This window comes from bacterium (genome assembly GCA_040755755.1).
Lineage (GTDB): Bacteria > SZUA-182 > SZUA-182 > DTGQ01 > DTGQ01 > DTGQ01.
On record JBFLZW010000036.1, the window covers coordinates 57,672 to 107,295 of the forward strand.

At 52.8% G+C, this 49,624-nt stretch carries 32 protein-coding genes, 1 pseudogene and 2 riboswitches (1 of these 35 running past the window's edge); of the genes and pseudogenes, 13 read left to right on the plus strand and 20 right to left on the minus strand.

Features of this window, described 5'->3' with window-relative positions; genetic code table 11:
• The 3 genes in view from AB1611_12620 to AB1611_12630 are tightly spaced (at most 1 nt apart) and all read left to right on the plus strand, a layout consistent with a single transcriptional unit that may run on beyond the window.
• On the plus strand, nt 1-554 hold the 3' portion of the coding sequence (locus tag AB1611_12620) for a hypothetical protein (GenBank protein MEW6380434.1). The gene continues 259 nt to the left of window position 1, outside the view; the window shows 554 of its 813 coding nt (coding positions 260-813); its start codon lies beyond the left edge, outside the window; it ends in the stop codon at nt 552-554.
• A gap of 1 nt (nt 555) precedes the next feature.
• The gene (locus tag AB1611_12625) at nt 556-1,632 is read left to right on the plus strand and encodes a hypothetical protein (GenBank protein ID MEW6380435.1); all 1,077 of its coding nucleotides are present in this window, start codon (nt 556-558) and stop codon (nt 1,630-1,632) included.
• Nucleotides 1,607-4,456: an ATPase domain-containing protein gene (locus AB1611_12630; protein ID MEW6380436.1), complete on the plus strand. Its 2,850-nt coding sequence runs from the start codon at nt 1,607-1,609 to the stop codon at nt 4,454-4,456. Before AB1611_12625 ends, AB1611_12630 begins: the two co-directional genes overlap by 26 nt.
• 141 nt (nt 4,457-4,597) lie before the next feature.
• Here AB1611_12630 and AB1611_12635 read toward each other — a convergent pair whose 3' ends face one another.
• Nucleotides 4,598-4,744: a hypothetical protein gene (locus AB1611_12635; protein ID MEW6380437.1), complete on the minus strand. Its 147-nt coding sequence runs from the start codon at nt 4,742-4,744 to the stop codon at nt 4,598-4,600.
• Between AB1611_12635 and AB1611_12640 the strand changes: the two genes are divergently transcribed.
• From AB1611_12640 to AB1611_12650, 3 genes are read left to right on the plus strand one after another with little or no spacing between them, the layout of a single operon-like run.
• The gene (locus AB1611_12640) at nt 4,743-4,985 is read left to right on the plus strand and encodes a DUF6364 family protein (GenBank protein MEW6380438.1); all 243 of its coding nucleotides are present in this window, start codon (nt 4,743-4,745) and stop codon (nt 4,983-4,985) included. The two genes, AB1611_12635 and AB1611_12640, sit on opposite strands and share 2 nt — an antisense overlap.
• Nucleotides 4,982-6,202 (plus strand): MltA domain-containing protein, encoded by a 1,221-nt coding sequence (locus AB1611_12645; protein MEW6380439.1) that lies wholly within the window; start codon nt 4,982-4,984, stop codon nt 6,200-6,202. The genes AB1611_12640 and AB1611_12645 overlap by 4 nt, the downstream gene beginning before the upstream one ends.
• A gap of 18 nt (nt 6,203-6,220) precedes the next feature.
• A complete protein-coding gene (locus AB1611_12650) occupies nt 6,221-6,520 on the plus strand; it encodes a transposase (GenBank protein MEW6380440.1) in 300 nt (99 codons plus the stop codon).
• Nucleotides 6,521-6,920: 400 nt separating this feature from the next.
• Here AB1611_12650 and AB1611_12655 read toward each other — a convergent pair whose 3' ends face one another.
• The 9 genes from AB1611_12655 to AB1611_12695 form a co-directional block, all read right to left on the minus strand.
• Nucleotides 6,921-8,150: a PKD domain-containing protein gene (locus AB1611_12655; GenBank protein MEW6380441.1), complete on the minus strand. Its 1,230-nt coding sequence runs from the start codon at nt 8,148-8,150 to the stop codon at nt 6,921-6,923.
• Nucleotides 8,151-8,414: 264 nt separating this feature from the next.
• On the minus strand, nt 8,415-9,758 hold the full coding sequence (locus AB1611_12660) for an MFS transporter (protein ID MEW6380442.1): 1,344 nt from the start codon (nt 9,756-9,758) through the stop codon (nt 8,415-8,417).
• Nucleotides 9,759-9,832: 74 nt separating this feature from the next.
• Nucleotides 9,833-12,079 carry a molybdopterin-dependent oxidoreductase gene (locus AB1611_12665; GenBank protein MEW6380443.1) on the minus strand — a complete coding sequence of 749 codons (2,247 nt, stop codon included), beginning with the start codon at nt 12,077-12,079 and terminating at the stop codon, nt 9,833-9,835.
• 26 nt (nt 12,080-12,105) lie between these two features.
• Nucleotides 12,106-13,221 carry an anthranilate phosphoribosyltransferase gene (gene trpD, locus AB1611_12670; protein ID MEW6380444.1) on the minus strand — a complete coding sequence of 372 codons (1,116 nt, stop codon included), beginning with the start codon at nt 13,219-13,221 and terminating at the stop codon, nt 12,106-12,108.
• A gap of 251 nt (nt 13,222-13,472) precedes the next feature.
• Entirely contained in the window at nt 13,473-14,183 is a 711-nt protein-coding gene (locus tag AB1611_12675; protein ID MEW6380445.1) for a dihydrofolate reductase family protein, read from the minus strand.
• Nucleotides 14,180-14,965, minus strand: coding sequence for a phosphoribosylanthranilate isomerase (locus tag AB1611_12680; protein ID MEW6380446.1), 786 nt, complete (start codon nt 14,963-14,965; stop codon nt 14,180-14,182). The genes AB1611_12675 and AB1611_12680 overlap by 4 nt, the downstream gene beginning before the upstream one ends.
• Complete coding sequence (locus tag AB1611_12685) at nt 14,962-15,726, minus strand: indole-3-glycerol-phosphate synthase (GenBank protein ID MEW6380447.1); 765 nt, start codon at nt 15,724-15,726, stop codon at nt 14,962-14,964. Before AB1611_12685 ends, AB1611_12680 begins: the two co-directional genes overlap by 4 nt.
• Entirely contained in the window at nt 15,702-15,983 is a 282-nt protein-coding gene (locus tag AB1611_12690) for an Lrp/AsnC ligand binding domain-containing protein (protein ID MEW6380448.1), read from the minus strand. Before AB1611_12690 ends, AB1611_12685 begins: the two co-directional genes overlap by 25 nt.
• 219 nt (nt 15,984-16,202) lie before the next feature.
• The gene (locus tag AB1611_12695; protein ID MEW6380449.1) at nt 16,203-18,290 is read right to left on the minus strand and encodes an Ig domain-containing protein; all 2,088 of its coding nucleotides are present in this window, start codon (nt 18,288-18,290) and stop codon (nt 16,203-16,205) included.
• Here AB1611_12695 and AB1611_12700 point away from each other — a divergent pair.
• Together AB1611_12700 and AB1611_12705 are read left to right on the plus strand one after the other, a co-directional pair.
• Nucleotides 18,277-18,414 carry a hypothetical protein gene (locus AB1611_12700; GenBank protein ID MEW6380450.1) on the plus strand — a complete coding sequence of 46 codons (138 nt, stop codon included), beginning with the start codon at nt 18,277-18,279 and terminating at the stop codon, nt 18,412-18,414. The genes AB1611_12695 and AB1611_12700 overlap by 14 nt on opposite strands.
• Before the next feature lie 1,158 nt (nt 18,415-19,572).
• Nucleotides 19,573-20,715: a hypothetical protein gene (locus AB1611_12705; GenBank protein ID MEW6380451.1), complete on the plus strand. Its 1,143-nt coding sequence runs from the start codon at nt 19,573-19,575 to the stop codon at nt 20,713-20,715.
• Between the two features lie 52 nt (nt 20,716-20,767).
• Here AB1611_12705 and AB1611_12710 read toward each other — a convergent pair whose 3' ends face one another.
• A complete protein-coding gene (locus AB1611_12710; protein MEW6380452.1) occupies nt 20,768-20,953 on the minus strand; it encodes a hypothetical protein in 186 nt (61 codons plus the stop codon).
• Nucleotides 20,954-21,115: 162 nt separating this feature from the next.
• Here AB1611_12710 and AB1611_12715 point away from each other — a divergent pair, with 162 nt between their 5' ends.
• A complete protein-coding gene (locus AB1611_12715) occupies nt 21,116-21,958 on the plus strand; it encodes an AAA family ATPase (protein MEW6380453.1) in 843 nt (280 codons plus the stop codon).
• A gap of 33 nt (nt 21,959-21,991) precedes the next feature.
• Nucleotides 21,992-23,935 carry a hypothetical protein gene (locus AB1611_12720; protein MEW6380454.1) on the plus strand — a complete coding sequence of 648 codons (1,944 nt, stop codon included), beginning with the start codon at nt 21,992-21,994 and terminating at the stop codon, nt 23,933-23,935.
• 334 nt (nt 23,936-24,269) lie between these two features.
• Here the strand turns inward: AB1611_12720 and AB1611_12725 are convergent.
• A pseudogene (locus AB1611_12725) lies at nt 24,270-24,505 on the minus strand (transposase).
• 41 nt (nt 24,506-24,546) lie between these two features.
• Here AB1611_12725 and AB1611_12730 point away from each other — a divergent pair.
• Together AB1611_12730 and AB1611_12735 are read left to right on the plus strand one after the other, a co-directional pair.
• Nucleotides 24,547-24,882, plus strand: coding sequence for an IS200/IS605 family accessory protein TnpB-related protein (locus tag AB1611_12730; GenBank protein ID MEW6380455.1), 336 nt, complete (start codon nt 24,547-24,549; stop codon nt 24,880-24,882).
• A 31-nt stretch (nt 24,883-24,913) separates the two neighbouring features.
• A riboswitch (cobalamin riboswitch) is annotated at nt 24,914-25,112 on the plus strand.
• A gap of 223 nt (nt 25,113-25,335) precedes the next feature.
• Nucleotides 25,336-27,333 carry a TonB-dependent receptor gene (locus tag AB1611_12735; GenBank protein ID MEW6380456.1) on the plus strand — a complete coding sequence of 666 codons (1,998 nt, stop codon included), beginning with the start codon at nt 25,336-25,338 and terminating at the stop codon, nt 27,331-27,333.
• A gap of 165 nt (nt 27,334-27,498) precedes the next feature.
• Here the strand turns inward: AB1611_12735 and cobT are convergent, their stop codons facing one another.
• Nucleotides 27,499-28,563: a nicotinate-nucleotide--dimethylbenzimidazole phosphoribosyltransferase gene (gene cobT, locus AB1611_12740; protein ID MEW6380457.1), complete on the minus strand. Its 1,065-nt coding sequence runs from the start codon at nt 28,561-28,563 to the stop codon at nt 27,499-27,501.
• A 134-nt stretch (nt 28,564-28,697) separates the two neighbouring features.
• A riboswitch (cobalamin riboswitch) is annotated at nt 28,698-28,885 on the minus strand.
• 101 nt (nt 28,886-28,986) lie between these two features.
• Between cobT and AB1611_12745 the strand changes: the two genes are divergently transcribed.
• Nucleotides 28,987-29,130 carry a hypothetical protein gene (locus AB1611_12745; GenBank protein ID MEW6380458.1) on the plus strand — a complete coding sequence of 48 codons (144 nt, stop codon included), beginning with the start codon at nt 28,987-28,989 and terminating at the stop codon, nt 29,128-29,130.
• On the opposite strand, the gene AB1611_12750 is transcribed toward AB1611_12745, so the two are convergent.
• From AB1611_12750 to AB1611_12780, 7 genes are all read right to left on the minus strand, one after another.
• Nucleotides 29,114-29,827 (minus strand): family 16 glycoside hydrolase, encoded by a 714-nt coding sequence (locus tag AB1611_12750; protein MEW6380459.1) that lies wholly within the window; start codon nt 29,825-29,827, stop codon nt 29,114-29,116. The genes AB1611_12745 and AB1611_12750 overlap by 17 nt on opposite strands.
• 338 nt (nt 29,828-30,165) lie before the next feature.
• Nucleotides 30,166-32,391 (minus strand): hypothetical protein, encoded by a 2,226-nt coding sequence (locus AB1611_12755; protein MEW6380460.1) that lies wholly within the window; start codon nt 32,389-32,391, stop codon nt 30,166-30,168.
• A 119-nt stretch (nt 32,392-32,510) separates the two neighbouring features.
• Nucleotides 32,511-33,332 carry an alpha/beta hydrolase gene (locus AB1611_12760; protein ID MEW6380461.1) on the minus strand — a complete coding sequence of 274 codons (822 nt, stop codon included), beginning with the start codon at nt 33,330-33,332 and terminating at the stop codon, nt 32,511-32,513.
• Nucleotides 33,333-33,495: 163 nt separating this feature from the next.
• Complete coding sequence (locus AB1611_12765; protein ID MEW6380462.1) at nt 33,496-35,109, minus strand: alkaline phosphatase family protein; 1,614 nt, start codon at nt 35,107-35,109, stop codon at nt 33,496-33,498.
• The gene (locus tag AB1611_12770; protein ID MEW6380463.1) at nt 35,096-35,395 is read right to left on the minus strand and encodes a phosphopantetheine-binding protein; all 300 of its coding nucleotides are present in this window, start codon (nt 35,393-35,395) and stop codon (nt 35,096-35,098) included. Before AB1611_12770 ends, AB1611_12765 begins: the two co-directional genes overlap by 14 nt.
• Nucleotides 35,388-40,970, minus strand: a complete 5,583-nt coding sequence (locus AB1611_12775; protein ID MEW6380464.1) for a beta-ketoacyl synthase N-terminal-like domain-containing protein — start codon at nt 40,968-40,970, stop codon at nt 35,388-35,390. Before AB1611_12775 ends, AB1611_12770 begins: the two co-directional genes overlap by 8 nt.
• Nucleotides 40,971-40,974: 4 nt before the next feature.
• Nucleotides 40,975-49,587 carry an SDR family NAD(P)-dependent oxidoreductase gene (locus tag AB1611_12780; GenBank protein ID MEW6380465.1) on the minus strand — a complete coding sequence of 2,871 codons (8,613 nt, stop codon included), beginning with the start codon at nt 49,585-49,587 and terminating at the stop codon, nt 40,975-40,977.
• Nucleotides 49,588-49,624 lie beyond the last annotated feature (37 nt).

A 49,624-nucleotide genomic window follows, 5' to 3' on the forward strand; every position in this document is an offset into this window, starting at 1 on the left:
CAAAGCCTCTCACCCTGAGAGGTCCCAAGATCGACCCAAGTAATGACGAAAAGCTTTACAGGCTTGAATCAGCTCGCAAGTTTTTCAAACAGTTTACAGAAAAGGGTCATGTGCCCTATAACAGATATACGTGGTTTCTCAGTAAGATTAAGGAGAAGCAACTCGATAAGGATGACTTAAAAGGCAAGTTCATTGGCAATGAACGGGGAATTGTATGGTGCACGTGGGAAAAATCGGCTATAGAGGCAGAAAAGCAGGGGGATACTCTCGATGATCTGCGGGATAGATTAGGGCTTTCTCACCTGAATGGGGGTGAGGAACTAATCCGAGTGATATATGATTGGAAAGTGATCGACGGGCTGAAAAGTGGACTGAGAGTGCCCACTGTTTTAGATGCCGGCAGTACCCCATATTTCAAACCAGGTGGCTGGACAATGAGCCTGACGAGGAAGAAGGAGGGGTTGCCGGAGATGGTTCATGAAAAAATTCCGATGGATAGTGTAGATATAGACTATAAAGGCAAGTTGACCAAGTCTGCTCCCAGGAGATTTTAAGATGGCAGCAAGATCCAAAACCAAGGAAGGAAATGCGGGGAGAATGTCTTCAAGAGGCGAAGTAACATTTACAAAGCTCGTATCATACACCGATGAGAAGTTGAAAGAGTATTTCCATGATCGGCTGACTGAGAAAGAGCTTAACCCCTCTTTAAATATAAACCACGATGAAGTACCGGAGGATTTCCTTATCGGGTTCTATCAAAGTGGGGATGAAACGAGCAAAGCCAGATGTAAAGAAATTGTAAAAGAGCTTTTGCAAGAGCTTTTGATTGATGAAATCAATAATAGGAATATTGATAACTGTTACCTTTCGCGCTTACTCTATCTCTGCGATATATTTGTAGTAGAAGAGGCCATGAAAATAGTATTAGCATTGGCTCAGGAAGGAAGATTCATTAATCAGCATGGCTGCTATGGAGATATCCATGAACAGCTATTAAAGAACTTAATATTCATGCAAGGCACCAGAACAGAAGACATCAATCTTTTCTTGACTCCGTTTTGGTTATCATATATCGAGAACCCTTTGTATACCGGTGCTGCCTTTTTTGGCTTATGTAAAAGTAACTGCGATAAGGCAATAGAAAAGCTGCCGGTGTTGGTAAAGGCAGCCAGCGAATCGCCTGAAAAGTATGACCTTAAATTTATGCTAGACTTTTTTATCTTTTTTATCGATGAGTGTGGTGGGGGAGAGCCAATTTTGCCCAGGATAGGGGAGAGTTTGAGATATGCAAGCCTCGATATTAAAGAGAAAATCCTGGCAATTGTAAAGGAGCTCAAATACTCTCCACAAGCTATTAAAGAATTTGAAAGAAAAATGGATTGCATTGACCACTTTGTGAATAAGATAATAAAACGCTATAAAGTTAAGAAAATAGATAAAGATAATAAGATGATTATCAAAAATTCAGGCATTAGACAGGTTGCTTTCAGCTACTGTATTAGTGAACTTACTGATGATGATCCCACGTCAGAGCAAATATTTTCCCGCCACCGCAGTGAAATTGCGGACCAGTTAAAACAGAACAAAATTACTCTCTCACCAAAGAATGTATGCTCAAGAAGCATTCGATAAGAGTATAAAAATGGAAACAAGACATTTAGATCATTCCCTTTTTAAAATTGATAGCTGGGCTAAAATATTAAGAGGTTCCAGGTTATTTCCCAATAATAAGGGATATAACCTTCTGATCAAGGGACTTCCAGGTACAGGCAAAACATCATTAGGTCTTTCAATCCTTCATAAAGTTTGCGAGGAAAGGAGAGCTAAAGCGAGATTGGTTACCTTTGTAGAGCCTCTTAATCAAATTCTGGAGTTAATCGGGTTATTCCCCTGGAACTTCCGGAAGAGGCTCGACATTGTTGAGACTACCCTCAGCAATCTCGACATCCTGGGCTTCCTGGAAGATGAAGCCCTCGGAACAGAGATACAATATCTCATGATAGATGGAATCAGCATATTGAAGTATCAAACGCGGGGATTAAAACCTCGGACAAAAAAATTGATAGACTGCCTGAAAGAGAGAAAGCTTTCGACAATATTGATTTCAGAAGAAGCGGTACCTGGCGAGGATAGATTTTTTGAATACCTGGTAGATGGAATTATAAACTTGACAGTAAAAGGGGCTGATAGACAGCGGTTCCTTGAAATAAGCAAGATGAGATATAGTAATTATGCTCCAGGGAAACATGGCTTTGACTTTCGAAAAAGTCTGCCGCCTCATGATAATAAGATTGATATCCAGATATACCCCTCAATTAAATGTTACCTTGAAGATGAAGCGGTTGATCAAGATTATAAATCGATATCATCCAGTATCGAGGGTTTTGACCGGTTAATAACAGGATCATCAAAAGTCCCTTTTGATCCGGGAGACGTTGTCCTGGTTATGGGCGAGCCGAGCTCAGGGAAGACCTTGTTCAGCCTGGAATTTATAAATGGTATTCAAAAAGGAGAGAATAACCAGGAAATTGGAGTTTGGATCTCCCTTGAGGAAGACCTGGAGGGGTTTAAAAAGTATACTAAACTCTTTTCTGAAAATAAAAAACTCTCCTTCACCCAATTATTGGAAAATGACAGGTTCAAGTTTATCTATTTTGATCCCTCCCGTTTCCGGCTCGATGAATTCAGTAGTGCTATAATGGTGGTATTACAAAATTATAAGGTTACCCGGCTGGTCATTGATTCCCTTTCTATCCTGGAAAGGAAATTTCAAACCTCAAACGAGTGGGTGGAATATCTTTCAAGCTTACTGAGGACCATAAAAAAACGAAAGCCTGTCTCTCTGTTAACCTATGGGATTTCTAAATATTTTCAAACCTTGGGTAATCTGGAAATTTCTCATAACCCTGATGTGGATATCATTATCCATCTCAGAAACTATGATATGAATAATAACCTTGTCAAGGCCCTGGAAGTCATCAAATCCAGAGGAAAAGAATATAACTCACTCTTGCAAAGTGTTGAGATCACCAGAGAAAACGGGTTGATTTTAAAGGAACAGGGATGGGCAAGAGTCGGTCTTTTAGCTGGAAAACCAGAAAATATCTCTGAAGCCCGCCTATTCTTTAAATATTTCTACCAAAATTATTCTACTCAATGGATTGACAAGGTAATATTTGACAGTTTTGCCAATAGATATTCAAAAAATGAGACCTTCAAGATGGTAGGAAGAACCCATCCCTCACCAGACCATTGGAGTTTCCAGGGGTACGGAGGGCCTGGCCATTCCAATACAAAGGTAGTATGCCTGAAGAAATATATTATGGACAGGTTAAGAGATACAAAGAAGGTCTTTGTGGATGTTCCGAAAGATGTTCTGGGAGACAATATCATTGCCAGGCAACTCAGGAGTGATTCTCTTTGGAAGGATAACATAGGTGGAAAGAACAACAGCCAGATGATCCCTATCTATGCGGACCTTGGAGTGCTCTGCTATCAGCCTGAATACAGTACCTGTTTATTTGGGGTAAATGGATATCCTGATACATGGAATGATTTACTGGATTGGACCGACAGGTGGCGGGATCATGGGGTTCTGAAGGGGAAAATAGAAGGCAGTAAAGAACCAAGTCAAGGTATTACCTATCTTTTCGTAATGCCAAGTCTGGCAACAGATCTGGGCAACTTCATGGGCTTTTTTCTGGAGATCCTTGGTGCTCATGGAGGAAGTCTCTTTCCCTGTAAGGAAGAGGAGAACTGGTCATATAGTACCCATAATAAGAAAGACAACAACGAATTTTTTATCGAACACTTCAGACAGGGCATTGAAAACGATGCATTTCTGGAAACATTATTTTTTTTGCGAGATCTGGTCAAGAAGAAAGTCTGTCCTGACCCAAGACAGGGGGCACATTACCACTGCGCAATCTTTTCCCGGAGATGGTATAGTAAAATCGATCAGTATCCTGAGGGTGATGAAAAACGACCGGGTTTCGAAAAAGCCATACGATTCTCCATTGCTCCGTTACCCAAAGTGAAGAAAGATAAGGGCAGTGTTTCCGCATTAGAAATTTATTGCGCCGGAATTATCAAAGGCGCCCTTGCTCCTGAAACCGGATGGATGTTTATCAAGGAACTGGTCAGTTTTGAAGCGGATACCAAGCGGATTAATGATAGACGTGGCATTCCTATTGATAGAAAGCTGTGCCTTTCGACAAAAGAAAAGCCCGAACGGGAGGAGGATTTCAGTAAGGTAATACGCAAGATATTAGGGATTGAGGGTGGAAGGCCTTCAATAATAAGAAATACCGATATTCCTTACTACTACGATATTGAAAACCTTATCGCTCCGGAAATCGAGAATATCTTTGATAAAGATGATTCCGCATTAAAAGAAATTCAGCTTAAAATACTCAACAAAGTCATAGGGTATTTTGCTCCATCGTCCAGCCATTAGGTTTCTGATAGTCTTTCGGTGCTATCTTGGAATCAGTGAATGCCCTCCGTGCACTGATGTCGATGGGAACGGTCAGACTACTCCATCCGATGCGCTGTGCCTGTTCAAGGCATATCTCGGGCAGCCGTCCTGCCTGGATGATTAGACGTGGGTGGTGAAACTATAAGCCCGGCTGAAGGGGAACACCTTCAGCCGGGCTTTGATGCTTTTGGGGTTGACCTTGGTGCCTTCCCTGGCGGATAATAGAGTGCATACATAAACGTCAATCGAACCTCTCGAGGTAATCATGCAGAAAAAATTAACTCTTCGGCTTGACGAGCCCCTCATCCAACGCGCAAGATTCTCTGCTGAGAAGGTTGGCAAGTCAGTCCCTCAACTGGTCGCCGATTACTTTGCGCTTCTCGATAAAGACTCTCCGGTGGAAGAATCTCAGCTTACTCCTCTCGTCCGCTCACTGCAAGGAGCCTTGAAAGGAGCCCAGGTTGATGAGCATGATTATAAGCGGCACTTTGAGGATAAATACCGGTGAGAGTGCTTGCGGGCAGGCAGCAGTATCGGTTTCTCCTCCTTATCCTTTTTGCTCTGCTTTCTCAGGCTGGCTGTGCTCTCTTTCCTAAAAAGATGCTTCCTCCTGAAAAAGCGAAGCCCCCCGTCATATTGACCGGGAATCTGCCGATTGCCGAGCTCCACAATCGGCTTCAGCTCAATACAGCTATCGAAAGACAACTGCACGTATTGAACACCCGGCATCTTTCCGGAAAGCTGCGCCAATTCGCCGGGCAGACAGTTCCTCAAGACCTTATCGTCAAGTCTCTTCTCAGATTTCAGGAACTGGTGAACAACTATTCGGGTGAAGAGCTCAACCGCCATTTGCTGAGGGAGTTCGATATTTACCAAAGCACCGGCGGCCCAAACGGCAGGGTTTTATTCACCGGCTACTATACGCCGTGCTATCAGGCATCCCGGCACCGCGAGGGTGCATTCCAATATCCATTATACAGCCTCCCGGCCAATTACCAGATTCTCGATCTGTCACCCCTCAGAACCAAATGGAAGAATACCACCATTACCGTCTATGTTGACGGCAATGGGCAGGTCCGCCTGCCCCCTTCACGCCGTGAGATTGAGGAACACAAGGTCTATGACGGGCAAAACCTGGAGATAGCCTGGCTCAGCGATCCCCTCGACGCTTTTCTGGCCCAGGTTCAAGGCTCGCTGATCGTGGAATATCCTGACGGGCAGCGGCAGTTCCTGAATTATGCCGGCAAGAATGGCTATGAGTATACGTCTCTTGGCAAAGAGCTCTATCAGGACGGCCACCTGAAACTGGAAGAAATAAGTATCGCTTCCATCAGGAAATGGTTCAGGGACCACCCGGCCAGCCTGAATGAATATCTGAACCGAAACGATTCCTATGTCTATTTTGTACCGCAGGAGGATGGCCCCTATGGAGCAGGAGGAGCGGTAGTTACCGAATGGGCCAGCATCGCCACCGACAAACGCATCTTTCCTGCCGGAGGAATCGCCCTGATCGACACCCGGATTCCCATGCTGGATGGTCAGGGCAACCTGACCGGATGGAGGAAGCATACCCGCTTCGTGATCGATCAGGACACGGGAGGAGCTATCATCGGCCCCGGCAGGGTCGATATCTACATGGGAGCGGGTGAACAGGCAGGGTGTCTGGCCGGATACCAGAAACAGGAAGGCAGCCTCTACTACCTGCTGCTTCGAGCAGGTAAATGAAGTGGTCAGTGATCACTCATGAATTTTATCTCTCAATCTTATAATTCAAGACCTGACCCTGACTTAGTTCAATTTACTATCAAGAGATTTCTGGGCAGAGGCAATGCACGGCAGCCGGTCTTCGAGGACACCTGTGACCGGCGGGTATTCCTGGCCCTCATTGAGGAGGTCGTTAATCGATTTCATTGGCTCTGCCATGCATATTGCCTCATGGATAACCACTATCATCTTGTGGTAGAGACAATTGAGGGCAACCTTTCCCGTGGCATGCGCCACCTGAAGGGGGTCTATACCGAATGGCACTTACATAAGAATTAGTAATTCTCCCGCAGAGACGCTGAGACGCAGAGGATATCATTGAAAAGTAAAAGTAAAATAAGTTCCTCCTTGTGCCTTTTTACTTTTTGCTTGCTTCCAGGCCGTTGACACATCGATATATCCCGACTTTCATCAGGACCTTGCCGGATTGGTTGTTCTCTGCGTCTCTGCGTCTCTGCGGGAGATCTTTTTTCCCTGTGTGCTTTGTGTCCTCTCTATATTATAAGCTTGGCTTATGTAAGTGCCATTCGGTCTATACCCAGTAGTTCAACAGCCACCACAAACGGGTGGGACATATTTTTCAGGGAAGGTACAAGTCAACTCTGGTGCAACGGGACAGCTTTAACGGTGGCTTCGTTGCTGCCTTCCGTGTCTTGAATAGGGAGTGTGCCCTGTTCTTTTACCTTCCGCGTTGGCTCCCCAGGCCAATTTGAAGAGCCTTTCTCTTGCCCTTACCCTCGATCACATAAATATAATCCACACCCGTGGCTGATCCGTCCAGGACCATCATCTGATCCAGCCTGGCTTCGGCTGGGGCGGACGGGCGGAAAGGCGTCTTTCTCCGGCCTGACCGGTCTGATTCGTCGGCTTCGACCGTGGCCGCGATTGCCTCATAATCGAAGAAGGCAACCACGCAATCGTCATCGTGTCCTCTCTTGACTCCGCTGTCCTGGACTCCATTTAAAGTATACTGTCCCGCAAGGAGGTCTTCCAGGGTCATATTGGTTAACTCAAAGGTTTCGGTGGCAGTAGTTGCAGATACAGAATCCTCCTGGCCGTCTTTAACCACCAGGCTCACCCTATAGGTTCCGGCAGGCAGAAACACAGAAGTTATCATCGTGTCCTGAACCGGAATTTCACCCTCCGGCCCTATCAGGGTCCAATCGCAGGTGATCGGGTCGCCGTCGGGATCGTAAGAGCCGGATCCGTCAAGGGTGATATTCAACTCCTGAGAAGTCCCGGGGACGGGACACAGATGGGCTTTCACCCACCTTCCGGAACGGCTCAAATTCAGTACTCTTGGTGTGACTTTAACCGTAATCGGCAGGGGAATCCGGGCGTCGTCGATGGCCTTGATTTCGGCTACAGGCGGCTGATTTGAGATCACGGGATCCACGGGATCAGTCGGGATATCCTCTGTCGGGACAACCTCTGCTGTATAGGTGGATGTCCCCGGCCATGAGAAGCCGTCGCAAAAATCCCGGTCCGCGCACGATCCGTCCTCCTGGAAGCCAAAATCGACCAGGCAGATCGATTGAGTGCCGCTCCTGCTCCGGTCGATCTCCACCCGTGCGTAGCTCAGAGCCAGTCCATACCAGGGATCATCCACCTGCATGCTTATCGATGTGCTTGACTCGAGCAGATCAAGCAGTCCAGGATCATTGATAGTCACGAGCAGCGGCGTAGTGTTGCATTCGAAAGGATTGGTGCTTGGGTACACACCACAAGACGTGCTGCCGATGAAAAACTCGAAGGCAGCGGAATCCCCTCCCAGGTTGCCATCGGCGTGGCCGACAATAAATCTGATCTGAACAGGATCATCTGAAGCGGATGTCGCAGTTGCCAAAACCAGCAATGCCAGAGCGAAAACAACCGTGCCTATGAAGAATAGCGTTACCAGCCTTTTCATATGCGGTACCTCCCCCCTTGAGTAAGGCCAATGTTTCCGGTTTCAATGCTGCCCAATATGGAAACACTCTACCTTTATTTTGGTAGCAAGGACGGGACCAGGCCGATTGAGGCTCATTTCAGGTCATTTGGGTCTTTTGGATCTCATTTCTGTAATAATCCGGGGAGCCCAAAATTACCATTTGGTAACCGGACAAACCCGGCAGGCTGGTATCTTCTTATAATTCTTCAGCGATATTTCAGGGTGAGGCATAGCGGCTCAATTTCATTTTTGTAAGGGTGGGTTACGTTTTTGTATCTGGTATCCCCCTCCTCCCTCCTTCGCCATCGTCTCCCGAATGAACAAACTGGCCAGGAAGGCGATAACGGCACAGACGAGCATGGCGGAAAAGGCGCGGCGAAAGCCTGCTACGGTAAAGTTTTGGCCCATCTCGCCGGGCTTTCCGGCCTGTTCGAGCAGGTACCCCATGAGGGGCTGGAGGAGGGCTCCTCCCAGGAAGGGGAAGAAGTTGGCCAGTCCGGTGGATGTTCCGGCGATACTGACCGGAAAAAGCTCTTTGGTGGCGGTAAAGCCCACAGCCACAATGGCGTTGACGAACATGCCGGTAAAAAAGCAGAGCACATACAGGCCCGGAATTGGCAGCCGATCGGTGAGAAAAGTCAAAACAGCGGTGATGAGAACGGTCATCGAACTTGCGATCACCAGGAGGGGCTTTCGTCCCTTGACCGGCCGGTTTGAGAGAAAGCTCAAGGTGGGGCTTCCGATCACCATGCCGATAGCCGACATCATCAGAATATTGCCCGCCTGCGTCTTAGACAGGCCGTAAACCTGTATGAGATAGGGCCCTCCCCACAGGCCGATGAAGGCAAAGAATATGGCGCAGCCGAAAAAGAGCCAGATGGCCAGCGGCCAGAAAGGACCGCAGTTCAGAACGCTCTTCACTCTCTCCCACAGACTGATCGATGCCTGCTCATCGGCGGCAGAGGTCTCGTGCAGTGACGGCCAGCCCATATCTTCGGGCCGGTCCCTGACAATGAGCCAGATGAGAATGCTCAAGGCCAGGGTGACCAGACCCACAATAATGAATGAGGTACGCCAGCCTACCGCCCGGCTCAGGTAAGCCATTGGAGTTGTGGCCGTGATCGATCCGACGCCGCCCATGGCAATCAGTATCCCGGCCATACCGGCAAATTCCTTACGGTCAAACCACTCGGCCAGGATCTTCAGGATGGGCACAAAGAGGACGGATACCCCAAGCCCGACCAGGGTCCTTCCGACAACGGCCCAGAAAAGCGATGGAGCCCAGCCCAGAATAATGCTGCCTGCACAGGCAACACTGAAAAAGGTGGTGATGGTCTTTCGCGGCCCCCATGAATCGGCCAGCAGCCCGGCGGGGAGCTGCATCAGAGCATAAGGGTAAAAGTAGGCCGAGCCGAGAAGCCCCAGCAACACCCCCGTAGCCTTGAGGTCTCGCATCATGTCCCCGGCCACCACCGCCGGGCACAGCCGGTGAAAGTAGACAAGGATATAGCTGAGGGCCAGCGTGGAAAAAATCAGCCAGCGATAGCGCAGGGCTTTGGTAAGCCCGTCTCTCTGTACTCCCATCATCTCTGCGCCTCTTCTCTGGGCTTACCTCTGTGCCTCTGTGTCTCTGTGGTGTCCTCTGTCTTTTCTGTAGGTGCTCATCCTTCTCCCTCCTTCTCCGCCTTCCTGATGCGGCATCGAAGGTGCTGCCCCTTGAAGGGCCAGCCGCCGGAGATGGGGTCGCACTTTTCAGGATCATCGTCGGTGGTGACATTGATGTTCGATTCCCACAGCCCATGCAGTGACGGTGCCTCGGCAGGCATTTCCGGAAACCACCAGGAATGCTGGGAGCTGATATAGCCGGGATCGAAGGAAGTGGTCAGGCGGGCGCGCTGCTTCACCCGGCCGATCGGGGTTTCGATCCACACCCAGTCACCATCGGTGATGCCTTTGCGGCGGGCAAGGTCAACGTGGATTTCGACGATCGGGTCAGGATGCCGCTGACGGAAGCTCTCGACATGGCGAAACTCGCTGTGATGAAAGGGTATGACCCGGCAGCCGCTGATATTGATCAGCGGGTATTGTCGCAGGGTTTCGTCATCCGGCGCACCGTTCTTCTCATTGATTTCCTGATAATCCGGCAGGGGATCGTAGCCCAGCTTTTCAAAAATGCTGGAATAAAGCTCGACCTTGCCGGAGGGGGTTGCCAGCGGCCCCTGGGCACAAAGGCCTGCTTTCGGTGGCTCGATCTCCCATCGCTGCTGGCGGATGAATTCCGAAAGCGTTTTGACATTGCGGCGGTCCATGATTTCCTTCAGCCGGTATTCCCAGACAGCCTCGAAGGTTTCCCACGGCCAGTGCTCCTCCTGCCCCAGCCGCAGGCCAAGCCCCCGCCAGAACTCGTAGTCGTTCAGGCGCTCGTACTTTCCCGGAATGCGGGCAGGCAGGGCAGCCTCGCCGATCTGCACCAGGGGATAGGCACCCACCGAGGAGAAATTGCCCATGTCGGGCCGCTCCAGCCAGCAGGCGGCAGGAAGCACGTAGTCTGAAATCAGAGCGGTGGGGGTCCAGGTGATATCAAAGGTCACCAGAAGCTCGGTGGCCATAAGCGCCTGGTAGACGAGCCGGGTATTGGCATATGACAGGAGAGGATTGCTGGCGGCGACAATCAGGGCTTTCACCGGATAGGGCTTTTCGGTCAGCATGGCCCGGAACACGCTGGGTGCATGGGCCATGCAGTTCAGATAGACAGCCGCAGGATGGCGGTCGCCCCAGATTTTGCGAACCTGCTCTTCGACCAGCTCCCAGCCGGGATAGCTGAGGAACCGGAATCGGTCGCTGCCGATCTGCTTTGCCCGCTGCTGCGGCGAAAGCATATGATTCAGCTCCATAGCCGCATCCGGGATGAATCCGGAGCACGGACCGGCAATCAGGTTGCCGCCTTCCCGGTCAATGCTGCCGGTGATGGCAAACAGAAGATTAATGGCCCGGACAGCCTGGATGCTGTTGGGGGAACTGTGCTCGGCAGCCACGCCAATGACCATGGTCGAGGGCTGATTGGCTGCAAAGAACCGCGCTGTCTCCTGTATCTTCCAGGTGGACAGGCCCGTAATCCCGGCCACCCGGTCGGGAGGATACTCCCTGACCCGCTCCTTCAGTTGGGAAAAGCCAGCGGTGTGGTTTTCGACAAACTCCCGGTCGTAGAGCCCTTCCTCGATGATGACGTGCATCAGGCCAAGGGCCAGGGCTGCATCGGTGCCGGGCCTGAGCTGCACCCAGCAGTCGGCCTGACGGCTGGCCTCGGTGCAGCGGGGGTCCACGACCATGGTCCGCGCTCCGGCCTGTCTGGCTTTTTTGAAGCTGTGCCAGGTTGATGGCCCGCCTTCGTGAGGATTGCGGCCCCAGAGCACCGCCAGCCTGGTTTTGCCAGGTTTTTGGTCCGGCACGATGGAACCGCCGAAGGTGGTGAGCCAGACCATGCTGCGAGGTCCATAGCAGATCGTGACCGCTCCGAAGCGATTGGGGCTGCCGAACAGGTTCATGAAGCGGCCTTTGGCAAAATCCCACGCTCCACGGCCCGTGCCCGAACTGGTAGCCAGGCTTTCCGCACCGTAGCGCTCGCGGATGCGGCCGAGCTTATCTGCAATTTCATCAAAGGCCTGATCCCATGAAATCTCCTCCCATTGATTTGCGCCGCGCTCTGCCCGGCGCTTCAGGGGAAAGTTCAGCCGGAAAGGGTGATCCTGGTACTCTCTGGCCAGGGTCGGCCTTACACAGAAGCCAGCCGGAGTAACCGGCGCTCTGGTATCGACGGTTACGCGCTGTATCCGGTCCCCATCGACGTAAACCTTCATGGCACAGCCCTTGCTGGTACAAAAATAACAACTGGAATATTTTACCTCCATGATAATCCTGCGTTATCCCTCCCCGGTTAGAGCTGGCTGAGCATGCTTTCAAGTTTTGGCAGGCCATCTTCCGGCTTTTCGTTCTGCCAGGTGACCCAGTCGCGCAGCTTGTTCAGGGCGCGGCCGTCAGCCACGGCTTCTCTGGCCATTTCGAGGCCAGCCCGAAGGTCTTTGGCCCTGCCGGTGATGAAGAGAAGCGGGGCGGCATTCAGGCAGACGATGTCAAACCGGGGGCCGGTGTCTTTGCCTGCCAGCACCCGGAGCAGGCTGAGGGCATCTTTGTGCACATCGCGGCTTGAGGCCACATCCTCGAATTTTGCCCGCTTCAGGCCAAAATCTTCAGGGGTCAGGCTGTAATTTTCAATCGTTCCATCCTCGGCCAGCTCAGCCACATGGGTAACTCCCAGGGTGGACAGCTCATCCATGCCCTTGCCGGATTCGTCATCCAGGCCATGCATGACAAAGGCCCTCTTGAAACCCAGCTCCCGCAGGGTCCTGGCTTCGATGTCGATCATCTCCTGATTGGGCACCCCCATGACCTTGAAAGTCGGCATGGTGGGATTGAGCAGCGGCCCTACCAGGTTGATGGCTGAACCGAACCGGATCTGCGACAGGACCCTGGCCAGGGTCTTGGGATGCACGGTGGGCAGAAATGCGTTCCAGGCACAGATGCCCGCGTTCTCGATGCTCTTTTTCGGGATTTCGGGCGCAGACTCCACGTTTACCCCAAGGGCCTCGATGACATCGATGGCCCCGCAGTTGGATGAAATGGCCCGTGCCGCGTGCCGGACCACATACAGGCCCAGGGAAGCCGAGATAATGGCCGCGCCGGTGCTGATATTCATGGTTTTCAGGGTATCGGCACCCGTGCCGCAGTTATCGATCAGGGGCTGCGGCGTATTCACCTGCACCTTGATCGTATCGTGCTCATACAGCGCCTCGAAGGTACCGGCCACTTCTTCAGGGGTCTCGGGCTTGGCCTTGAGCGCACCGATGAACCCGCCCTGCTGCAGGTCACTCTGCTCTTCCTCACATATCTGCCTCCAGCACTCCCGTGCCTCCTCCCGGGTAATATTTTCGCCCCGTGTCAGCCGGACAACAACAGCACCAAATTTTCGCCAGCGTTCCTCTTTTGTTTCCATGCCTATTTGCTCCTTTTTGTGTTTGGTTGGGGACGATGCAATAAGTATACTGCACATTAAATACGCGGCCAGTTAGAACTGACCATGAGATCGCGTGCGGTATTTGGTGGGGCAAAAAAGCAGCCCCACCCTACATTAGTTCCATTTGCTTGCCTTAAGTGGCGGTAGCCGCTTTGGAGTGCGGCGGCAAGACGCTGCTTTCCTTATAATGCCGCAAGGTCATCTGGCGGGGTAATTCCCGAGCAGTGTACTTACTCACCACCCGGCGGCTCACCGCCCGCCTGTTGTTCCGCCGGTTTATAGATAACATAAAGATAGTCACCAAGAATATCGGCCTTATCCAGCCTGAATGCAGGGATATTCCCTTTCACCCAGAACGAGCTTCTCTCCACGGGCGTGATCGAGGAGGATCCGCCGATGACAAAGGGGCAGATGATCAGGTGAAGCTCATCGTAAAGTCCGGCAGCGATCATCGACTGGTGCACGGTCCCGCCGCCCTCGACCAGCAGCCGCCTGATTCCGAACCGCTCGTGCAGGGCGCTCATGAGCTGCGGCAGGTCAACATATTTGCCGCGGCCGCAGGTCACGATTTGTGCCCCGCGCTCCTGGAAAGCACTGACCCGTTCGGCAGGTGCGTCCCTGGTTACGGCGATGATGGTAGGCGCATCTTCACAATTCAGGATCCTGGCTGTCGGCGGAATCTCCGCCAGACCGTCCAGCACGATGCGCGTGGGATTCTTCCCCGTATGATCACGCAGAGTCAGGCGAGAATCATCCAGCAGGATGCAGTTAAGACCCACCATGATGCCGTCCGCTCTGGCTCGCTGTCCATTGTGCAGTTTCATGATATCCGCGTCGATAAGGGATGGGCCGATGGGGTTGGGCTGTCCGGGTTGTCTGCGGGGCGATATCTTGCCGTCCAGGCTGACAGCCACCAGCATGAAGGTATAGGGTCTATTCATTGCTTTGCTCCGGGCTTACCTCTGTGCCTCTGTGTCTTGAGTGGTGTTCTTTGCCTTTTGTCTTTGTCTTTTTGGAGGATAGGCAATTGAGAGCCGCTATAATCCCCGGCGGCCTTTGCTGCCTTCACGAAATCGTGCATCAATTGCCCGTCCTTCACCCCTGTTTCCCTTTCCACACCGCTGATCACGTCCACTGCATAGGGCTGTACCGTGGCAATAGCCTGGGCGACATTATGCACGGTCAGGCCTCCGGCCAGGATGAGGGGCAGGCGGATTGTGGCTGCTACATCACGGATACTGTTCCAGTCCAGGGCAACGCCTGTGCCTGCCGGTCGGCTGGAGGTCTTGGAATCAACCACCAGCCCGGCCAGGCCGGATTGGGCAAGAATGCGGCAGGCTTCAACCGGATCGGGTACGGAGAACTGCGCTTTGCCGGTATCCACATTGATCCGGAGGGCTTTCAGGACCTTGATGCCGGTACCTGTCAGCGCCTGGCATACAGCCTGGATATCCTCGATGGTTTCATCGCCGTGGAGCTGTAAAAAATGCGGTCTGACACAGAGGGCGATAGCCACCATATCCCGCACGGCACCGCCCACGACTGCGGTTGTAGTCACAAACGGAGGGGCCCCGGCCACCAGCCCCGCAGCCTGATGACGGGTGAGATTCCACGGCACCGCTACGGGATACTCGGTCACAAAGCCGAGAGCATCCGCTCCCGCAGCCACGGCCATATCGATATCGCTGCGGCTCATGAGGCCGCATATCTTGACTCTGGTCATACCTGCCTCCTGACCTGGCTGATCAGGTCCGTGAGGCGTGCTGCAGGATCATTCGATTGCAGAATGGCTGTCCCAATCAGGACCGCATCCGCTCCTGCTTCGAGAGCCCGTCGCACTTCTTCAGGGGTGCGCAGGGAGCTTTCGGAGATCGTCACCACGGAGTCGGGAATCAGGGGTGCCAGTTCCTCGGTCAGCCGCACGGTACCGCTATCCTTTTCGAGGTTTCGAATATCCCGGTTATTGATACCGATTATGGCAGGAAGAGGGGATAACGCCAGTGCCCGTTCGAGCTCCTGCCGGGTATGGACCTCCACGAGCGCTTCCATTCCAAGCTCACCTGCCCGCTGGTAGAGGGCGGGCACCAGGGATTCAGGGATGGTAGCCAGAATGAGCAGAACAGCAGCCGCACCGGCCGTGAAAGACTCGTCGATCTGCCCGGCTGAGGAGATGAAGTCTTTCCTGAGAACAGGCACCGAGACTGCCTGAGCCACTTCGGTAAGCATCCTGATGCTGCCGCCGAAGTGTTGTGGTTCAGTCACCACTGACAGGGCACATGCTCCGGCCTTCTCCAGAGCCCTGGCCAGCCCTGCCGCATCGCGCTGCCCCACCAGGGCACCATCGCGGGGTGAAACCGGCTTGATATCGGCGATGATCGGGATATCACCCCGTCCCCGTGCTTCCAGGATCGCTCCGGAGAGCAGGCGGCTGCTGCTTTGGCCACTACTTCCTGTGCTGCTCAGGCTCCCAGGAAGTCCGACCACATTCGCTCCATATCGTGCTTTGAGTAGCAGCGAAAGGCCATGTGGGTGCTTGTCCTGGCAATGCCGCCGATACTGGCGATATCCTCCGAAACCAGCTTGGACAGCAAATCGTACTCCTTCACCCGAATGATGGCCATGATGTCGTACTCGCCGGATACGGAGTACACCTCGGCAATTCCGTCCAGGTTGACCAGATCTTCGGCGACCTGATGAACCTTGCCCATTTCACAATTAATCATTACCAGTGCCGTGATCATACATGACTCCTTTTCTCGTTAGGGGAAAAACGCTGAGTCGAAAATGGATGGTACGACTTATTATTTATAGCATGTTATCGTATAATGTAGTGTTATGGTAATGGCGCTTGACTATAAAATACCGCTGATGAGCTTTTTCTCTGAGAAACTCAGTATATCTCATCACCATCGGCTCTGTCAATCAGGCATTTCTCCTGCCTGATGTTCCCCATACTGCAATCACAGCGATCCCTTAACCCAGAACCGGCATGAGGTGATAAAGCAACCTGCCTTATTTGTCGAAGCATTTTCATCGGTGAGCGAAGCGCTCTTGCCATGAACAATAACCGTGACCGTCACCGAGCTGCTTAAGGGAGTATCACTGTCATCGGTTGCGGTAAAGGTGACTTCATGGCTTCCCTCCTGGCCGGGACCTGGTCCCCAGCTAAATTCCCTGGTATTAGGATTAAAGACTGCACCGGCTGGTAAATTGCTGGCGGAGTATGTCAGGTTATCTCCATCGGGGTCGGTAGCGGTCAGGGTAAAGGTGAGAATCGCACCTTCATCGACCCCCTGGTCATCGACAGGCTCGAAGAGGGGGGGATGATTTTGCGGTAATTGGATATCACCATTACTCCTGGTCACTGCCTCCAGGGTGTAATAAGCAGTTGCGGCTACCGAGAGATTTATGGGGACAACGATCAGCTTTGTGAAGGACTGGTTCTGGTCAAAAGAAAAATCAAAGTCGCCCTCCTGCTGCTCATTATCGAGCGGGATGAGATGATAGTCACCGAATTGAGGAGAAGAATCCCCGAATGAGGCGGCTGGAATGGCCAGAACAGCCATTGGTGGCTTTGCTCCGCCAGCAAAATGGATGTGAAGTGTCTGACCGGCGGGAGGCTTGTGAAAAACATAATACCGGGAGCTGAGGTAAGGCAGGCTGCCAGCCTCAATATGGAGCGGATAGGTCGAGTACGACTCCTGATGGAAGGGCACGGGATACGTGCTTCCCTCCTCGTAATCTTCCGGGCTGCGGCGCAGATTGGCCAGTTTAAACCGGATAAATGCCTCAGACAGGGAAGCCATGCTGCGGCCTGAGTCCTGACCCGCCTCTTGACCCGCTTCCTGAATCGATTCATCCATAGCCAGAAAGATGTCCTGGGAGGGATTCTGAATCCGCTCAAAAATAGTCCGTACTATTTCCTGGCCGAAATGTTCCGAGAGAAACTTGGCCCAGATGACCCCTCCATATTCGAAGGCGTAAAAGGGAGAATTATTGCCCGTCTTATTGATTGAAACGGAAGGATAATCGAACCATCCCTTTTCCCGCCCGGTTGAGCTTGAATCTCCCCGGATATCGAAATACGGCTCGCCGGAATCCCACATGCCGTTATCGTTACGGTCCTTATAAGGCCAGCCCAGGTAATTGAGATAATCGTTAATCCCATCATATAATTCATCCTCGATCCAGACAGCGGTATTTTCCTCCCACCACATGTTATCTGCGGATGATGTCGGCCAGTGATCGTAGTCCGCCTGCACGATGTGGAAAAATTCGTGGACCGCGGTGATCTTCATTGCTCCGATCACTTTCCCTTCCTGCTCCAGATTATCATGAATGCTCTGGTAATTATTATCCACCATGATGTACAATCCTTTGCTGTCGGCAACAGTGCTGCCGTAACAGCTCATATCCAGGATGAAAACTTCGATCCGCTCACCGGCCTCTATCGGTGCACGATAGCCGAGTGTCCCGGTAACATACGACCATGCCTGCTCAAAGTATTGGGCAAACCGAAGCACATACTCAGGAATCGTGGCTTTCTGGCCATCTACCAAACCATCCATATTACTGACCGCATCGCCATGACTGTTGTCCTCAGTGTAGTAGATGCGAAAATGCCCCTCGGCGGTAGAATATGACCAGACTTCAACGCCGGACCCATAATAGTCAGGACCGGAAAAACCGGTAGGACGATGTAAGATGAACCTGTTTTCGGGATAGAGAAGCTCCCGGTTCTGCATGGCCTGCCTGAGCAGTGGAGTGGCGCACTTCACCGGAGGCTGGTAAGAAAAAGAAGCGGATTTTTCCCCGAACTGACGGAATGTCTGGCCGGAAGGATGCCGGAACAGGGCTGAAATATCCCGGTTGAGCTGCTCCTGCAAGGTTGCCGGCTCTGCCCCAAGTCCCTGCTGCGGGCTCAGAAGAAACACTATCAGGAAAAGCCCTGCCAGGAAAAATCCCAATGCTCCTGCTCCTGGTTTCGGAACGATGTTCTCCTGCACGATGTTCTCTTGCAGACTGCATTTATCCATGAATTTATCCATCAAGTTCTCTGCTCTCCTTCCTCATGGCAGCATATCCCGTGAAGCTCAATCAGCCCTGGACGGCCAGGTGAAGGGTACCTCGGCAACGGTGTCGAGTAACGGCCTTCAGGAGAACCGTATATAATACTGTTCGAGCTTTGGCGCGGATATTATCGTATTTGAGTATCCGATTCAAGGGCAAAGGGTTCAACTTAGATATTCCCCATCTTGTATGGGAGCATCCACTATTCTCCTCCCCCTTGAGGCAGGGAGCCCCTGTGGCAGGGGAGGCTGGGTGGGGGTGATGGTTATTTTCACCCTCCTCATTGAGAAAAGGGACATGGGGAACATCCGGGTTCAACTGAAGATGCCCAGAAGATACCCCGTGAAGCCCGTGGGCTGAATGTTTGGGTTCTGGCCGAAAGCATTGCACCCCGGCCTGATCGGGTGATCGGAAATATACCGGTAAACAAACGGAAACTTCTGTAAATATAATTTACAGAGAGCATCATAGAGTCGAAACCTCTGCTGGCTCACAAGTATCCAGGGCATATCATCAGACCTGTAAGTAAACAGGATTTACGTTTTTTGCCGTATCATAGATCGACGATCGACTTTAGAACTTAAGCCGGTTAATCTGCCATTGGAAGAGGCATCTTTCACCGGCAGACCGAGCAGTGAGGAAAAAACACCTGGCACATAGTATGCAATAAATGTTCACGCAATAGATATTCCTGAAGAAAATAATCGGTTTTTTCAGGAAGAATTTATTAGCGGAAATTAACAGTACAACGAGATTTTTCTGGAGTGATAGAGGAATGGTCATAATAAATCACCCCCACCCAGCCTCCCCCCTCAAGGGGGAGGCTGGGTGGGGGTGAACAAAACCAAGGGGGTCCTTTAACCACTCTTCTTATGTAAGGGAAAGGGAAAAAGCCTCGTTGTACTATTAAAAGTCGGTCCAAAAGATAGATCCGACGCTTTTATTATCTACCAGGTCAGCGGGAAGATTCGCAAGCAGACACTGAGCGTTGCTGTGGATTTTCTGCCCTCACAGGAAGTGCCAAACCGGCCGGGTTTTTTCTGCCTGTACAGGAGCTATTCAAACATCCAGGTTAATATTCAGCAGATTCCTTAAGTACACCGCACATAAAATCGCGGCCAGTCATGATCAGCAAACAGGGCGGAGTATCCAGAGCATATATCCCGGATTTCAGGAGGTGGTTGGATGGAAATTATCTAAGGTTGCGGTGCTTTTCAACAAAATGCTATTGAGTGTATGGATAAATGAGGGGGTAAAATCATGAGGAGTAAAACAGGCGTAAATTTTAAAATCTTTACCCGGCGGGCAGCAGTCATCCTGGGTTGTATGGCACTGGTGATCAGCCTGAGCAGCATCTGCCTGGCTCAGTTAGCTGCAGAAGCAGTTTTGGATTCATCATCTGCGGATGTATCGTCTTTATCAGCTTCCCAGACGGATACTTCCCTGTATTGGTATCCGGACCTCGTGTCCTGGTCCTGGTATTATGATCCAGACCTCGATGTTCATATCGGTAAATTTTATAAGCTGCCCAGCGGGGTAGTCTTTCCGGTTACCGTGCATAACCACTGGTATGGCGAAGCTACCAACGTGAACCTCGAAGTCTATGCCCAGAAAAGGTGGTGTGCCTGCCTGAATAGACCGCCATCAGCCAGATTGGCTGAAATCCCGTTCAAGTCGGTGCCTCCCGGAGGATCTAAAACTACGTGGGTATGGTGGAATCATGAGCCGGTGGGTGGATGCAGCCTGTATGCTCAGGTTGATTCCGGTGATCTCTTCACCTCCGTGGCAGGGGGAGCAGTGAGTCCATTCTTCAGGAAAAACGATCATTCGGCAGCAGGAATTCGGATTACCCCGGACGGGGACGCCGCTGCTTATTGGCCGCTCATTGATCCTTATGGAATAGCTGTTGACATGGTGCGAAATCCCAATTTTCTCTGCGGGCAGAATTACGAGAGGAATGAGAAAAATAACTGGGATTATTTCCAGCGGTATGATCTTGTCGCTCAGCCTGGTCAGCCAGTATTGGTGCCTCTGCCAATCATCAATCCTATTCCGGATTCGACCTTTTCCGGAACCCTCACCCTGGTTGCAGATTCCGTTGATAGACAGATGCTTGATGCAGTCTCTCTCGGCAGATTGAGGACCGCCGCGGTAACGACGGCAGCAGCCGCCGCGACTAAAGACAGCTTTACCCCAAGCACCAATAATGCTCTTGACTTCAATCTGTCCTATAACAAGGATAAGCCGGAAAATGAGTTCCCGGCAGCTATTCAGGTCACACCCGGTAAGACTAAAGGGACTACTGATTTTAAGATTCTGATGAGTATCGATCCACAACCTGGATCCTCGGAAGATCAGGCAGGGACAGCAGTCGAGATAAACGTCTTCGTGGATATCAAATAAGCATTCTTCTGATTTTTTAAAAGGCAGGGCATTCTTAAATCTCTCTCTAGTATCATTCCGGGAACCGGAGGGACGAGGGACCCTGAGCTTGCCGGTGCTCATGGTCCTGTGTTCCCTTCGGTGTTCTGGAATGAAAAAAGAGACGGGAATGAGCCTTGCGCATGCCTGCTGCATGCACATCCTCCTTCCGGGGCAGGGAAAACCAGAGCCCACAATGGCTCCTTTCCTGCCTTTTCAAGAAAGTTCCCTTCGCTCTTACCCCCGTGTTCAATCGCTCTCCAGCCTTGGCTCATATCATTAATTACTCACCATAGGGAAATTTTTGTTGTATTTTCAAAGTAAGCTGGCCTATAATAATCAATGTAATAAGTTCGACCCCCGTGCAAAAGGAGAGTATTTGTTGAAGAATGAGGGCAATAGCGTTGTAGAAATCGGTTCGGTTACTATCTATCTTTGTGAGCCGGATCAGGTAGAGGTGGAGTGGATCGGCCAGGAGGACCTGGTTCGGCAGCTGCGGGCGGCATGGAAAACCCGGAAGGGAGAAATGCCCATGAATCCGCGGATTGTCGGAAAACCGGGGAGCGGCAAAACAACCCTGGCCTGTGGCGTGGCCCGTGGTCTGGGCCAGTCTCTGTATCTGTTTCAGGCTACGGCAGACACCAGGCCGGAAGACCTGATCATAACGCCGGTGATCGGCAGCGGCAGTTCCATCCGCTACATGGCCAGTTCCATCGTCAGTGCCATGGTCAGGGGCGGAACCGTTATTCTGGACGAGGGAAACCGGATGTCGGAAAAAAGCTGGGCTTCTCTGGCCCCGTTGCTCGACCGGCGGAGGTATGTGGAATCCGTGGTGGCCGGGGTAAAGATCCACGCCCACCCGAATTTCCGGTTCTGTACCACCATGAACGAGGATATGTCCACTTTCGAGTTGCCGGAATACATTCAGTCCCGGCTTCAGCCTCAGATCTTTGTCGATTTCTCCGACCGGGATGAGGAACTGGCTATCCTGCGTCAGAATCTTCCCTCGACCGAAGCTGAAATACTGGAATATGTAGCGGATTTTTTGCATGTGGCCCATGAGCGGGAGGAAGACTGTTCAATCCGTGATGGCGTCAATATCGCCCACTACGCGGGCCTGCTGGGACAGGAATACCCCGAACTGGAGATTCCCGTTAAAGTGCAGCAGGCTGCGCGCATGGTGCTGGGCAAAAAAGCGGGTCAGTATTTCCTGCGCGAATTGTAGGGGAAATCGAAGTGCAACCAGGAATTGACGGTTATGGATAACGCTGAATCCGATCGAGCCTGCACATCCACGGCTGATGACCGGGAGGATATCCGGACCGACTGGCTTTGTGGTGGTCTTCCTGCGCTGAAAAACCTCCATACGCTGCCGGTTCTGCATGGCAGCATGGAAATGGCCAGGGTGGCCTTACAGGCAATCAGGAAAGTGCAGCCGGATGTCGTCCTGCTTGAGTTTCCCGCAAACCTTGAGCTGCTGATGAAAAAGGCTGTCGCCCGGCTGCCGAATATTTCCGTGGTGGTTTTCCCTCCCCGCAAGGGTGAGAAGGGAGGGGCGAAGCGAGCGGTGTATTTCCTGATCGAGCCTGTGGACCCGATTTGTGCCGCGGCCTGGTTCTGCCATAAAAACAATATCCCGTTTCATGGGATCGACCGGGACCCCGATCCTGATTACCCGCCGGTCATCGACCTCCTGCCTGATCCGGCAGCTCTGGAATCTCTGGGGTATTCCCGGTATGTTCAACTTTCCCTGGGAATACTGATGCACGGGATTTCCCCTGCCTCTCTCAATATCCGGCTGAAGCGGGAAAAAAAGGACCTTCAGCGGGATATCAGCATGGCCTGGCGGATTCAGCAGGAGATAGGGCGGGGCAGGCGGGTGCTTCTGGTATGCGGCCTGGCCCACCTTGCGGGCATCAGACGCCAGCTTGGCAGGCAGATTTTTGCCCAGCCCCTGCCGGACCGGAAGAATCCGCAAAGCTATCTGGCCCGGTTACATCCGGACTGCCTGCCGGAGGTGATGTCCGAGATACCGGCTATTGAAGGTCTGTGGGCTCAGGCGATTCAGAGCGGGGAGGAGGGCTCTGCGACCCGCCAGGATTACCAGGCAAGGCTCCTCGATATGGCTGCCAGGACCTACCGGGAAACCTGGCATGAAACTCTCACCCCCCAGCAGATCCAGGTCTTTAACCGCTATGCTTATTCCTATGCGAGGGAGCAGGGGCGTCTGATCCTGGACCATTACGGCCTTCTGGTGGCTGCAAGAAACTGTCTGGGGGAAACCTTTTCCTATGTTCTCTACCAGAAGAGCAGCCTCTATCCCTTTTATCGCCCTGACGGCCTGCCGGAGCTTTTCCTGCGGGCCGAAGACCTGCAACTGGGCTCGACCAGAGTCAGGTTCCGGCCCCGTCCCCCGAAGAAAGAAAAGCAGGCCAGGGATTTTGTCAAAAGAAAAGGCCGTGATCTTCAGCCGGAAAAGTGGAAGAACCAGGCCCTCCTGGGAGAGTGCTCCCATTGTCCGGAGGATCAAAAACTCAATGCCTTTACCGACCTTTTATGCAACAAGGCCACCGGCCTGCTGAATAAAAACATCACCCGGATCGAGCCCTTCACCACCACCCTGGGAGAAGGGATTGACATCAGGGAGACAATCCAGCACTGGAAGATCAGGGGTGGACAGCAGATCTACATCCGCCGTCAGGCGCCGTGCAAAGCGGCCGTAACCTCGGTCGTGGTCATTTTCCATGAGAGCTACCGGGACCGCGATTTTCCCTACCTGCGGACCTGGACCCGCGAGAGGTGGGAAGAGGTCGAGCGGGCTTTTTATGCCACCTCTCCACTCGACCATCCTATCGGGCCGCAGATCTTCCGCTGCGAATATGGCGGATTTCTGGCGAGCTACAACCGTCCGGGGCTTTCCGATATCTGGATCGATCCGGACTTCTCGTTCGCCTCCTGCCACGCCGAGCGGCTGCTCCTGGCCGGAGCCGCCTATTCGAATGAAAAAACCGTCCTCTACATAGCACCCAGCCCTCCCCGCAGGAGCATTGTCCGGATATGCGAGTTTCTGGGCAAGCGGGTAATCTACCTTGACCTGAGTCTCTATCCCCGCCAATACCTGGACCGCCTGCGGTTCTTTCATGTCCTTGGCAATCACCGGGTACGCGATTACGCCGAAGATTTCATCCATCCTCTGCGCTGATCCTTCTACGCACATGTTTCCAATAGTTGAGAAGCCAACCTGGTAAAGCTTAACCAACAGCCAGAACCAGGTTTTGCGCCTATGCAGGTAACTGCATGGGTGAAGCGTAAACAGGGAGGCAGTAGGCCGTAATCCTTTGAGGGTAAAGGCGAGTCGGCTCCGAAAATGACAATCGTTGTGGAGCAAGCTGACGTGATTCAAGACACGGAAGGCAGCAACGAAGCCACCGTTAAGAGGTGAGATGGTGGAAACTCCACCGGGGTGTGTGGCCACCCTCCAGGGTTGGGAGCATCATTTTCTTATCATGTCGATTGGCCCCATCTACTGCCACTCCTATCTTCCACTCCTGAAATCGATCATGCACCGTGTGGCTGCCCCAAGACATCGAGGCAATGATTCCCATTGACATCCAGTACGAAGGAGGTAAAATATAGCTCTCATAGCTTGACGATCATCCATCCGTGGTCGTCCTGCCTTCTTCTTGGGCTTTGGGGCGGGTAAGAGGGTTTCCATATGCTCCCATAGAATATCGGGAAGCTGATACAGAGAGGATATGCAACTGCTTTGCATTTCTATCACTTCCTTTATATTTCATTGATTTATCCTCTCTAGTGTATCATACTTCCCGTTATTTTTTCGGCTCTAACTATCTTCACAAGATTGTCAAGGAGAGTTTACCCTGGGAAAGTTTGAAGCTGGTAGTGGTGGAAAACTTACAAGACCTCAAAAAAGGCAAACAACCCAAGAGAGGGAAAGCATTCCGAAAGACGCTCAGTAACTGGAATTATCGGGAGTTGCTGAGTATATTGCAGATGCGCTGTGAGGAAAACCGTGTTTTCTTCCGGTCGGTCAATCCCTGTAAAACCAGTCAGACATGGAGGCAACTATTCGAGATAGTCAGGAACTTTCTGGAAAGGCAGGGAATTTTACCGGGCAACAACCAATAACATTGACCTATTGAGCGAAGCAACATGAATAAATCGTAATCGGGTAACAGGTTCCCCTTCGGGGATGCAAGAGGGAAGTTCGTGTAAGTCGAACATGGTCCCGCCGCTGTAATCGGGGACGAAATCTTCCACAAAGCCACTGTCTCTTTTGAACCAGACGGAGATGGGAAGGCGGAAGAAAGTAGAACGATCCGAAAGTCAGAAGACCTGCCTGTTATCGTTTTTCCAATCACCATTCTTCGGGGATTTGAGAATAAGGGTGAAGAAGCAGGGTGCAATCCTTAATGCGAAACGAAGCATTAAGGATTTTTTTTTGTTCTCTTCTTTTTCTCCCCACCAGGAAAGGAGGAAGACCGGCAGGAAAGTAATTCTTATGGGGATCAGCCATGATCTTATGGTTATGGCGCTGATTTTTAATGACTTCTACTATTTCTATTATCTAAGGAGAAAAAGATGAGAAAGAATCTGTTCCGGGCCTGTATGCCCGCAGTTGTTCTGTTTTTCGTATTCACTCCTCCGGCTCTGGCCGGAGAGAAAGAGCAGCCTTCGGAAAAGTCCATTGTCCTGCCTGAAATCGTCGTGACCGCGACACGCAACCAGGAGAAAACCGCCAGAATCCCCTCGCAGGTTACGGTCATTACCGAAGAAGATATCCGGCAATCCCCTGCCCAGACTGTACCCGATCTGCTTCGCGACGGAGCGGGAATACAGGTCAAGGATTTTACGGGAAGCGGACGAACCACCACGGTCGATCTTCGGGGATTCGGCGAGAGCGGGCCGCTGAATAACCTGGTTCTGGTCGATGGCCGCCGGGTTGATGAAATCGATATGAGCGGCGTTGACTGGACTCAGATTCCGCTCGATCGAATCGAGCGGATCGAGGTTATCCAGGGCAGTTGCGGGGTTCTTTACGGCGACCGGGCTGTCGGGGGAGTCATTAATATCATCACCAAAAAAGGAGAAGGCCGGCCTTCCTTTTCCCTGGCCGGGCATTATGGCAGTTATCAGAACCATAAGGAAACCGTGGGAGCGAGCGGCTCATCAGGCCCGTTCAGCTATTATGTCAATGCCGGATTCCAGGAAATGGACGGCTACCGGCAAAACAGCTTCACCCGGAATAAAACCACCGGCCTGAGACTATCCCTTACTTTCCCGGAGCGCTTTTCCTGTGATCTGACCGCAGGTTATAAGGAGGATAAGTATGGACTTGCCGGTTATCTGACTCAATCGGACCTGCAAACCTACAGCCGCTCTGGTTCCAGAAATCCCAAAAACTGGGCCAGTACGGATGAGTACTACTTCCATCTCACCCCGCAGGGTGATTTTGGAGACTTTGGCAATCTCAGGGTTTCACTCTCCTACCGGGACAAAAAACCGGATTCACATTGGATCGAATCAGATCCCAACTTTAATATCGTCATGAGCACCCACATCGAAAGATGGGGAATATTGCCCCAATATACCCTGAATACTTCATTTGCCGGATACACGAACACCCTCACCTGCGGCCTCGATTATTATAACGACCGTCTGGACGATACCCTGAACGACCTTGAGATCAGGAGAGATACAGCGGGCTATTATGCCCTCGATACTCAAGCCATAATTCCCGATCTCCTGCTGGCAACCCTCGGTTATCGGCAGGAGCAGGCAAGGTACAGATTTACTACGGCCGGGCCGGACGATGAGGCTGATCATGATATGGAAGCATTCCAGACTGGACTGGTCCTGGCCTACGCCAGTAACAGCAAGGCTTTTTTCTCCTTCGGTCAGTCCTTTCGCTTTCCGGCAACGGATGAGCTCTATTCGGCTTATTCCAGCCCCAGACTGAACAAGGACCTGAAGCCGCAGAAAACCAGGCAATATGATCTTGGCATCCAGCACAGCTTTGAGGACTGGCTGAGCCTTGGGGCTGACCTGTTCCTCATCGATACCTCGCAGGAAATCTTTTTCGATCCCTCGGAAGGATTTTTCGGTGCCAATACCAATTACCCCAAAACCCTCCGGTATGGTTCGGAAGTTAATGCCAAGGCTCTGCTGGGCCGGAAGATCAAGCTATCCGGCTCTTACACCTACCTTGATTCTCAACTGGATTCCGGGCCATATAAAGAGAGGGAAATTCCGGGGGTGGCCAAACATAAAGCACATCTTGGCGCCCATGCGGCCCTGTGGAGGTACTTCAGCCTGGATGTGCAGGGGCGCTGGGCAGGCAGCCAGTTTGGCATCTCGGACTGGAAAAATGAAGGAGAAAAGCAAAAAAGCTATGCCACGCTCGATACCCTGCTTCGCTTTAGCTGGAGGGGCTTCGATGCCTGGGCCGCAGTCAATAACCTGTTCAATGAGCAATATGACGAATACACCGGCTACAGCACCCGCCTCAGGGAGATGTACTACTATCCCTCACCGGAAAGAAACTATATGGCAGGAGTGTCTTACAAGATCAGCCTGTGAGGTTGCCCGCTTGACGTCTGGCAGGGGGGAGGCTGGGTGGGGGTGATGGTTATTTTCATTCTCCTCATCGAAAAACAGGGAGCCCCCGACACAGGGGCTCCCTGCTGTGGCAGATGAATTCACAGCCTTGAGAGTTGTGCAGTAGTTTGGGATATGCTCGCTTTCTTACTCACTCGCCTGGGAAACCTCGGCTTCCTCAAAAGTGGCCATACCGGTCAGGATACCTGCAGCAGCTTCGACCAGATTCATAGCCAGAGCCGCTCCCGTGCCTTCTCCCAGCCGAAGATCAAGATCCAGCAAGGGCTTTTTCCCCAGGGCTTCCAGGGCTTTTTTATGGCCCTGTTCCATGCTCTGATGGGCAGCGATCATATATCCGGCAGCATGAGGAGAGAGCCGATGGGCAATCAAAGCACCGGCCGTTGAAATAAATCCATCGATCAGAACCGGTTTTCTCAAAGAAGCAGCGCCAAGGATCATACCGGCAATACCGGCAATCTCAAACCCGCCTACTTTGGCGGCTACGTCCAGGGCATCCCGCGGGTCTGGCTGGTTCACTTCAATAACCTTTTTGACAACAGAGATTTTATGCTGCCACTGACGATCATCGATGCCGGTCCCTCGCCCGGTTACTTCCGCAGGCTGAAATCCGCCAAGAACAGCGATGATAGCACTGCTTGGGGTTGTATTGCCTATGCCCATGTCCCCTGTGCCGAAGATATCGACTGCCGGTCCAAGCTCACGGGCTACCTCAATCCCGGCTTCCAGGCAGCGGACAGCCTGGTCGCGGCTCATGGCTGCACCGTGGGCAATATTTCCTGTTCCAGAGCCCATATGCTTTGAGATAATCTTCCCATCCCTGACAAGATAGCTCAGATCGCCTGCTACTCCCATATCGACTACCACCACTCGGCTGCCCGTCAGCCGGGCAAGCACGTTAATGCCCGCTCCTCCTTCCACGAAATTCCTGACCATCTGGGCGGTTACTTCCTGCGGATATTTACTTACTCCTTCTGCGACCACTCCATGATCGGCGGCCATGATGACGATGGCTTTTCTCGTGGCTGGAGGATGGCTGGAGCGGGTTATGCCTGCCAGATCCTCAGCCAGGTCCATGAGGCGGCCAAGCGCCCAGAAGGGCATGGTGAGCTGGGAAAGACGCTCTCTCGCCCTGGCACGGGTAACCGGATCTTGAGGAACAATTTCTTTAAGGGTTGCTTCCAATAAATTCATATTCAAGCTCCTGCTCAATGTTATACTATCTATCAAAAAAAATCCCCGGACTCATTCTCACATAAGCCCGGGGATGCCGTTTTCCATCCTCGCTCTCCAGCATAACCACACCCTAATCCACGAGGGGTAATCATATATCTTCCCCATTCACCGGCAGGTCTTCTGGCTTCCGGATCATCTTACTCACTGCGCCTTCCCACCCATCGAAGGCAGTGGCTTTGTGCAGTTTTCATCCCCGGTTACAGCGGCGGGTCCGCAATGGTTTTCCACCATTTTCCCTTGAAAGCCTTTCTCTGGCTTTTCCTGTGAATCATATTTCGATAAATTATAAAATATATGCCATTCAGTGTCAAGGAAAAAGAATACTCACAGACCAAACTGATGGGAGCGACTATAACACTCCTCCCTCATCGATAAAGGGAAATGGGAAACATCTGTGAGCTTCTCACAACGAGAGGCGGGGTTTGCCCCCGCCTGTGTGTCGATGCCAATATCAATAATCTTCGGATAAGCCGCTTATCCTGCAAGACCAGAGCCAGCCAGGATAAAATCAGCGGGCACCGGTAAGCCTGACGTTATCAAAATCCACGATAGGATTGCCTTGCGCTCCTGGTTGTTCATCCACGGCGAATACTCCGACCATACCGGATAGATACGGAGCGCTGTCCTTGATGGTTTTCAATGCCGTGCCATTGACGGAAAATTCTATCGTCGGCCCGTTGCAGACCACTTTCAGGGTATTCCATACCTTGAGCCCCTGCTTGACAGCAGGACTCGTGGTCCAGGGTATCATCTCGTACCCGTTGCGTCCGTCAAACTTAAAGGCGCTGTAATAGCCGCTGCTCGCTATGGCAAATACATAAAAATTGCCCGTGTTACTCAACCGGAAAACCATACCCTGGGAGGCATCCGGATTGCCCTGCATCCGCCGAACATCGAGCTGATAGGTAAAGTTATCAAAAGGAGCATTATAGCAACTGGCCCTCAAGGCTCCTGCGCCACTACCCGCCATTCGGTAAACACTGTCCGTAAAAGACCATACCCCTGACTCGTCGTCGATCCAGTTTTCAGCCCGGCCACGGTCAAAGTCTTCAAAAAACCCATCCCCGGCAAGCACCTCCCCAGCGGAGGCAAGGGTATCCGAATTGTTCGCATTCTCAACCATGAGTTGAGCGCCGGCGTTCCCGGCAATGAATGCCCAAAAGGAGATACCAGCCAGGATCAAGCACAATTTTTTTAGAGCCGTACCTTTGAAATACATCATACGCATTCCTCCTTTAAGTGGCCTATCTTGAAAGTACTAGGTTACCAAGATGGCGGATGTTTAGTACATTTTTTAGAACAGATTTTATGGCTTTTATACTTATTATCCAAGTAATTAATATGTAAAATAGGTCGGAACTATAAGTAAGAAATATCTACTTCGGCAGGTCTATACATCTCTGTATGCAGGAAACTGAGGCAGGCATGGGGGCGGCAGACACGGGCCGGCTTTCCGGTCAGGCTGGATGGCTGGATATTATCCGGTATCCATCGTCAGGGGCGCCCTGGTGAAAAGGGCGCCCCTTCGTAGTGAGCAATAATGAGCGATGAGGAGAAACCTTATGGCTCCAGGGGATCAGCCACCACAAATGGAGTATAACTGATGCGGGAGCGGGAGAGAGACGAATTGGAAAAGCGGAGTTGAAGCCGGATTCTTTCTTTTGGGAGCAAGCCATTTGAACCGGTGGAAATTTTCAGATAGGGACTGCCATTCTCAGCGGTTCCCGATCTATTCAGCAGAGAGATACCATCCGGGAGCCCCTCCAGGATAAAACTCAAGGGGGAAGACAGTACCTCGCCGCTATTATTGATCAAAGTAACTATCTGCGCCCATTGACCGGATTGACGGTCCTGCCGGATTTGCTGGATTTTCTGGGTAAAAACTTCCATATTGTCACCAGGTATTCGACACAGAGCCAGGTTTGAGCGGTTTGACAGCTCTCCGACACTGCTTTCAGATCTCACCTGATAGATATACGTTTTCCCCTGCTCCACATCGGTGTCAACATAGTACTGCTCTGAAGTGACAGCAACCTCTTCAAAACCCAGAATCCCTGCATCATCATCTTTCAACAGTCCGATGCCATCTCCTCCGAGAAGCTGTTTACGATAAACGTGGCTGACTGAAGAATCGGCAGGAGCTGTCCAGCGCAGCTTTATCGATATCGTTTCGCCATCGCCATCGGGCTCGGCCTGGAGATTTCTGGCAAAAGGAAAGTGGTCATCTCCGAGCCAGACCTGAGCGCCATAATAGGGGTTAGCTGTTCCTATGAAAAGCCCCAGGGGGGTGGAAACCATGGTTCGAACGCCAATATTGAATTTATCCTTAAAGCCGTTCATGGTAACCGGATACCACTGAACACCGTTACGGGTTTTCCACAGGTCAAAACCGGCAATCAGGTTGGTAACTCTCTCGCCTACTACACCCGGCAGGTTCTGTCCATCACCGCCGCTCGACGGTTTGCCCTTGACAATATCCAGTATGCTTAAAACATCGGGACTTGCCTCGTTCAGCAGGTCCATTATGTCGGGATTCCGGAGGGTGATACTGCTGTCCATGGTAGCTACATAGAGCCAATCCTGATGAACTTCCATTCTCCATATATACCCTGCGAATGGATTACCCATACCGGCAGGCAGGCGGCTGATGGGGGCCTTGAATCCGTCCTCCGGAGTCATGCGGCTCCTGCCGCAGACAAGCTGCCAGGTATCGTCCGGATTGATTCTGATTATTTCTGCCGGTGCAGGTCCTACTTTGGTCACGAAATCGAACCCTCCCAGACCGCAACCCGTGCCGATATAGAGCCGATCGCGGAAGGTACACATACTGATTACATATTCATTCAGATTATAGGCTTCCCTTCCCAGACGATCACGACGCCAGGCGCCGTGCGTGACTACCGGCGTAAAGGCATAGTGCCCATTGGCATTCTTTGCAGCAGCATCCGTCTTCAGAACCGAAAAGCCGTTATCGGGGTCTACTGTTCCGACGTAGAGGTAGTTGTTGAACACTTCGACTTCGAAAGGCTGGACGTCCGGGGGGTTTACCTGGGTGATATCCGCGGTTACTGTCCCCCCCTCGGATGTGACCGTGGCCAGGTCTATCTCCATAAGCCTGGGCCGCTCCGGCAGATTCATATTGGCGGTCAGATACAGTTTTCCTTTATATTGAGCGAATGACCGCAATCCGAAGGTTTCGACATTTCCCAGGACCTGCGGCACCCTGCTTCTGACCTCCTGGAAATTTTTCCCATCCGTACTCCGCAGGAGTCTGGCGGGATAGTTGGGCAGCAGTTCTTTACTGAGGTATCCTCCAACGTACAGGGCCTCCGTTCCATTCGGCTCGACCGCCACTATCATGCCCCGATATCCTTGATCCCGTGCTATTCCCGAAGATATTTCCGGAGATTGATAGACCCGATCCCATCTATTCACCTGAGGATCATAAGCCCAGATCTCGGCACGGAAATCCGGATTATCCGGACATTCCACATCGGGTATTACCGGAGGGTAGTCCTCCGGTTTAAACACCATAGACAGATAGCACAGCATATCCCTGTTCGTACCAACATACAGTTTTCCCTTGAACCAAGCCATTGACCATGCATAGCTGTTATGCCGGGAACCAAACCCGTCCTCACTGACCTTCTCGAAACCCCTCTGGCCAATCATCTCCCATACGGACTGCTGATCCGCCTGACTGGCGACGGCAAAACCCATACGACCAAGAATAAGAATCGAGATACCAAGTGCTGCGATTAAAAACTTCACTGCATTTTTCCTCATGGCCTTTATCCCCCCTTGACTAAGTAAAAAATCCACCGTTAACCTCCATCCACCTGAACCATGAAATACCAAGAACCTGTTATCTTCTCATTGATAATCCCTCCTTTGTTTGAGGTTTTTTACTTGAAGTCCACTCTGGGAAAGAATTTATCGAGCAGTTCCAGGAGAACATGAGGTGATTGCATTGGATAGAAATGCCCCTGGTCAGAAATCGTCGCGAATTCACAATCCGGCATAATTTCTTTGAGTCGCTCTCCAATAGCGCGGTAAGGAGAAAAAGAACCATAGATGCAAAAGGCAGGACAGGAAATTTGAGAGATTTTCTCCTCGGTCAAGCTTTTTACCGACCGAAACTCCTTCAAGACCGAAGTATCTTCGATCAGATGCACAAGGCGGTCCGATTGCCTGGTGCCCCCGATGCGAAGGCCATGCTGGATAGGTACATAAAAACTTTTTCGCACAACATTTTCCACATCCACCAGTTCTTCCTCGGTGTGGATTCCCACCCGCTCCAGATCGTCCCGGTAGAGCTCCCATCCCTGCCAGTCATCGAGCCGCCGAAGGTGCAGCAAGGCGGGGATACCTGCATCCAGGATCACCAAACCAGCCGTTTGCTGAGGATAGGCAGCCGCAAAATGGAGAGCGATCGCCCCACCGAAGCTATGGCCGATGAGCAGGGCGCGGGTAATTTTCAGATGGTCCAAAAGGCCTTTCAACTCTTCAATCATTTCATCCGAGGTATATCCGGACGCTGGCCGGTCGCTGTATCCGTGTCCCCGCAAGTCGTAGGCGGTGACCCGGTATTTTTTGGCCAGGGCGGGTAAAATATTCATAAACCAGATGGACAGGTTCCCGGTAATCCCGTGAATCAAAACAACGTCAGGACCTTTTCCATGCTGCTGATAATGGATAGCTAATTGATTTACCAAAACTTTCGGCATCACTTTTTCCTGAATTTAGAGATATTGATGGATCCAGCCATTCAACCGCTCGAATGTGCTGACAAATTTAAATGGAAGCAAAACAGCAATAACCTGTTCCCCAGGTTTTTGAAAAGGCGGTTATCAGTTTTCAGTGGAAAACTGATAACTGATAACTTTTTTATTAAACATACCCCAGGCTTTTCAGCCGAAGCATGATCTGCTCCTGACCTTCTGTATCTTCAATCTGAGCAGGAATATCCTGGCCTCGTTCCGGAGGCAGAGTAGGAGCGCCAGTTTCTACCGGATGGGCCTGTAAATACGCCGGGTCGAAAATCTGGGTCATTACCTGTCCTTCCATGTCTGCCGGTATCGGGACTCCCAGGGTATAGAGCAATGTCGGGGTCATATGAACAATAGATGCAGGAGGCATAACCACGCCTTTGCGGATGGCCGGACCAACGGCTGCGAAAATCCCTTCAGGCCGGTGGGTGCCCATGATTTGGGAACGGGGCCGGCAGCAGACATCGGAAGGATAAATGGAGATAAATCCGCTGTCCCGCAAGGTCAGAGTCAAATCCGGGGCACAGTCGATATAATCTCCGGCAAATGCCTCCTCCCTGGTCCAGATTTCTTTGATCAGGGGCTCGCCGGTTCGCGGATCGAGGCAGTTGGTGCGCAGCTTTTCCATCAGCTCCTCCCGGAAAGAGAGGTATTCAGCAGGCGGAATCCCCTCCTCTCCACGCTTTCCAGCCACCTGAATAATGATCCCGTTGCTGCTGGCTGTTGCGGCATATGCCTTGGTCTTCTTCCAGTCAAGATGGAGAAGGCTCCGGTAGGGGGATTCCACCCCCAGGCTTTCCATGTCGTCTTCGGAGGGCCTGGTATTGCCCTTCCACTTGAGATATCCCTGCTCGCAGAGCCATTGATTGAGATAGAGGATTTCTCTGGTCGGCCCAAAACCATGGTCGGAGGCAAGGAAAATGTTTGCCTGCGGACCAGCCAGATCAACGATTTCCTGAAGGAACTCGTCCAGGTTCCGAAAATATTGCAGGCACAGCCGCCGCACTTTTTCCTCCCAGGGTAAGAGCTTACCAAGGGCATAAGCCGGATCTAAAAACCGCCAGCAAACATGCTGGATACGATCCAGGCCGTCAAAAACTGCGGCTGTCAGGTGGCAGGGGTCATTCTTCATTAAATATCGCATCACCTCAAACCACTGCCGCTCCCGGCGAATATGCAGTGAAATCCAGTCTTCATACTCTTCCTTTTGACACCCCTTGACTGACTTTTCTTCTTCCCGGAAGTTCAGGGCCATCTCCCTGGTATCGAGCCCGGGAAGATTCCGCAGACGGTCGAAGAGGTCTTCCGGATAACTGTTCTTCCTCAGCCATCGCCAACTGACCCAGCCCGGAATGATATAGCCGGAAATCGACGGAGGGGGATTCATGCCGATGAAATTCAGACTTCCGGCCCGCATCCCATGCCGGTTCACGATCGACCAGATGGTTTCCCGCTGGATATTGCGGAAGGAAAGCCATTTGATATACCGGCTTTTGGGCGATTCGAATTGCAGGAAGTTAAACACGCCGTGCGTTCCGGGCCGGACTCCGGTTATCAGAGATATCCAGGCCGGCGGGGTCAGGGGAGGAATAACGGAAGTCAATTCTCCCCGGCATCCCAAAGAAAGCAATTTCTTTAAAAAGGGCATAGTTCCGTCTTCCATGAGATGATCCAGCACGGTAAAAGATGCCCCGTCAAGTCCGATTAAAACCGTTTGCCTGTCAAGACAGCTCATGCTCATTCTCCAGATTTTGGTGAATAAAACTGACCAGGTCTCTGACCTTGATATCCCGGACTTCCCGCTCTCCGATGCCCGCCAGGTATTCCGCGAAGGGGAAGGGACGGTTGAAATGCTCCTCAATCATTGATCCCAGAACCACGGCATCGATCGATTCAAAATCCAAGTCGGTAAAGAGCGAGGTATCCGGCGTGATCTCACCGGAATACTCCCATTCGTCTTTCAGACTGCTGATGATTTTCGATACTGACTTAAAAATGTTTTCCTGATTTCTCTCATCCATTATGGAATCCCTCAAAAATCGTAGTGGCAATTATGTATTCTTTCTCCTGAATAGTGTATACCTGGATGGGGTTCATCCCAAGGCCGGGGAATTCTTTCCTGAGATCTTCCCCCAAAGATACTTTTACCTCCCCTGTCGGAAAGTCGAATGCAGAAATTATGATGCTTCTCCATAAATCTCCATTCTGGCCCCGTCGTCCAAGGGCCTTGATCACTGCCTCCTTTGCGCATCGGAACCGGATGGCGACTTCTGCCTGACCGTTTCTATCCAGCCCGGACAGAATGGTTTTCTCTTCCGGACTGAAAATGCTCTCAAAAGATTCTTCCGGCAATCGAATCTGTTTCCCGCTTGCAATCTGCGGGGACAGGTCTATGCTGATCCCGGCAGTCAGCCGCCCTCCTTCGGCTGCTACGGCTATGGCAGCATTGTCGGTATACGCCAGGGAGAAAGAGGGGATCACCGGCACCTGTCTCATCCATTCTCCCTCAAGTTCCGGTTTCTCCTGCTCGGCATCGATGATGCTGACATCTGCCGGATAAAAATGCCGGTCAAAAGAGGCTTGCAGAAAGCCCCGGATAGCATCCTTGGCCACCATTCTTCCAAGCAGCCACTCCCCCTGCTGCCTGGCCGAAGGCATCTGATGATAGATTTCCCGCTCCCGGCGGCTTAAGACCATATAAGCCATGACATGCCTGAACACGTCCGCTTCTCCCCGCCAGAACTGCTGAATCAGGGAGTAAACCGGAGGCTTCCGGCTCTCGGCGGTCACCCCGGCCTTCGGTTCCAGGAGTCGTCCGACAAAGCCTCGATGCGGAAATCTCCAGAAGTCATATAATTCTCTGGACCAGTAGAACCGCCAATCCTCCCAGCCGATGAGCTGCACCACCAGCCGTCCATCGCCGGTCAAAAGGTCAAGATCAGCCCGGACCTGGGTAGCGGTTACCTCCCGCAGCCGCATCAGGGTCTGCAGGCGGCTTCCGGGGGCAGGGGGCGGCCCATACAGGCGCAGGGACTCAAGGGCAATGGGGAAAATGACAAAACCGCTGTCCAGATACTCGACCGGCCAATAGCCCACCAGTTGTCCGGCTGCATCCAGTAAAAAAGGATCGGTCAAAAAGTCCGGCTGAGGACCGGACCGGAAGAGACCGGCTCTGGGCAGGGTCTCCAACCGGGCCTTCAATCCATTTTCCCCGACGGAATCCAGGGATACAATACCCTGAAATCTTGGACCGTGAAACATCCGGTGCTCGCTGTAAACCTGCTCTGCCGTGTGGCTGGCAGTCCGCTCATTCTGCAGGACGAATTCCCGAACAGGAGGAGGAGAAGGATACTGCGCGGCAAAAAACACCCGGCCGCTGATTACCGGCTTTTGATCCGCATCGGGAGGAGGTGTTCCTTTCACCGAATTGAAAATCTGAACCATCGCCTCTCCCGGAGCCACTGCCTCTGCCCTGATTCTGAGGGTGACCGCTTCCTCGCGCTCCAGGCAGATCCATTGGCTGGCTGCCACTCTGTCAACCCGCACCAGTTCCTGACCGGGAAATAACAGGGAAGCAACCTCGGCCATGATTTCAATGCTCACGGTCATGGGAACTACCGGCAGGGCACCCAGCGAGGCATCGAATTCGGAAATCTTCTGGCCGAACCGGTGATCATCCAGGAAAAGATCCTCCCGCAAATCTATCTGCCTCACTACGGTAACGCTTTTTCCCGGCTTCAGATCGATAATCGTCCCCACAAAGGGAAGAATCCTGTCGCTGCCTGAGTCATCCCTGGGCTCGACGGGGACTGGTTCCATGCTGGGGGAATCAGCGGGAGCTTCGATTTTTTTCTTGAGATAATCAATAACCTGGCGGATGGTTTTCAGGCCTGAGATGCGCTCAACATCCTCTTCCCCTAATTGAGCATACTGACTGCGGAAAGAGCCGACAATCTCCACCCGCTTGATTGAATCGATACCCAGATCACCTTCCATGTCCAGGTCAAGATCAATCATCTCTTTCGGGTATCCTGTTTTTTCGCTGACCAGATCGAGCATGATCCGCGTAAGCTCTTCCTCGGTCATCGAAGAGGATTGCTTTGGCTGCTGATCCGCATCCTCAGTGACTGGACTCCCGCTGCCGCCGGGGCTCCCTGTTTCGGGGAAATGACGATTCAGGTGGGACTCCTGTCCTTGCCCCGTTTGTATGTGGTCTGTAGGAGCAGGCCCCTGTGCCTGCCCTTTTGGTGCCGCCCCTGCACCTGACCTCTGGCCTCCTACATCTGGCCCTTCCTCACTGACCACTGGCCACTGGCCACTGGCCACTCTCCTGGCTCCTGACTCCTGGCTCCTGACTCCTGGCCCCTCCTCACTGACCACTGGCCACTGGCCACTGGCCACTGCTTTCCGCTCCAGATAAGCCTGCATCATCTCCTTCTGGGTATCGAGAAAATTGCTCATGGTCTGGAAATAGTGCTGCATCACTGGTGGGGAAGGAGCCTGCAAGGATGGAATCTGGTCCTGGAATTCAGCCTCTACCTCCACCCTGCCTCTCCTGCCACAGGGGCTCCCTGCCTCGATGGGGAGGGGATTTTGGGGTGCTTTTTTAATCTTGCGCTCTTTAACAGATAAGGAGTACAGGCCAAGAGGAATCTTAAGCTCCACTCCCCTGGGCTTTTCCCTGTGCTCGCCATCTGAAAAGAAAACAGGCTGCGGCGAGCGGTATTGATAGAGATACGGCAAGTTCAAAGGTATCCGTTGAGCGCTCAGCAGGCCGATCAGATGATTGAGCTGGGTGATCCCTGATCGTCTCATGACGTTGGAAGGAATGGCCAGATGAGGCTTGCCCCGCAGGATATCCTCGACAAAAGCGGTCAGGTTCCCCCTGGGACCAGCCTCAATAAAAATCCTGGTGCCCGAATTGTACATATTTTCGATGGTCTGGCGAAAAGCCACCGGCATGATCCAGGTCTTTACCGCAAGCTCCAGTATCTCGTGGGCTTTAGTCGGATACGGGCTGGCGGTGGTACAGGAATATATCTCGGTCCTGGGGGCGGAAAGGGAAAAGGATGAGAAATATTCCTCCAGAGGAGGACAGATCGGAGCAAAGAGCGGAGTATGATACCCCCGGTCAAAGGGCAGTTTCTCAAAGGGAATTGCCCTGGCCCGCAGGCGGCCGATAAACTCTTCCGCCGCCCCTTCCTCTCCGGTAATCACGAGTTGATGAGGGCAATTATCGTCCGCCACGTACATTTTTCCCTTGAACTGTTCGAGAATCGGATTGATCTGGGCAAGACCCGCACCCACGGCAATCAGAGTGGCCCTGGGGATATCGGGATCGAGCGAGAGCTTGCGGTAGATCTGATTCAGCCTGCCCGTGTTATGTAAAAATTCATCCGCATCGATTATGCCGGAAAAAACCATAGCCGACCATTCCCCGGCACTGTGGCCCACCATCTGATCGGGCTTGATGCCAAGATTACCGAGCAGGGTATGCATGGCCAGATTGCTGGTCAGGACAGCTTCCGTTGCCCGGTCCATTCTCCAGAGCCGGTTTTCGGCCTCGATGCGCTCCTCTTCGGAAAAGAAGGGTGGAGCAAAGATATTGTAACTCGGCAGATCCTTTTGCCCCTGCTCCAGAAGTATCCGGTCGGTCCGGTCAAAGCAGGAGCGGACTTCCGGAAAATAAATACACAGATCAGCCAGCATATTCACATACTGAGCACCCTCGCCGGGGAAGAGAAAAGCCAGCTTTCCTCCCTTGCTGACAGGGGCATCGAAGAAGTAAATTCCCTGCAGGTCCTTGATCTGCCGGCATTCCGGATCAGCAAGACGCTGCCGGGCATAGGCCATTTTTTTCATCAGATCATCAGCGCATGAGGCAACCACGGCCAGGCGGCATGGTTCATCACCGAGTTGCGTGTTCAGGCTGTAGGCCAGATCGCGAAGCTGTGTCCGGGGGTATTGCCCCAGAAACTTTTGGATGCTCTCGATCTGCTGAACAAGCTCCGGGCGGGTGTTTCCGGAAAAAATGCAGGTTTCCGTTTCCCAAAAACAGGGAGTGCTGTCCTGAAAGCAGAAGTCAGGAGTCAGGAGACAGGAGTCAGGAGAAGAGCTGTTTTTATTCTGAATTCTGACTCCTGAATTCTGGCTCCTTTTTTCACCCCCCACATATTCTTCCAGGATAACATGAGCATTGATGCCTCCAAATCCGAAGGCATTCACTCCTGCCCGCCGGGGAAATTCTTTTTCTCCATGAATCCAGGGCCGGGTCTCGGTGTTCAGGTAGAAGGGGGTTTTTTCGATTTCCAGTTTGGGATTGACCGTTGTGCAGTGGATCGTGGGCGGCAGAACCTTGTGATAGAGGGCCAGGGCTGCTTTGATCAGTCCGGCAACTCCAGCCGCAGGCATGGAATGCCCGATCATGGATTTGACCGTTCCCAGAGCGCACCGGGGGCCGGATTCATCACGGTCTCCAAAAACCCGCCTCATGGCCTGAACCTCGATAACATCTCCAACCGAAGTACCGACCCCATGTGCTTCGATCATCCGGATCGTGCGGGGAGACAGCCCGGCGTTTTCATATGCCCGCCTCAGGGCAAGCTCTTCTCCCTCCAGCCGGGGGGCAACCACACTGACTGCCCGCCCGTCGCTGGAAACACCGATCCCCTTGATCACCGCATAGATCCGGTCTCCATCCCGTTGTGCATCGGCTAACCGCTTCAATATCACCACCCCGGCTCCCTCTCCGGGCAGGGTACCATCCGCATCCTTGTCAAAAGGGCGGATCTGAGACCGGAGCGACATGGCCTGGAAGGCACAAAAGATGAGCAGGAACGGAACATTGGCAAAGATGTGGACCCCGCCGGTAATGGCCAGATCACATTTTCCGGTCAGAAGGTCCTGTACCCCGATCTCGGTGGCGATCAGGGAAGAAGCGCAGGCTGCGTCCACGGTGAAGTTCGGCCCCATGAAATCCAGACGGTTCGCTACCCGGCCCGTCGTCAGATTGGGGATAAAAGCCGGAGCCGAGTCCGCACTGAACTTGGGAAGATTGCCGAGAAGCTCCCGGCGGATTTCAGCCAACTCTTCCTGAGTAAGCTCCGGATGAAGGTTTTTCAGAATCTGCAGGGTCTGCTGGGTAACGATACTTCGCTGGATAAGGTTGGAGGCCCCCACCCCCAGATAATTCCCCCGGCCAAGGATAAACTCCGTGCGCTGATTGTCAACCTGACGGTCAAGATACCCGGCATCTTTCAGTGCCCCATGAACCACCTGCAAAACCAGGAACTGATCCGGCTCGCCTCCTTCCACTCCCAGAGGCATGACCCCATATTGAACAGGGTCAAAGTTCATGAATTCATCCAGATACCCCCCCCGCTTGCAGTACACCTTATTGATATCATCCGCCTTTTCCGAATAATAGAGGTCGGCATCCCATCGCCGGGGCGGGACATCGATGACCGCATCTGTCTTGGAGAGAATATTGTGCCAGTACGACTGAAGGTCCGCAGCTCCGGGGTAGACACAGGCCATGCCGATAATGGCCACGTCTCCCCGGACAGTCGCCCCCTCCCTCTCAGTGCCTATACTCATGTCATCACCTCATCCGCTCTGTTTTTTCAGCTAATCGATTCAAAGACTTGCTACAAGCAGCTTCCATATCTTCAAGCAGGGCAATCAGTTGTCCTTCCTCAGTATAAAAAGCCAGATCCGCGTGGAGCATACCGGGTATGGATTGAGGCAGTATCCTCCCCTCGAATCTGATCCGGGCCCCGGACAGCGGAGCCAGAATCCGAAAGAGCCGGAACCGCGAGGGAAGAGGCATCATATCCCAGTAAGTCCTTGACCATAAGATGATCATCTGCAATCCACAGTCCATGATTACCGGATCGATCAGCCAGGTACCCGGAGGGTTCCCGGCCAGGAGCTTGTGAGGATCTGACGGGGTCAAAAATCCCTGGATGCCATTGACCCCGATATCATGGATGGCGGTAATTCCCTGAAACAGATATCCATGAAACAACATCTGCTGATACGCCTCCCGGGTACTCAGCGGGAAGGGCCTGGCCTCCATCAGGGCCGGAGGCTGCCAGTCAAGACGATCATTGGCCTTTTTAGACATCTCGATGGTGATGCTGTAATGGCATCGCTGGGACTTGTCAATATTCTGTATTTCCACCTTTATGACCAGAGTTTCTGGATTCCCGCTGCCACAGGGGCTCCCTGGTTCGCGGGATTGACGACTTAACCCTTGTTTTTCACTGACCACTGACCACTGACCACTGACCACTGATTGCAGGGGGGTAGCCACAATACGGACCTTGGTGGGCTTGGCAACGATGATCCCCTGCCACACCCGCATATCCCGGATCTGGCTGATGTGCCATTCAGGCCATCCCAGTGAGGCCACTTCGGCCATCAGCTCAAGAGCCATCGTCATCGGCAGAACCGGCTTTCCGTCCAGGCGGTGATCCTGAAGGTACAAATCCCGTTCGATATCCAGTTCACGGACGATTTCAATCACTCCCTCTTCATTGGGAGGAAACGCGATCCCTGGAGCAAAGAGGGGAAAGACCTTTGCATCGGGCCTCGTGCTGCCGCCTTTGCTGCCCAGGGCAGCCTCCCAGCCTCCTCCCCCCAAAATGACCTCGACCTCGCCCTTCGGTCCGCAGCAGATTTCCTGGTCCAGCATCCGTGGGCCTTCGGAGCGGGAGACGAGCTGTACTCCATGCCTGAGAAATTCCGCCTGGAGGGCAGGAGGAACCATATTGGAATTCTCCCATGGGCCCCAGTTGATCGAAACGATTTTCCCCGGCCACCGGTCATTCAAATAAATGGCCAGTTTATTCAAAATCTCGTTGGCAGCCGCATAGTCTCCCTGCCCCCGGTTGCCGAAGCGACCGGCTACCGAGGAGAAAAAGACCATGAATTTCAGCGAGTCAAAACGGATCTTCTGGCTGAGGATAAAGGCACTGTCAGTCTTGGTGTCAAAGACCCGGTCAAAGGAATCAGCAGTCTTATCCCTGATGAATTTGTCCTCGATAATTCCCGCTCCGTGGATCAGTCCATCGATTCGGCCAAAGGTTGTATAAATTTCATCAATCAAGCCAGCCAGAGACTTGCCATCCCGCACATCTACCTGATAGTAGTGTACCCGGGCACCCAGGTCCTGAATAGCCCTGATGCTGGCCCGGATTTCCTCTGCCTTGATAATATGCTGATATCTGGCCTCGACCCTGGCCGGAGTCACCTCTTTCCCCTCTCGTTTCATCTGCTCAATGATGCGTGATTTTACCTCCTGAAGGGATCCGGTTACATCGAAGGGGGGCTCGTTATCCGGCAGCGCGGACCTTCCCAGCAGAATCAGGATAGGCTGATACCGCCGGGCCAGTTCCCTGGCTACATCGGCGGTAATGCCCCGCGCTCCTCCGCTGATGAGTATGACCCAGGAAGAATCGATCTGCATCCGGGGGGTATCGTACTCCTGAATCGGCGCAGGTATCGGCTGCAGGGTAAACCGGCTTCCGTGGCAGTACCCAACCTCCACATCCTCCGCCCGGCAGTGCATCTCATTCAGCAGTTGTTGAACCAGCCGGGGCATCTCCTCCTGGGGGGCCAGGTCCACTGCCTTCATGACCACTTTCGGCCATTCATATTTCAAGCTCTTGATCAGTCCGGCACAGCCTCCCTGAGAGGGAGAAAGGCTGCGGGCCCCATTCAGTGGAATACTGCCGAATAAGCCGCCCATGGAAGTGACAGCCATGAGAAAGCCTCCCTGTGTTGCAGCAGCCTCCCGGAAATCCTGCTCCAAAGACTTGGCGAAGTAGAAAAGGCTCTTTACCTCAAGTCGCAGCCGCGCTCTCCATTGGTCGAGGTCCATTTCAAAAATTCCCTGATCTTTCCGGAAAGGATACAAATGAATCAAAGCTCCAATCGAGCCCTGCCGCTGACGAATACTGTTCACCAGGGATTGGACACCCTCTGCGGCACCAAAATCAGCCTCATAATATACGGGAAAGCAGGAGTCAGGAGTCAGGAGACAGGAGTCAGGAGAAAGACCGCTTTTATTCTGAATTCTGACTTCTGAATTCTGACTCCGCTCCCGTGTATTTCCCGGCCGAACCAGGACAACCTTATACCCCTGCTCCGAAAGCGTTGTGGCCAGAAGGCTGGCCAGACCTGCGCGATCCTCGGTAATTACCACTACTTTGCTTTTGTCAAGAGCACTCTTCCCCTGGCGGCAGGGCGTTTCCACGCCCTGCAGGATAAACCGGGAAACCGGCGCAGGGACCGTGTCCTGCGGCGTCTCCGGGCGGTCCTCTGGAGCTGCCCCTGCATCTGGCTGATCACTGACCTCTGACCACTGATCACTGACCACTCTCCCGACTCCTGACTCCTGACTCCCGACTCCTGACTCCTGACTCCCGACTCCTGACTCCTCTTCCCCGGCTTTGGCTATCCAGTCGATAATTTCCTGCAGGGTTTTTACCCCACTCAAACTTTCCATTTCCTTTTCTATGCTTTGCCCCAGCGAAGAGCTAAACTCCCGCTGAAAACTCCCCAGAATTTCCACCCGCTTGATAGAGTCGATGCCAAGGTCAGCTTCCATATTCATGCTTAAATCGAGCATTTCGGGGGGATATCCTGTCCGCTCACTGACAATCCTGAGCAGTAATTCCTGAATCTGTTCCCGGCCTATTGTGGAGGATGCTGGAAGAATCTTTTTCTCTTCTGCCTTGAGGGCTTCTTCTTGAGGGGATTGCTCCCTGGCTGAAGCCGCCTCAGGCGAGGGGGACAATACAGCCTCAAAGCCCGTCTCCCCGCGAAGAACCTGCGGGGGCAGGCTTTCGCCTTCCCCACCCTGCATCCCGGCCTGCAGCGGTGCAGCCTGTCCGCCATCATCCAGGTCAGGAGGAAGAACCACTCCTGACTGCATGTAGCGCAGCATCACCGCTTTTTGCGTCTCTAAAAACCGGTTCATCATTTCCTGGAATTGAAGCATGACCTGATCTTCAGCTCTTGGCATTGGCCCTGGCGCCACGATTTTCTCCGCTTCTTCCCTGGCCTGGGGGCCTTTTTTCTCATACTCATATCTGTCTTGAATATCCTGCTGGCGTTGATTTATCGTATTCTTCACCGGAGCATCCCCTTCCAAGCCTATTCTTTGGTCCTTTTTGAGAAATTTTCGCTCTTCCTCCTCACCGTTACTCGTACCTGGTCTGACCTGACTTTTCCCCTGAGCGGCAGATACAGCCTCCTGCCAGGGACGGATACGGTCTCCCCGAACCATCCAGGTGGTTGGAGACAGGGTCCGGGCGGATGGACGGATCCCCCCTGCCGCCGACTGGCCACTGACCACTGACCACTGACCACTGGCCCCACCGGCAACACGGCCTGAGTACAAAAGGTCGAGATTCACCGAAACTCCCTGAACAAACACCTGGCCCAGGCACTGTTGCAGGTGCAATAATCCTGGTCGCCCCGGTTGGTCCAGAGCAACGCTCACGGCAGGGCGGTCTTTGAGAATCTGGCCGACCAGCCGAGTCAGAACGCTTTTGGGCCCGACCTCAATAAAAATCCGTGCCCCGGCCTCATACATGGCTTCAATTTCCTGTCTGAACCGGACGGAGTTAGTCAAATGCCTGACCAGTTGATCAGCTATCGCTTCCGGATCGGTTGAATGGGGAGCAGCAGTGGTATTGGAATAGACTGCTATTTTCGGTTCCTCCATCGGTAGACTTCTCAGGAACTCGGAAAACCTCTCCTGAGCAGGACGGATCAAAGGAGAGTGAAAGGCACAGGAAACCTCTAATACCCGCGCCTCAGCTCCGCAGGCTGCGCACCGGTCAACCACCTGCTGGACGGCCTTTGGTGTTCCTGAGACGACTATTTGCTGTGGCGAATTGTAATTGGCAATCCATACTCCCTCTATCCCCGAAACAAGCCCGCTAACCTGCTCTTCAGAACCCCTGACAGCAGCCATGATTCCGGGGCAGGAATCTGCGGATTCCTCGATAATCCGCCCCCGTGCCGCTGACAGGAGCATCAGAGATTCTTCGCTGAATGCTCCGCCAGCCCACAGAGCCACATACTCGCCATAGCTGTGTCCGGCGGCCATGTCAGGATGGATCTCCAGTTGATTCAGGAGATGGCACAAGGTCACACTGACCGCTCCGATAGCAGGCTGAGCCATACTCGTTCGGGTCAATTCTTCCTGCTGCCTGGCTTTATCCTTCTCATTGAAGACCGGCAGGGGGAAAATGTAACTACTCAGCATGCCATGCAGTTTTGGCTTCAATATCCGGTCTATCCGTTCAAAACAGGACCGGACACACGGAAAGTGAAGGGCAAGGTCTTTAGCCATATTGGGGTACTGTGATCCCTGGCCGGGGAAGAGAAAGGCAATTTTCCCGGCTGCTCTGGCGGCAGGACCGGTCATGAAGATGCCCCGGGGATCGTGATAATCGATCATCTCCGTGGAAGAGAGAACCTCCCTGGTCCGCTCAAGTTTCTGAATTAAATCCTCCCCAGAGGAAGCCACCACGGCCAGCCGAAAACCCGGAAAAGCATTATCAGAGCAGGAGTCAGGAGTCAGGAGACAGGAGTCAGGAGCAAGACTGCTTTTATTCTGAATTCTGACTTCTGAATTCTGACTCCTTCCCATTATTTTTCCCTTGAGCTGCTCCCAGCGGGTGGCGGCCAATTCCGGCAGAAGGGATGATGGCTCTTTGGGAAGGTTTTGGAGATTTTTCATCATCGAATTAACCTGGTCCACAAGATCCTGTTTTGACTTTGCTTCCCACAAAAGGAGCTCTCCCGGCCACCGCTGATAGAGCACCGGTGCTGTTTGCTCAGAATAGCCCTGGGTATACTCTTCAAGCACGGCATGGAAATTTGTTCCCCCAAATCCAAAAGCACTGACCCCTGCCCGCCGGGGACACTCTCCCTCGCTGTTGAACCAGGGGCGGGATTCGGTATTGACATAAAAAGGGCTCTGATCGAAATTGGCTCTTTTATTGGGCTGGCTGACGCCCAGTGTCGGTGGCAGAACTTTGCTGTGCAGGGCCATAGCCACCTTGATCAGCCCGGCTATTCCGGCCGTGCATTTGGTATGACCGATCATGGACTTGACTGACCCGATAGCGCAGCTTTGAGCCCTGGCCCTGGCATCGGCAAACACTTTGCTCAGGGCCTGTACCTCGGCCCGGTCACCAGCCACTGTCCCTGTCCCATGAGCTTCGATCAGCCCGACAGTCGAGGGGCTGATGCCAGCCTGGGCATAAGCCCGCTTGAGAGCCAGAATCTGCCCCTCCGGCCGGGGCGCAGTCAGGCATTTATCCCGGCCGTCACTTGAGCTGCTCACAGCCTTGATGACAGCATAAATCTTATCCCCGTCGCGTTCCGCATCAGCCAGTCTTTTCAGGATTACTATGCCCACTCCTTCTCCCAGCACGATCCCGTCCGCGCTTTCATCCAGAGGGCGTGACTGGCCGGTCGGAGACAGTGCCTGGGTTTTGGAAAAGCACAAATAGGTAAAGGGATTTTGCATGGTATCGCTTCCGCCGACCACAACCATGTCACTGCTGTAGGTCTGAAGCTCCCTGACCGCCAGATAAACGGCAGCCATCGAGGATGCACAGGCCGCATCCACGGTGAAGTTGGACCCTCCCAGATCAAACCGGTTGGCTACCCGTCCCGCAGCCACATTCATCAGGATGCCGGGGAAGGAGTCTTCGGTCCATTCAGGGAAAAATCCGTTCATCCGGGAAATAATCCGCTCTCCCTGAAGCAGGCCATCGCTCAGATGCTCCATGAGGGGAAGAAATGAGCGGATGCTGTAGCTGATTCCCAGATCAGCCACCCCCCCACCGGCTCCCAGAATCACCGAAGTCCGGTCCCGGTTGAAGGAGCGGTTCAGGTAACCGGCATCTTTCATGGCTTCTCTGACTACCTGAAGAGTCAAAAGGTGAAGCGGTTCTATCGAGCGCAAGGTGTTGGGCGGCATCCCATACTCCATGGGATCAAAAGGGACTTCATCGACAAAACCGCCCCATTTGGAGTAAATCTTGTCCTGAGCTTTGCGATCCGCATGATAGTAAAGCCGGTAGTCCCACCGGTCCGGGGGAATTTCCTCGATCGCGTTGACCTTATCGAGAATATTTGCCCAATAGGCGCGGACATCAGAAGCTTTCGGCAAAATACAGGCCATGCCGATAACCGCCACTTCAGGGATTTCAGGAGCAGAGAACCGGGCCGTTGTGTTTCCTTTTTTCTCGGCGTTAATCAATTCCTCGAATTTTTCTGCACCCTTTCGACAGATATCCTGATGCAGCGCTTCGATGGACAGAGGCCGGTCCCGCAGAGCGGCAATCTGACCGATCATGTACAGGCCCCGCTCCCGCTGCTCCTCGATGTTGAGCGGAACATACTGCGGCGGAGCTGCATTATCCGTTGAAGGCTGCCGGTCAATGCCTTTGGCGGCAATTCTGAGACGGCCAAGATTCAGGGATTCCAGTGCATTCCTGACCTCTTCGATCGGGCGACCCTCAGAGAGCATTCTCTCCTTTTCGGCGATGAAAAGCCGGGTAAAGGGAGTGGATAAGCAGCGGGTTACATAACCGGGACTGGTTTCCAGCCGGATGGTACCCTTTGCGGCCAGGGCCTGCTGCTGAAATTCCTGAATGATCGCTCCGCTCGAAACCGCTTCTTCAGTAAACAGGTAGGCAGAGCCTGCCTGAATACCGACCGCAACTCCAAGGTCTGCCAGGGGAGTAATGGTGAGCGCCGCTATCAGAGAAGAGAAGGCATCATGAATTCCACCGGCAAGCAGTACCTGGCAGGAAGAAGCATCGTCCCTGGTCGAGAGAAAGTCCAGGAGGACCTCGAGGCAGCTTTCCCACAATATAAAGCTGCTTCGCGGCCCAAGGTGGCCGCCGCACTCCAGCCCTTCGAAAATAAACCTTTTTAATCCCTCCCGGAGGAACAGCTTCAGCATTCCCGGTGAAGGGCAGTGCAGATAGGTCATAATTCCCTGCTGTTCAAGATATTTAGCCTGCTCAGGCTTCCCTCCCGCGATCAGGGCAAACCGTGGCCGATGGGCCAGAATGGCGTCCATCTGCTCCTTGAGCAAATCCGCCGGAATAAACCCCAGCATCCCGACCCCCCAGGAGAGCCCGGCCAGGTCCTTTTCACACCGGGCCAGCAACTGGCGGGCATTATCGCCTCTCATCATGGCCAGTTCAATAAAGGGCAAAGCACCCTTTTTGACTACCTGCCTGGCAAACTCCGGGACATCGGAAATTCTGGCCATCGGCCCCTGAACGATCGGATAGCGGGTATCGTGGCTTTGGGCCAGACTGCTGCCCTCATGAAAGGGGTAGCCTTTGGAGGCCGCAGATTGCAGATGAGCAGTGATCGACTGGCGAATGCCCTGGAGAATGCCTCCCACGGTTGCGAATTTTCGTGCCAGTGAGGGGGCAAACGATATATCCTGTCCCAGAATAACAAGGTCTTTTTCAAGGGATTGCCAGCCTGCCCGCTGGCAGATATGCTCCCTCCAGGCTGCCAGATGATCGGCTGAATCCCCCCGATGGTCGCTGGCGGAAAGCCGGACAAGGTGCTCCTCCTGCCCCTGAAGCTCTTTAATAACCGGGAGATTGGGCCTGCTGTATACGCGGTAGAGAGAGCCCAGTCTCTCTCCCAGACAGATCGTTTCACTTCCATCCATAGAGGCCAGACGGTTTTTTACCTCCCGGGGAAGCGGAGACTCCTGGGCAAGCAAGAGTTGAGAATCCAGAACGATACCTTCCGCTCCCGCCGCATAGCAGCCTGCGGCTGTGTGCAAACCGATCCCCCCCTGTGCCCAGACCGGCAGGCTCAGATGAGAGAGGATTTTCTGGAGTAAAACAAAAGTTGTATCTTCACCAATCCGCCCTCCCGCCTCATGACCTTTGGCCACAATTCCGTCAGCACCGAGTTCTTTCCCGATCTGAGCCTGCCGCAGGCAAATGCTTTCGTAAAAAATCACAAGACCCAGGTCATGGAAAGTGCGCATGATTTTGCGTAAGCTCTGAATCTGCCCGGAAGTTAGAAGTACATACCGAAGCCGGTCAGGTATAAATTCCGCAAGATAGGAGCCGAGCTCACCGAGAAAATCACCGGCCTGCCCATCCACTTTGATTCCGAAATCATTTCTTCCATATTTGCTCAACAGCTCAATACCTTCTCGAGCAGTCCGCAGATCACGG

Coding starts and splice junctions, on each gene's coding strand:
- AB1611_12625 (MEW6380435.1), top strand. CDS start 556: ATGGCAGCAAGATCCAAAACCAAGGAAGGAAATGCGGGGAGAATGTCT.
- AB1611_12630 (MEW6380436.1), top strand. CDS start 1,607: ATGTATGCTCAAGAAGCATTCGATAAGAGTATAAAAATGGAAACAAGA.
- AB1611_12640 (MEW6380438.1), top strand. CDS start 4,743: ATGCAGAAAAAATTAACTCTTCGGCTTGACGAGCCCCTCATCCAACGC.
- AB1611_12635 (MEW6380437.1), bottom strand. CDS start 4,744: ATGATTACCTCGAGAGGTTCGATTGACGTTTATGTATGCACTCTATTA.
- AB1611_12650 (MEW6380440.1), top strand. CDS start 6,221: ATGAATTTTATCTCTCAATCTTATAATTCAAGACCTGACCCTGACTTA.
- AB1611_12655 (MEW6380441.1), bottom strand. CDS start 8,150: ATGAAAAGGCTGGTAACGCTATTCTTCATAGGCACGGTTGTTTTCGCT.
- AB1611_12660 (MEW6380442.1), bottom strand. CDS start 9,758: ATGATGGGAGTACAGAGAGACGGGCTTACCAAAGCCCTGCGCTATCGC.
- AB1611_12665 (MEW6380443.1), bottom strand. CDS start 12,079: ATGGAGGTAAAATATTCCAGTTGTTATTTTTGTACCAGCAAGGGCTGT.
- trpD (MEW6380444.1), bottom strand. CDS start 13,221: ATGGAAACAAAAGAGGAACGCTGGCGAAAATTTGGTGCTGTTGTTGTC.
- AB1611_12675 (MEW6380445.1), bottom strand. CDS start 14,183: ATGAATAGACCCTATACCTTCATGCTGGTGGCTGTCAGCCTGGACGGC.
- AB1611_12680 (MEW6380446.1), bottom strand. CDS start 14,965: ATGACCAGAGTCAAGATATGCGGCCTCATGAGCCGCAGCGATATCGAT.
- AB1611_12690 (MEW6380448.1), bottom strand. CDS start 15,983: ATGATCACGGCACTGGTAATGATTAATTGTGAAATGGGCAAGGTTCAT.
- AB1611_12700 (MEW6380450.1), top strand. CDS start 18,277: ATGAATTTATCCATCAAGTTCTCTGCTCTCCTTCCTCATGGCAGCATA.
- AB1611_12695 (MEW6380449.1), bottom strand. CDS start 18,290: ATGGATAAATTCATGGATAAATGCAGTCTGCAAGAGAACATCGTGCAG.
- AB1611_12705 (MEW6380451.1), top strand. CDS start 19,573: ATGAGGAGTAAAACAGGCGTAAATTTTAAAATCTTTACCCGGCGGGCA.
- AB1611_12720 (MEW6380454.1), top strand. CDS start 21,992: ATGGATAACGCTGAATCCGATCGAGCCTGCACATCCACGGCTGATGAC.
- AB1611_12735 (MEW6380456.1), top strand. CDS start 25,336: ATGAGAAAGAATCTGTTCCGGGCCTGTATGCCCGCAGTTGTTCTGTTT.
- cobT (MEW6380457.1), bottom strand. CDS start 28,563: ATGAATTTATTGGAAGCAACCCTTAAAGAAATTGTTCCTCAAGATCCG.
- AB1611_12745 (MEW6380458.1), top strand. CDS start 28,987: ATGGGAAACATCTGTGAGCTTCTCACAACGAGAGGCGGGGTTTGCCCC.
- AB1611_12750 (MEW6380459.1), bottom strand. CDS start 29,827: ATGATGTATTTCAAAGGTACGGCTCTAAAAAAATTGTGCTTGATCCTG.
- AB1611_12755 (MEW6380460.1), bottom strand. CDS start 32,391: ATGAGGAAAAATGCAGTGAAGTTTTTAATCGCAGCACTTGGTATCTCG.
- AB1611_12760 (MEW6380461.1), bottom strand. CDS start 33,332: ATGCCGAAAGTTTTGGTAAATCAATTAGCTATCCATTATCAGCAGCAT.
- AB1611_12765 (MEW6380462.1), bottom strand. CDS start 35,109: ATGAGCTGTCTTGACAGGCAAACGGTTTTAATCGGACTTGACGGGGCA.
- AB1611_12770 (MEW6380463.1), bottom strand. CDS start 35,395: ATGGATGAGAGAAATCAGGAAAACATTTTTAAGTCAGTATCGAAAATC.
- AB1611_12775 (MEW6380464.1), bottom strand. CDS start 40,970: ATGAGTATAGGCACTGAGAGGGAGGGGGCGACTGTCCGGGGAGACGTG.